The organism is Gracilibacillus oryzae (assembly GCF_009498735.1).
GTDB classification, from domain to species: domain Bacteria; phylum Bacillota; class Bacilli; order Bacillales; family Amphibacillaceae; genus Gracilibacillus; species Gracilibacillus oryzae.
In genome coordinates this window covers 79,327-136,997 of record NZ_ML762428.1, presented here as the reverse complement: position 1 = coordinate 136,997, position 57,671 = coordinate 79,327, and the positions used below count along the sequence as shown (strand labels likewise).

Genomic DNA, 57,671 nt, shown 5'->3' with positions numbered 1-57,671 from the left:
TACCTTCAATTAGATTCCCTTTAATTTACACAATGGTAATGACAACTGCAGGAGCATTTAATGTATTCGCCCAGCCATTAATGATGACAGATGGTGGTCCAAGACAAAGTACTACTGTGTTGATGATGTATATCCGTGATTTAGCATTTAGCCATGGTGAGTCAATTGCAGGGTTAGCGTCAGCGATGGCAGTATTGCTCGGTCTAGTGATACTAGTAATCTCAGCATTTCAGTATTATGTAATGAATCGAAATGCCGCGTAGTAAAATTATCTGAAATGAAGGATATAGAGGTGAGAATATGTTTAAAAAAATCAAGGTGTCTAAATACTTAGCCTACCTGTTTCTAATTGTTGTTAGTGCTATCTGGACTATTCCAGTTATATTTGGTATTGTTACATCATTCCGATCTCAGACTGAAATAGTAAATGAAGGATTTAGATTACTGCCTGTGAACTGGATAGTTGATAATTATGTAGCTATTTTAGAAAATACATCTTCCGCGCCAATATTACAATGGTTATGGAATTCGATCTTTATTGCTACATTACACACTTTATTAGTAGTTGCTGTTATTTCTATAACAGGTTATGGTTACTCTCGTATGAAATTTAAAGGTCGTGATTTCCTGTTTTTCACGCTCTTGGCAATCTCGTTTTTCCCGAATGTAGTAAACCTGATTCCTTCTTATAAAATTATTGATATTTTAGGATGGGTAAACACACCTTGGGCTATGATTGTTCCTGGTCTTGCTGGTATGGGTAACATTTTCCTTGTAAGACAGTTTATGCGTGGTATTCCAATGGAGCTTGATGAATCAGCGCGTGTAGACGGAGCTGGAGATTTCACCATTTATGCAAAAGTTATTCTGCCTTTAATTAGACCAGTTTTAATTGTTTGTGGGTTATTCTCCTTTACTGGTTCTTGGAACGACTTCCTATGGCCAGTTATTGTTTATACAGATGTAGATAAAATGCCTGTTACTGCTGGTTTACTATTATTACAAGATATTTATGGTAACTACCGAATGATCGGTCAATTGATGGGATCAGCTATATTAGCTATTATTCCAACATTGCTGCTCTTCTTCTTCGCACAAAAATATTTTGTATCAGCAATCAACCTTAATTCAGGGATTAAAGGTTAAGGGTTATTGGCTTATCTAAAAGCAAAGTTTTTCTAAGAGGTGATGAAGTAATGAAAAGAGGTCTGGAAAGAAAGTTTATCATTGTCGGGGCACTATGGAACTTAATTACAGCTTTTTTAACAATGTTTAGTTACAATTCATGGTTTAATCAGGAAGGTGCTAAACAAATAGAGAATGTAGACACTAATACAATGATTGCAGGATCTCAAATGATTAATAATATATCGCAAATTATCTTCTTGTATGGCTTATTTATTCTGATTGGAGCTATTATTAACTTTCTAATAGCTACTAAAATAAGAGATAATGATATTCAGAACAAGCTGATGATCTGGTTTATAATATGGGCTGTAACACAATTATTAGCGATGGATGTCATTGGATTTGTTTTATACATGTTAGCGATTGTATTATATTTTTCTAAAAACAAAGCGATTAGATTAACAAACAAGAATTTAGATGAGTCGTACGGCAAGAAAAACTTTGCTTGATGATAATCCAACATCTCCTTGTTATTAATTAAGAATGAATGCTTAAGATAATTTAATGACTTTCAAAGTCAACTTCCTTAGAAGATATATTGGTATATAGAAATTGAGTATAAGAGTGAGCTAATTATTGGCTCACTCTTATACTATATCCAATACTTTATAAGTAAATGCTTCGTTGCTGGAGAGCGATATTCCATCACTTTATTTAGCTTCTGAAGGCGAGACTTTTCTCTTGTGAAACAAATAAAAGATATGCAATCGAAAAATAAGATAAGATGTATAAACTTTTAGTTAATAGTCTTAAAAATAGGGCGCATTATCTTGACAAAACAGTAGATTTTTCATAATCTATATATACGTACAAATTACATAAAATATTTATATTCTTATCATTTGTACGAATAAGATGACTGTTGGAAGTAGTATATCACGCTTGATTTGTAAGCGTTTAATAAAACGAAAATGGAAAGGATGAACAAAATGGCAAAAGAATCAGTAAAAGCAAGAATGGTAATTGACAAGGAATTTCAAATCTCTGAAATTGATCCACGTGTATATGGTTCATTTATCGAGCATCTAGGCAGAGCTGTATATGGCGGTATCTATGAGCCAGAACATCCAACTGCAGATGAACATGGTTTCAGACAGGATGTTCTTGACTTAGTCAAAGAATTGCAAGTTCCCATTGTCCGCTATCCTGGTGGAAACATGGTTTCTGCATATAACTGGGAAGATGGTGTGGGACCGAAAGAAGATAGACCAAAACGTTTAGAACTGGCATGGCGAGTAACGGAAACAAACCAGATGGGGACAAACGAATTTGTTGATTGGGCGAAGGCGGCCAATACAGATGTGATGATGGCAGTTAACCTCGGAACAAGAGGAGTAGATGCAGCTCGTAACTTGCTTGAATATTGTAATCATCCAGGAGGAACATATTGGAGTGATTTACGTAAGTCACATGGCTATAAAGACCCGCACAATATCAAAGTGTGGTGCTTAGGAAATGAAATGGATGGTCCATGGCAACTTGGTCAAAAAACTGCTTACGAATATGGCCGATTAGCATTCGAAACAGCGAAGGCAATGCGACTGGTTGATCCGACAATTGAATTAGTAACATGCGGAAGTTCCAATTCCAATATGCCGACATTCCCAAGCTGGGAAGCAGAAACATTAGAACATACTTATGAAGTTGCTGACTATATCTCCCTTCATCAATATTATGGAAACAGAAGTAATGATACGGCTAACTTTTTAGCAAAATCAATGGATATGGAAAACTTTATCCAAACAGTAATTGCCACTTGTGATTATATTAAAGCGAAAAAACGCAGTAAAAAGAATATGTATTTAAGCTTTGATGAATGGAATGTCTGGTTCCACTCTAATGAGCAGGATAAAGAAATTGAGCCATGGACAGTTGCGCCACCTCAGTTGGAAGATGTGTACACTTTTGAGGATGCTCTTTTGGTTGGAAGTATGCTAAATACGATGTTACGTCACTCTGATCGTGTAAAAGTAGCTTGTATGGCACAGCTTGTAAACGTTATCGCACCAATCATGACAGAAAATGGCGGTGCAGCATGGAAGCAGACAATCTTCTATCCGTACTACTATACATCAGTTTACGGACGCGGAGTTGCCCTAAGCCCTGTTGTCAGCTCACCTAAATATGACAGCAAAGACTTCACAGATGTCCCATACCTTGATCCATCTGTTGTATACAATGAGGAAAAAGGGGAAGTTGTTATTTTTGCGACAAACCGCCATTTAGAGAAAGACTTGGAAGTTGATATTGATATCCGTTCATTTGAAGGCTACGACGTTGTAGAACATGTAGTTTTAGAGAATGAGGATGCAAAAGCTATCAATACAGCAACACAGGAAAATGTAAAGCCGCATACTAATGGTGAATCGTATGTAGACGATGGCAAGTTAGTCGGAATTTTTCCTAAATTCTCATGGAACATGATTCGTTTACAAAAGAAAAATTAATCATAACAACAAAGAAAGGCAAGGAGTTGATCTTGCCTTTCTTCCTTTACATACTAGTAAGAAGGGAGTTTTGTGAATGAAACACCATCAATATGCCCTTACTCCTCCAATGGGCTGGAACAGTTGGGACTGTTATGGAGCAACTGTCACAGAAGAAGAAGTGAAAGGGAATGCTGACTACATGGCCGAAAATCTAAAGGATTTTGGCTGGGAGTATGTAGTTGTGGACATTCAATGGTCTGAAGCGGGGGCAGTCTCGTCAGCCTATCGTCCGTTTATTCCATTAGATATGGACGAATTTTCCCGCTTAATCCCTGCGGTTAATCGCTTTCCATCATCAGCTGATGGAAAAGGATTTAAACCACTTGCTGAATATATTCATGACAAAGGCTTGAAATTCGGCATTCATATTATGCGTGGAATCCCAAGACAAGCCGTACATCAGAATACAGCTATTTTAGGCAGTGATGTTCGTGCCAGAGATATTGCAAAACCAAATTCAATCTGTCCATGGAATACAGATATGTATGGTATTGATCATACAAAAGAAGGTGCACAAGAATACTATAATTCCTTATTTGACCTGTATGCCGAATGGGGAGTTGACTTTGTAAAAGTAGATGATATAGCAGATTCCAGATTATATGGAATTCATGCTGATGAAATTAAAATGATTCGTAAAGCAATCGATCAATGTGGCAGACCAATGGTACTGAGTTTATCACCTGGCCCGGCACCACTTGATCATGCCAGTTTACTGACAGAGAATGCGAATATGTGGAGAATGACGGACGACTTCTGGGACATCTGGCATCTTCTCTATGATATGTTTGACCGTTGTTATAAATGGAGTAAAACCATTGGTCCTGGCTACTGGCCTGATGCCGATATGCTGCCGCTAGGTCATATTGGAATTCGCTCTGTTGACGGTGGAGCAAGTGACAGGTACACAAGGTTTACCAAAGATGAGCAATTAACGATGATGACACTCTGGTCCATATTCCGTTCCCCTTTAATGTTCGGTGGGGAATTAAGAGATAATGATGATTGGACACTGTCCCTTCTTACAAATGAGGAAGTGCTTGAAGCACATCAAAAGGGAACTGGAGCAAGACAGGTACTCCGCGAAAATGATAAGGTTGTGTGGATGTCTTACGGTGAAAACGATACGATTTATTTAGCTCTATTCAATTTGACGGATGAAAATAGTCAGGTGGAAGCAGAATTCGACCAGCTGGGTATAAGCAGTGTTGAAGTAAAGCTAAGAGATTTATGGGCAAATGAAGATATCGGTACAGCTTCTGATAAAATCAGTTTTGAAGTGCCGGTACATGGCGCGAAGTTTTTTAAATTAACAAACATATAAAAATAGATTTCTAGATTATTTTAATAAATGAGGTGGAAAAATGAGCAATAAAGTTGTTATTAATGCTGATGTGTCAAAAGGAACAATTAACAAGAATATCTACGGACATTTTGCTGAGCATTTGGGACGTTGTATTTATGAAGGTTTCTGGGTAGGAGAAGATTCAGAGATTCCAAATACAAATGGAATTCGAAGTGATGTGGTAGAAGCACTAAAGAATATAGATATCCCACTCCTTCGCTGGCCTGGAGGTTGTTTTGCTGATGAGTATCATTGGAAAGATGGGATTGGCCCGCGTGAAGATCGTAAAAGAATGGTTAATACCCACTGGGGCGGTGTCATTGAAAATAACCACTTCGGGACACACGAATTCTATATGTTATGTGAAATGTTAGGTGCAGAGCCATATATTAATGGAAATGTCGGTAGTGGAACGGTACAGGAAATGTCTGAATGGGTAGAATATATGACATTTGATGGTGAGTCACCTATGGCAAACTGGCGTAAAGAAAATGGGAAAGAAGAACCATGGTCACTAAAATATTTTGGTGTCGGTAATGAAAACTGGGGTTGTGGCGGTAATATGCGACCACAATATTATGCGGACTTGTATCGCCAATTCCAGACATATGTAAGGAACTATGGCGATAATAAAATCTACCGTATAGCTGGCGGCGCTAATGTCAACGATTATAACTGGACAGAAGTGTTGATGAGAGAAGCAGCTCATCTCATGGATGGCTTAAGCCTGCATTATTATGTTCACCCAGGTGGATTCTGGAATAAAGGACCTGCAACAGGATTCACAGAAGATGTCTGGGACATTACGATGGAGAAAACGTATTATATAGAAGAATTGATTGAAAAACATGGAACGATTATGGATAAGTATGACCCTGAAAAACGTATTGGCATGATTATTGATGAATGGGGTGCATGGTATGATGTAGAACCAGGTACAAATCCAGGCTTCCTGTATCAGCAGAATACCATCCGTGATGCATTAGTTGCCGGGGTTTCGCTGAACATTTTCAATAATCATAGTGATCGTGTTCATATGGCAAATATTGCACAAACCATCAACGTGATTCAGTCCATGATTTTAACAGATAAAGAGAAAATGATTCTAACACCAACATATCATGTGTTTGAAATGTATAAAGTACATCAAGATGCTGAACGTTTAGATTTAAGTATCGAATCAAACCAGATAAAAGTTGGTGAGAAAGAGATTGCACAAGTTTCCGTATCTTCTTCAAAAGCAAATAATGGAACAGTTAATGTGACATTATGTAATGTTGATAAGAATGATGATGCAGATGTGCAGGTTGACTTGCGCGGTATGAATCTCTCTGACATCAGTGGACGTATCATTACAGCTGATGAATTGGATGCTCATAATACATTTGACAATCCGGATAATGTGAAGCCTGTTAACTACACAGATTTCCAATTGAATGGAACAGAGCTCTCGTTAAAATTACCTGCTAAATCAGTTGTTGCTATTTCTATTAAATAATATGATAAGCAAGGAAGGGAAGGAATCGCGAATGAAGCGGTTCCTTTTTTCTTTACAATTATGAATCAGTAGGCTTAATATGTGAGTATCAGCAGTTATAGAGAGGAAGTTTTTAATGGAAAAGAGATTATATTTAGATTGCTTTTCAGGAATAAGCGGTGATATGACAATTGCTGCTCTTATGGATACAGCGGGAATACAGTTAGAGTTTTTAGAGGGCGAATTGAGCAAGTTACATTTAGAGGATGAATATCAATTAAAGCTATCGCGGGTAAATAAAAACGGGATTTCCAGCTTGAAGTTTGATGTGATTTATGGTGAGCACCACCATGAGGATGGCCACCATCATGAACATGGCCATCACCATCATCATGATGAAGAGCACACCCATGGACACGGGCATACCCATCATCACCATGATCATGAACATACACATACCCATGATCACCATGACCATAAACAGACTCATGATCATAGTCACGGACATCACCACAACCATACGCATGATCATGGCCACCATCATCATCGCACATATAAAGACATTGTTGCATTAATTGAGAGTAGTGATTTGGATCAGTCTGTTAAAGAATTAGCTCTGAAAATTTTCAAAGTAATTGGGGAAGCTGAAGCAAAAATTCATGGGATGGATCTGGAAACCGTTCACTTTCATGAAGTTGGCGCAATTGACTCGATTGTAGATATTGTTGGTACAGCGATTTTAGTGGACAAGCTAGCTATCAATAAAGTGATCTCTTCACCGGTACCAGTTGGTTCAGGACGGATCAAAATTGATCATGGTCTTTATCCTGTCCCAGCACCAGCTACTTTGGAAATATTAAAAGATGTCCCATTAAAGAGCACCAATATTAAAGGCGAGCTGACAACACCAACAGGTGCAGCAATTGTAAAAGTACTAGCGGAAGAATTCTCAGATTCCATCCCTGACATGACGGTAAAGCAAATCGGATATGGCGCAGGAACAAAAACATTCAAGGACAACCCCAACGTTCTGCGAATCATTCTCGGATAATATAATATGAATATAATGAATGCGGTTGGGAATCAATAATTAGCCAAGGTTGTCAAATGCTTAATGTACTAATATAGAGAATGCTAGCACACCGCTGGGGAAAATACTCGCTTTCACCACGGGCATAAGGGCGACATCTACTCAAGCAAAGTGTTCTTGAGTAGTGTCTTCTTTACCATGTGCACGGCGGTCTGCTAACTTGGTAAAGAAATTCACTTTACCAAGTGGATTTTCATACACGCTCATCTAATCCATTGAAAGTCTCTCTTCTAAAGCGTGTCTATGAAACTTGATTAAATTATAGACAAACTACTATTGTTTCCTCATGAGCAATCCTAACTCTCCGCAAATTGCCAATGTTATGTCCTCTCCAATAAGAGGATTGAAATTATTACATTACACACCGGACATTATTACATAATTAATATAGGCACGTTTATTAACCCCTGAAATATCAGCATTACCAAGATTTAGAGAGTGAAGCTAAGTGGAGTAAATAAACGTAGACTCCTACGGGATCGGAGGCCTAGTCGAGACCCCGCAGTGAGTGGGCTTTGCGAACGAGGAGGCTCGACAGACGCCCGTGGAAAGCGTAGTTTATTTACGGAACGTATTTTAGCACTATCAAAATTAGACAATTTATCGAACACGATGTTGACTTATTTCTCTCTCTGTCTTACCAAATATTATTTAAAAATACCTTGCATTATTAAGTAATCTATAATAAACTACTTAATGATATTAGGTAATAGGAAGGGGCGGATTATTTATTGAATAAAGAAATGCTAAAAGGAACGATTGATCTGCTTATCCTTTCCTTGTTAAACACAGAAGATAATTATGGCTATCAAATTTCCAAAAAAATTAAAGAAAAAACAGAAGGTACCTTTGTCATCCAGGAAGGAACCCTTTATCTTTCTTTAAAACGCCTCGAGAATAATGGAGCAATTACATCCTATTGGGGAGAAGAGAGCCAAGGCGGGAGAAGAAAGTATTATGGAATTACAGAAGAAGGTAAGGAACAATTAGACCAAAATAAAAATGACTGGAAAAATGTCGTACAAGTAGTTAATCGATTTATTTAACGAATTGAAATTTCGATCTGCAAAGGAGATTGTTTTATGGAAGAACTATTAACACTGGTTAAATATTTTATATTAGGATTAGTTCAGGGGATTACTGAACCTATTCCTATTTCCTCAAGTGGCCATATTGTTATTTTTAGGGAATTATTCAATATTGAGGCACGAGGACTTTCTTTTGAAATATTCGTCAATTTCGCGTCATTACTCGCAGTGTTAGTTATTTATCGTAAAGATATCGTGCGTTTAGTTACGAATGGGTTGAGTTATATTTTTAAGAAAGATATGTCTGCAAAGCAAGATTTTCGATTCATTATTTATTTGATCAGTGCCACGATCCCTGTTGGCGTAGTTGGTGTGCTTTTTGATGATGAAATTGGCAGTTTACTTGGAAACAATACAACAGTAGTAGGGGTTACTCTCTTAATAACAGCAGCTGCAGTCTGGATGATTCGTAATTTAAGAGGAAGGAAGAATGACGGAGATTTAACAACAAAAGATGCAGTACTGGTCGGAATAGCGCAAATGCTTGCCCTGACACCGGGAATCAGCCGGTCTGGTGCAACAATTGTAGGTTCAATGCTAGTTGGAATGAAACAGGAAACTGCGTTACGTTTCTCCTTCTTATTATATATTCCTGTCAGTCTTGGTACAGGTATACTCGAAATACCGGACATCTTAACAGATCCTGCCATTGATACATTGCTTATTCCGTATCTCATTGCATTTATCACCACATTTATCGCAACATATTTTGCTTTAAAATGGTTTATGAATATTATGGCAAAAGGAAACTTAAAATATTTCTCTTATTATTGTGTGATTGTTGGTTTGCTAGTCATTCTATTTATGTAAATAAGGGGAGTGGAATGATTGCATGAATGTATTTAGGAAAATTACCAGCTTTTCAGATATAAAGTTTCTATGGGTTCTGCTCGTTTCGATTAGTGTGTTTGTCATCACCCTGTTGCTGGACTATTTTGATGATCCTGCTCATACGCCAATTACTGCACTGGCAGGATATGGTCTGGCAATTATTATTGGGGGAGTATGGGCAATCTGTAATTATATCGGGCATATAAAGATAAATGTTCTGTATAAAAACAGTAAAGATCTTACAGCTTTTGTTGACCGATTAACTCTTGACAAAGAGGAGAAAGCGGAATTACTGACATATATGAATGATTTTGCCCAGGATTTAGTCCTTCAGGGTAAATCGGAGGAAGAAGCAACGGCTATTGCCATCAGCCAGTTTAAAATAAAAGAGTTTGACCGTCTTTCAAAAGATTCGTCTCTCTTTCATTTGCCTGCACATCATTATTTGATTGGTTATGCGTTTATAGCCCTGTTTTTCTTTGCGATATTGCTGCTGATAAGCAATACTGTTAACAGTTCGCTGTATATTATAGTTTTAGAAGCGACATGTTTTGCTTATGCAAGTGGCTTCGTGGCAGCATTCTTTTTATATAAACTTATCGATATGATGATTTACAGGAAATTTTAAATAGCAAAAGGAGATCCACCAAGAGCGGTGGATCTCCTTTTCTATGCTTCTTTCGTCTTATATTGGGCCCGATACTTTCCTGGTGTGATCCCTTCCATCTTACGGAAGGAACGAATGAAGTTTTGCGAATTATTATATTGAAGTTCTTCTGCGATTTCTTTTACCGATTTATTTGTTTGCGTTAGCCAATCCTTCGCTTTATTTAAACGGTATTTCAATAAATATTCACTGAATGAATATCCGGTTTCCTTCTGGAAAATACTGCTTAAATAATTTGGGTTATAATGCAGTTCAGCAGCAATAAAGTCTAAAGATAGGTCACGGTTAAAGTTACCTTGGATCATACGAATCATTTTATCAGAAATTCGTTTATTCTTATTATCATCTTTTGCATCAAGATTATCGATTAATGGCTGGATGATATGATTGGATATCCAGTCATTAATCTCCTCGAGAGAACTCAAGTCTTGATAATGTGTAATCATCTCTGTTGAATGAAAGTCTTCTACTTCGATTCCAAGCAATTCCTTCAACTCAAACAACTCGTAAAGAAAGCGTGATAGAATAATCTCCAGTTGCTGATGATGAATATCGTTCCGGTCAATATATTCAAAAAGTTTTGATAATTCTGTTTTTGCTTTCTCTTTGTCACTTACTTTAATCGCATCAAAAATCTTATTCTTAATTGCTGTTGGGTATGGTGCGATATTCGAATACCTTCTGTTTAGATTTTCATAGAAAATGATAGAAGATTCACCCATTTTGAGACGATACTTTAGAGCTTCCTTACTTTCTCTGAAGGCAGTATCCGCTTCATACAAATGCTTAAAACGCTGGCTGATTCCAATACTTACACTCAAGTTAAACAATTCTTTAATCTTTTCCTGAATTAATAAGACCTTTTCATTAATACTGCGAGTATATTCTGCATCATCTTCACAGTCTGTAATAATAATCGTCGTTTGTGTATCGTTGAGAACTACGGGAGTTAATCTTTCCGTTTGAGGAATGATATCCTCCAACAGATTATTAATAGCGAATAAAATTAAATCCTGGTCATTTTTATCGAATTTCTCCTGGTCAATCGCATCAAATTTTAAAGAGAAGATCGTTAACCATGTCCACTCTTTAGGATAATGGAACGATTGCAGTTTTAGTGGAATCTCATCCTCTTTTACTTTCCCTTGCACAAGTCGCATCATAAACAGTTGCTTTAATTGCGTAACTTGACTTTGAACCCGTTGTTCCAATTGATTGTTCTGATTTAATAATTTCTCGATATGCGTTTCAATTAAGTCGAATTCATTTACATTATTCCCATCCGTTTCCGCCTGATTAGAATAGATAGCATTTCTTAACCGTTTTACTGGTCTGTAGAGTACTCTGCTTCCAATAACAGCAAATATAGTGGACAAAACTAATAGTAGAATAACAATTAACAGCGTAATCCATCCAATGGAACTTGAGCGCATATGCAAATCACTTAATTTAACAAAAGATAAATAAGTCCAATTATTATAGTTCGATGAATGATAAGTGATTTTATAGGCGACATCGTTTATTGTATATTCAAATTGACCTTCTTCCACACTCTGGTCAATTTTATTAAAGAGAGAAGATGGAACATAATTATCTTCCCCGATATATGCTGTATTGCTATGAGCGATTGTCTGGTTATTCTCATCTATAATCAGAAATGACTCACTATTGTTACTGCCTGCCATAATTTCCGTCAGTTCACATGTAGGAATTAAAACACCGATAACACCAGTGGGTTCGGAGGAAAGAATAGGCAACTTTTTGACAAGGTTAATATAATGGGAACAGCTTTTCTTTGTTGCGTTTGGGAAATTAATTTTATCAGCATCTTCTAAGATCCAGCTTGATTTATCAGCAATATTCATATAACTTGTTTTAATTTCTTCATACGTAGTATTGTTTAAATTTACAAGCCCATCATTATTCATTAGCCATTTATTTTCAAAACTGACAAATACAATATCTTCAATTCCTGTCTCGATCGTCTGAAGATGATTAAGATCACGTCTTAATTTATGATAATCAGAAAATGATGCTGCATTCATATCTTCATTCAGAAATTGCTGGGTCTGGGTGGATCGGACAAAATAGGTTGTTGATAAGTCGACATATTTTAATACTTGTTCCACATTTGTTTGAATTTGATAGATGTTTTGTTTTTTTTCATCATTTGAATAATCTACGATGGCATTGGATGACTGCCAATATGAAAGTCCGCCTGTGATAATAACTGGCACAGTACTTAAAATAATGAGAAAAGCAATCAATTTAAAATAATGTTTTGTAGAGAATTTTTTCATAGGCAACTTCCTCGTATTAAATTGTCTAGTAAAGACAGCAGCAAAACTATTAAGTTGAAACAGTTTCCGCCTGCTGTCCTGTTTGTTCCTGCTGTTTCTTTACTAACTGTTTAAAGCCTATATTAGCCAAGAACATAATAATGTATGCGCTTAAACTAAAGCCGAAAAACAACCCGAAGCCAGGATATCTAAATGATAGAAAGTAAATTCCTGCAAGTAAAGTTAACGTACAAATGGAATAATGCAAATTAACAGCACCGATCGTTACTGCATATCTAATATATTGCCAAAACGTCAAATCAAAATGAACGTAAACCGGAGCAATATATAAAATTAACATAACATAGAAAAATGATGCTAAAATAAAAATACCAAACAGTACCGGATATAATTCACTCTCATTCATGTATCCCGTATATTTCAGGAATATGGATAAGACATAACCTAATACATAGATAATTATACCAAAAAGGTTAGAACGGATAAAGTTTTCTTTGTAGGCTTTTACAAAAGTTGAAAAGACATTCACGTCATAGTCTTTCTGGATCCATTTCCGCACAACAGTGAACATAGCGATTGTTGCTGGCATAATGCCAAATAAAATTAAACCTATTAATGTAGAGATTAGCCAAAGAATGTTTAACCAAGCAAGACGGGTTACTAATACACTAACTTTATATAACCCTGACCAGATTCCTGTTAATTCCATAATTATCACCTGTTTCATTAATATTATAATATGTTTTAATACTAGGATAAATGTTTAAATGGGATAAGTAAAGGTTGTATTAAAGCGTTTACATTGTATAATCATTTTATAAGGTGGGATAAACCTTTGTGTATCAACGATTGTAATGTTTGCTTGATTTAGAAATAATCATTTGTTCACACAAAATTAGTCCTAGAAGTAATAGTGATTATTTTGGGAGAAATGCACTAAACTATCCATTGGTAAGTAAGCGTTTCCATTGACTGTGAAAAAGTGATTATATACTTTTGCATGCGTTTTCAATTACTATAGATGTAGGCAGCAAGCGCTGTACAAAACAAAAAAATATTTTGGAGGGTGGTTAATTTATGAGTAACAGTAACTGGAGAAAATTACTCGGTATTATGATGTTAATGTTCCTATTATTCGTAGCAGCATGTAGTGACAATTCATCTGAAACAGGTGGAACAGATTCGTCAGGTGAAGAAGGGGAATCATCAGGTGAAGAAAGTGGAGGAGATGAACCTTATGCTTTCTCTATAATGGCAAATTTACACACACCGGAAGTTCCACAGGATAAAGTGTTGAACAAGATTGAGGAAGCAACAAACACAGACTTAGAAATACAATGGGTTCCTGATAACAATTATGAAGACAGATTAAATACAGCATTTGCAACTAATTCTTTACCAGAAGCAGTATTTCTTAAGAACCAGACAACATTTGTTCAATTCCGTGACGCAATTGAAGATGAACAGTTTTGGGAAATTGGTCCATATTTAGATGAGTTTGAGAATTTATCTAAATTAAAAGAAAATGTTTTAGATAATACAATGGTTAATGGAAAGTTATATACTCTATACCAAGGTCGCCCGCTTTCACGTCAAGGTATTATCTATAGAAAAGATTGGGCAGAAAATTTAGGATTAGAAGCTCCGAAAACGACAGAAGAGTTTATGGAAATGGCAAGAGCGTTTACAGAAGACGATCCTGATGGGAATGGTGAGAATGACACATTTGGTGTAACGGATCGTAGTGATTTAGTTTACGGTGCATTCAAAACAGTTTCTTCATGGTTTGGAACGCCGAACTCTTGGGGCGAAAAAGATGGACAATTATTACCAGAGTTTATGTTTGACGAGTATGTACAAACGATGGATTTCTTTAAAGAAATGCATGGAAATGGATTCATTAATCAGGATTTCCCTGTAACTAGTAAAACTGATCAGCAAGAATTCATCAAAAATGGTACTGCTGGTATCTATGTTGGTTCAATGGGTGATGTACTGAGCTTGAAAGATGATGCCATTGCAATTAATCCTGATGCTACGTTCGATGTACACAACTATGTAGAAGGACCTGATGGTGAGTTTGGTATTTGGTCGATCCCTGGATACGGTAACTTAGTAATGTTCCCTAAAAGCTCTGTAGAAACAGAGGAAGACTTGAAAAAAATCCTTGGTTTCTTTGATAAGATGATGTCACCGGAAGTGGCAAATTACGCTTACTGGGGTATGGAAGGCGAGCATTATGAACTGGTAGATGGTGCTGCAAAGGTAACAGATGATTCAGCATTATTTGATCGTGAGGTTAAACCTTTCCAGGCACTTGAGATTGGTGAACCAGAAACAAATAGTAGATATCTTGGTTACTTTGAGTATGAGCCAAAAGCAAAATCAGAAGAGTTATTTATCGATAACGAGAATTATTTAATTGAAGATCCGACTGTACCACTTTACTCGGAAACATTCTCACAAGATGGTGCACGTCTGCAGCAGATCATTACAGATGCAACTTATCAATATATCTTAGGACAAATTGATAAAGCAGGGTTCGAAGCTGCCGTAGAAGATTGGAAATCTCAAGGTGGAGATGCAATCATCGAGGAGTATAATAGTTCAAAATAATAGGAAAGATTATTGGGCTCTTAAACACTAACGTTTTAAGAGCCCGCACTATCATAAAACGAATGTTATTGGAGATGATCATTATGTTATGTTAGTTGCTTTATCTAAAATTAAAAGTGAGAATAACGCTTGATAACAGGTGATTAGTAACTCGTAAGATAATGATTATTTACGTTACAGCTTGTATACTTTACGATTTGGTTTATACCGAACAAGAAATAAATAAAAGAAAGGAAACTGCTTATGGAAACGTCTACAATATCAGCTCGTGAAGAAGCAAAGCAATTAAAGAAAGCAAGAAGATCAGAAACATGGCGCAGAATCAAGAAAAACAAATTAATATATTTGATGATTCTTCCAGGATTAATTTATTTCCTTATATACAAATACCTGCCAATGTATGGTTTGATCATTTCATTCCAGGATTATAAGCCTTACAAAGGTATTATGGGTAGTGAATGGGTAGGATTTGAGCATTTTCAGAGACTATTTACAAGTGATGAATTCTGGATGATTTTTAAAAACACATTAATGTTATTCGGGCTTCAGGTTTTTGTATTCTTCCCGATTCCTATTATTCTTTCCTTGATGCTTAATGAAGTGAGACATAGTTTCTTCAAACGGAGTGTCCAAACACTGGTATACATTCCGCACTTTATGTCATGGGTGGTTATCGTATCAATAAGTTATGTGATGCTGACACTTGATGGAGGGATTGTAAACGCTATTATCGAGTCGTTGGGAATGCAGCCAATTAACTTCCTTCTAAATGAAGAATGGTTCAGGCCGATGTATATCCTCCAGGTAATATGGCGGGAAGCAGGCTGGGGAACGATCATCTTCTTAGCTGCGATAACAGCGGTTGACCCGAGTTTGTATGAAGCAGCAAGAATGGACGGTGCGAACAGATTCCGTCAAATGTGGCATATCACTTTACCGGCAATCCGCAGTGTCATTATTGTATTGTTAATCTTGAAAATTGGTGATGTATTAGAACTTGGCTTTGAGCATGTTTACTTGCTATTAAACTCTTCTAACAGAAGTGTTGCGGAAATCTTTGATACGTATGTTTATGTTGCCGGTTTACAACAAGGGCAGTTTAGTTACAGTACTGCGGTTGGTTTCTTTAAAGGGATAGTAGGCTTAATCATGGTAATTTTCGCAAACTGGCTTGCGAAGAAATTTAATGAGGAAGGTATTTATTAAAACACGAATGAGGTGAAACAAATGGCTAAATTAAAAAGAGTATCAGCAGGCAGCAGAGTGTTCGACTTCTTTAATTACTTCTTACTGGCATTAATTGCCATTATTACAATACTACCATTCATTCATGTTGTTGGTAGTTCCTTTGCAACAAGTGCGGAAATAGCGAGAACGAAATTCTTGTTATTTCCAACAGAATTTTCATTAAATGCTTATGAGTATATCTTCTCAACAGATACTATCTTTCGGGCATTAGGTATATCCATCATCATAACAGTTGGCGGGACATTATGGAGTATGCTTTTCTCTACACTAACAGCATATGGTTTATCAAGGAAAGATCTTGTTGGACGCCGTGCTATCAACTTTATGATTGTATTTACATTACTATTTAATGGTGGGATGATTCCGACATTCCTGGTTGTTCAGCAGACAGGTTTACTAAACTCACTCTGGGCACTAATTGTCCCTGTAACCATTAATGCATTTAATATGATCATTTTACGAAGCTTCTTTATGAACATACCAGAAAGTTTAGAAGAGTCAGCAAAGATTGATGGGGCAAATGATTTTAGTATTTTATTCCGGATCGTTCTTCCGATCTCATTGCCGGCAATTGCCACCATTTCTTTATTCTATGCGGTAACTTATTGGAACACGTACATGCACGCTATTCTTTATTTAAGTGATGCAGATAAATGGCCGGTACAAGTACTGTTAAGACAAATTGTCGTGCTTGCCAGCGGAATGAATTATGATAGTGCAGCATTTACAGATACTCCACCGCCTGAAACGACTATTAAGATGGCAACAATTGTTGTAGCAACAGTACCAGTTTTACTAGTTTATCCATTTTTACAGAAATACTTTGCGAAAGGTGCAGTGTTAGGTTCTGTTAAAGGATAAGGAGTGTTAGAAAGGAAGCTTGATAGCGTGGGATGGGAGAGAGAAAGTTTAGCTCAGTTGGATACATTATATAATGGGCTGTTCGACTGGTTAGGGGACCAGTACGATTCAGTAACAGGTGGATTCTATTATGCTAGAAGTTCAGTTAAAGATGATCATTTTTCACCAGATATTGAATCAACAGCCCAAGCGCTGAATATATTAATTAGGCATCAACTTGCAGAGAAGATGCCTGATTCCGTTAAGCAGCAGATGATAGATTTTTTTCAAGCAAAGCAGGACAAAGAAACAGGTTATTTCTATGATGAACACCCAAGTATGAAAGAGGATGAAGTAATGGTGCATCGTGCACTGGCCTATTCGATTAATTCATTAAAACGACTGGGTGCCAAGCATTTATACCGCTTACCAGTTTCATTGAATGTTGCACCTGCTTATACAGAGTCATTAGAAGCATATCGCAAAAAATGGGAGAGTATTGATTTGCGAAACAGTTGGCGGGGGTGTGACTTGTTAGCATCCTCCACTGTCTATATCGGGCAACTGCCTGTGGAAAGACAAGCTTCCTATATCAAGGCATTTGAGCAGTATCTGGCAGAAATCCAGGACAAGGAGACCGGATTGTGGGGAGAAGGCTCTTTGTATGTAAGAATTTCTGGTACGTTTAAGTTGCATACGTTTTACCGAAGATTCCAAATTCCAATGCCAAATCAAGATAAAATCTATCAAAGTATCCTGACTTGTTTAAGGAATGAAGAAGCGGTAGATATGTGTTATATCCGGAATCCGATTGATTTACTTTCCTTTCTGGCATTAGCAATACCAGAACATGAACGGAAAGAAATCACCGAGATAACGATCCGTAATATAGCCAAGCTGAAAAGGGAAGACGGCGGATTCTCCCGGGAATTAGACCATTCCCCTAAAGCTCCGAATGTTGCTCAAGTAAAAGGGGATGAATATTACCCGAATATGCCTAAGCCTGTTCCTATAGGACTTGGTTTGTATGAAGGGGATATGAATGCAACAACACAGGCGACACTAATAAGGATACAACTCTATCGTTTGTTGGAGTGTGAACCTGACAGTTTAATAGACCCAGAACATTTCTGGCGCAAATGGAGATTGGAATTAGAGCAGAAAGAAGTGTAGAAAATTCATGCAACCAGAACAAGTAGAGAAAGAAAAGCGCTTGTCTAAACATGCTGTAAATATTCTGATTAACCATGCTATCTTTCAATTTGGCGGTGCTCTATCGATTATCTTCGTAAATTTATATTTATGGCGTCTGACGAATAGTATCTGGGTTAATGGAATGTACAATTTAGTAGCTATTTTAGCACAAGCTGCAACAACATTTTTGATTGGGAAAATGTCAAAACGAAAAGGCAGGACAACAATATACCGTTATGGAATATTTATGACTGCCTTATTTTATTTACTCATCGTAATTGTCCAAGAGGAAATTGTTACCCATTTTTACTGGTTTGCTTTACTTAGAGGGATTGCCCAAGGATTATATTGGGTGGCTTATTTCACTATTGTTCATGAAGTTTCCTCTAATAGTAACAGGCACAGGTACTTGGGATGGAATCAAGTGGTGATGGGAACAAGTAATCTGGCAGCTCCTGCCCTAGCTGGTGCCATTATCGGCTTCTATTCAGGATTAACAGGTTATATGATCGTATTCTCTATCGCTTTTCTGATGTTTTTTATCTGTACGCTCGGCAGTTTTCGAATTAAGAAGGAATCGATCCGGCATCGCAATTATTATATGAAGTATTTACCGATAATTTTAAATCGCAAGAAAGCCTTTAAAAGTGCATTGATCGGCTGGTTTATTATTGGTTTTCCTCAAGGCATATTAATGTATGTTCCCCCAATATTAATTTACAGCATTTTTGAAGATGAAAGTGTTGTCGGTTATTTAAATGCCAGTTTTCTAACGGTTTCAATTATTATCAGTTTTATTTTCTCGAGGTTCGCCAATATAGAACATACCCGAAGATATCTGTGGATTGCTGCCATTGGCTTTGTATTATCTGGGACATTCTTAACATGGGAAATTGCGACATGGAGTGTGATTATTTTTATGATTACACAGAACATGTTTAAACCATTACAGGCAAATGCTTATGCAGCCTATTATTTCAGATGGATTGACCGAATACCATTAGGATCGGAATTCCGTGTAGAGTCGGTAGTATTAAGAGAGACGATTATTAATATAGGACGTGGTCTAGGTATTATCAGCTTTATGTTATTTGCAGATGGGATAGATACAGGGACTGCTGCTTACGTTATTGTTGGAGCGATGATCGTTCAATTAATATTGCCATTAGTAATCAAAAAAGAAGGAGTGGAAAGATAAATGGGATCAATTAATCAGTGGGAACAGGCAGAACCAGGTGTAAAAAGAAAGATTCATAGCCCTGGTGAGAAGGTAATGATGATGGAAGTGGTCTTTGAAGAAGGCGCAGAAGGGTCCAGCCACAGCCACCCGCACGAACAATTAACCTATTGTTTGGAAGGAAAGCTTGCTTTTCATATTGATGGAAAAGAAGTTTTACTTGAGCAAGGACAATCTCTGCATATCCCTTCTGATGCGGTACATGGAGTGAGAGCATTAATGCCAAGTCGTTTGCTGGATGTGTTCACACCATTAAGAGAAGATTTATTAGATTAGGAGTGAGAATATGGGTTTATTTGATATTACAACATATGGAGCAATTAACAACGGAACGGCAGACAGCACAAAAGCAATTCAAGCTGCAATAGAGGCATGTGCGGAAGCTGGTGGCGGAACGGTATATGTACCAGCAGGGACGTACCATACTGGGCCAATTCAGTTAAAAAGCAATATGACACTATATTTAGAAGCGGGGTCACTTCTTTCTTTTACGGATGATTTCGATGCATACCCTGTTGTGAAAACGAGATGGTCAGGTTATGTCTGTCACGGATTTATGCCGCTGATCTTTGGTCAAAATGTTTCCAATGTGGCGATTAAAGGAGACGGAATCATTGATGGCAACGGACGGGAATGGTGGAAAGTAAACCGCCGCTTACGTAATAAGGAACATTACCAATCAGCCAAAACAGAGGAAATTGCGAAAGCAAATGCAGATTTTACCGAACCAGCTGATACGAACTTAGTAGAATGGCCTTCCCAATTTTTACGTCCGCCATTAATTCAGTTTTTCGAAGCGGAAAATGTGACGATTAACGGTGTAACGGTTAGAAATTCTCCTTTTTGGAATACCCATTTAGTATTTTGTAAGAATGTTTCCATCCATCAGGTTCATTTTCAAAATCCTTCTGATACACCGAATGGGGATGGGCTGGATGTGGAATCATGTCTTAATGTCCGCATATCTGATTGTCATTTTGATGTTGGTGATGACTGTGTTGTCTTGAAATCCGGGATAAATGAAGATGGGCGAAAATATGGTGTTCCTACTAAGAATGTGACGATTACCAACTGTACGATGCATCACGGGCATGGCGGTGTGGTACTCGGCAGTGAGAATTCAGGCGGAATTGAGAACATAACGGTTTCTAACTGTGTGTTTGATGGTACGGACAGAGGTATCAGAATTAAAACAAATCGTGAGCGGGGCAGCTATATTCGCAATCTTCTCGTTAATAATGTCTGGATGGATGACGTGTTATGTCCAATTGCGATTAACTCTTTCTACCGTCACGGTGTGAGCAGAAGCAATCCTGAATTATTGGATGCAGCAGCCATTCCAGTTAGCCATAAAACACCGATAGTAGAAAAGATCAGAATTAGCAATGTTACAGCAAGAAATTGCCGCGCGGCTGCAGGATTCATTTATGGATTGCCGGAAATGCCGGTAAAAGATGTAGATATCAATCATGTGACCATTGAGATGACGCAAGATGACCAGATACCTGGCGGGGAACCTGATATGGTGCGGGAAGTGATTGAGATGGCAGGTGAAGGGATTTTTGCAAAATATGTCGATGAGTTAAACCTGCATCATGTAAAAGTACTGACAAGAAAAGGTCCTGCACTTCATGTCGAGGAGTCTAAAAATATTGTCCTTGATCAGTTTACATTAAAGAATGAAACAATAGAAACTGCTGTAGTAACAAGTACGGATACAGAAAATTTGGAAATTCGCGGTTCTCAATATGAGAAATTGGGAGACCAGTATCATCTGAATGAACGAAAGGGAGTTAAAATGTAATGACAAAAACATTTAAAAATCCAATCATTCCAGGGTTTTATCCAGATCCGTCCATTTGCCGGGTGGGTGATGATTATTATCTGGTAACATCCAGTTTTGAATATTTTCCAGGTGTACCTATTTTCCATAGTAAAGACTTGGTTAATTGGAAACAAATCGGCCATGTGCTGGACAGACCAGAGCAATTGAACTTAGATCAAACACCAAACTCCCGTGGTATCTACGCACCAACGATTCGTTATCATGAAGGAACTTTCTATATGATTACAACATTTGTTGTCAGTCAAACAGGTGCAAGACGAAATTTCTATGTGACAGCAACAGATCCAGCTGGTCCTTGGTCTGATCCAAACTGGCTGGAAGATGCACCGGGAATTGACCCATCTTTATTATTTGATGATGATGGCAAAGTGTATTACACAGGAAACCGCAAGCCGCCAGAAGGACCGAAGTACTTGAAGCATAACGAAATTTGGCTGCAGGAACTCGACCTTGAGAAGAAGCAGCTTGTAGGACCAAAGTACAGTTTATGGGATGGTGCTCTAAAGAACGCGCATGCACAGGAAGCACCACACTTGTACAAAATTAATGGCTGGTATTATTTAATCATCGCAGAAGGCGGAACAGGTCATACACATGCTGTGACAATTGCCAGAAGCAAGAATGTGACAGGTCCGTATGAAATGACAGAAACAAATCCTATTCTGACCCACCGACATTTAGGAAACAATCACCCGATTGTAAATGTTGGGCATGCAGATATTGTGGAAACACAAAATGGTGACTGGTGGATGGTTTGTCTGGCATCTCGTCCATATGGTGGATATTACCGCAACTTAGGCAGGGAAAGTTTCCTTGTGCCATTTATTTGGGAAGATGGCTGGCCAATTGTTAATCCAGGCAAAGGCCTGATTGAAGAGGAAATGAGTTTTCCTAATTTAGCCGAACATAAATGGCCGGCATTACCAGCTCACGATCCATTTGAAGCAGAAAAATTGGATGATAGATGGAATTTCTTAAGAACACCTCGCGGGGAGTTTTGGTCATTAACAGAAAGACCGGGATATCTGCGCTTAAAAGCGAAAAAGGAATCAATGATGGAAGAAGAGAACCCTGCATTTGTCGGAAGAAGACAACAGCACATTGATTTTATGGCACAAACTGTGATGGAGTTTTCACCTGAAGATGTCAATGAGACGGCAGGACTTGTATTACTGCAAAACCATGATTACCAGTTCCGATTGGAAGTAATCTTAGAGAATAATCAATCTCATATTCAACTAATCAGAAGAGAAGCTGGTAATGATGAGGTAATTGCCAAGAAAGAAATTGCCTCAGATAAAATCTACTTAAAAGTGGAGGCAGTTGGTCAAGCTTATTCTTTCTACTTTGCAGAACAGGCATTTGAATGGACTTTATTAGCTGGAGAAGTAGATGGTACGATTTTAAGTACAGATAAAGCAGGCGGGTTTATTGGTGCGTACATGGGTCTATTCTGTTCAGCTAATGGAAAAGAAAGTAATAATTATGCTGATTTTGATTGGTTTGAATATCAAGGATTCAACGAATAGAGAGGAGAGAGATAGATGACAGTAAAACAAAGAAGTGCATTAGATTGGGCAAAGCTAGCATGTGATACATTAATGAATCAGTATGAGCCTGTTAAGCTGCCGCCAGCAGACCGCTGGCATTATCATCAAGGTGTTTTCCTTTGCGGAATGCATGATGTATGGCAACGAACAGGGGAGCAAAAATATTTCGATTACTTTAAAGAATATGTTGATAAGCTGATTGATGAGGAAGGAAACTTCTATTTTGCAAGAAGTGAATTAGATGCGATTCAGCCAGGCTTGTTATTGTTGCCGTTATATAAACAAACATATGATCAACGGTATAAAACAGCGGCAGCTAAATTACGCAATCTATTAAATACGTTAAACAAAACAAAAGAAGGCGGATTCTGGCATAAAGACAAATATCCATACCAAATGTGGTTAGACGGTCTGTACATGGCTGGACCGTTTACGATTCAATATGGTCAGATGTTTGATGAACCGGAACTGACAGACTTAGTCATGGAACAAGAACGTTTAATGCGTAAAAATACGAAAAAAGAAAATGGACTGTATTACCATGGATATGATGAGAGCAAGCAGACACCATGGGCAACAGAAAAGGGTCATGCTCCAGAAGTTTGGGGCCGTGCACTTGGCTGGTACAGTATGGTAACAGCTAATTTTATTGAAATGCTGCCAGAAGAGCATGAAAAGCGTGATGAATTAAAGCAGGTTGTTCATGAATTAATTGATGCGTTAATTAAGTATCAGGATGAAGCGACTGGCTTATGGTATCAAGTAGTCGATAAAGCAGAAGATGAGGGCAACTATTTGGAAAGTTCCTGTTCATGTTTGTTTGCCTATGCGATTGCAAAAGCTGTAAACAAAGGATATATTGATAAATCTTACTGGTCATATGCCGAAAAAGCATTCCAGGGATTAGTAGAAAATAAAGTGGAAATCGATGAAAAAGGCAACTTCCATTTGCATGATATCTGTATAGGTACATCTATCGGAACTTATGATTATTATGTCAATCGTGAAACAAGTACGAACGATCTTCATGGAGTGGGAGCATTTATTCTTGCTAGTGTCCAATTAGCTATTGGAAGTGAGAATAACTAATGGAAAAGGTACAGCTTTTTTTAGCAGGGGATTCGACGATGTCTCATTATGAGCCGTCCGCTTATCCCCGCATGGGCTGGGGCCAGGCATTACCGTCTTTTTTAAATGATCGTTTAACAGTAAAGAATCATGCTGCCTCAGGCCGGAGCACGAAATCATTTATTGAGGAAGGTCGCTGGTCAGATATGGAGAAAGAGTTTCAGGAAGGCGACTATGTTCTCATTCAATTTGGACATAATGACGAGAAGCCGGATGAAGCGAGGGCAACCAAGCCTTTCACAACATATCAGGAGAATTTAACTTTCTTTATTAACCGTGCACGTGCAGCTAAAGTAACACCTATTCTATTAACATCTATTGCGCGAAGGCATTTTGATCAAGATGGTAACTTACTAGAGACACATGGAGATTACCCGAGAGCAATGCGGGAAGTCGGGATCACAGAGGGTGTTGTCTGTATTGATATGTTAGATAAAACGAGAGAGGCATTAATGGAGTTAGGACCTGCCCGTTCCAAAGATTGGTTTATGTGGCTTGAACCAGACCACTATATAGGCTATCCTAATGGTGAACAGGATGATACACATCTAAAAGACATAGGAGCACATGCTCATGCAAACATTTTCGTTCAGGAACTAGAGCGGTTACATCATCCTCTCCGTTTATATCTAAAAAGAAATGAGGCAGCCAAATGAACAAATTACGTGTTTTATCAAATCTCCAATCACAAAAAGTTGTAGCAGTTATCAGGACAGATACGGTCGATCAAGCCGTAAAAGTAGCAGATGCATGTATTAGCGGGGGAATGAAAGCGATTGAATTAACCTACTCCATTCCCCATGTGGAAGAAGCTGTAGAAATTTTAAACAAAAAGTATGTGGATGACCAGGAGGTTACGGTCGGTGTCGGAACTGTCCTTGATGCTTATACAGCAAGGCAAGCGATATTCGCTGGTGCGTCATTTATTGTTGGTCCGTCATTTGATGCGGAAACTGCGAAACTATGTAACTTATATCAAGTACCGTATATGCCTGGCTGTTTAACCGTTACTGAAATCAAGGAAGCAATGGAAGCGGGCGCTGATGTGGTAAAAATCTTTCCTGGCAGTAATGTCAGCCCAGGCTTTTTGAAAGCGGTGCATGCCCCGATACCGCAGGCGAATATGATGCCGACTGGCGGTGTGAGTCTTGACAATATGGTGGAATGGTTTAAGAACGGTGCTGTTGCTGTTGGTATTGGCGGCAATTTAGTTGCCCCAGCTAAAACGGGTGATTATGGAAAGATTACAGAGCTCGCCAAGCAATATGTCGAGAAAGTGAAAGAGGCGAGTGTATGAAAGTATTAACATTCGGTGAAATGCTGCTCAGATTGACAACAGATCCTACAGTCAGGCTGCAGCAAACCAATCAATTCACTTTTTATTATGGTGGGGCGGAAGCAAATGTTGCTGTTTCTTTAGCCAATTTCGGGGTGGAAACAAGCTATATCAGTAAAGTGCCTGATAACACTATTGGTGAAGCTTGTGAAAAATATCTGCAATCCTATCGAATAAACACTGGTAATTTGCTTAAAGGCGGCGAAAGACTAGGATTATACTATGTGGAATCCGGGATTGGGAACCGCTCCAGTCAAGTAACCTATGATCGAAAGTTTTCAAGTTTTTCTCAATTGCAGAAGGATGAGCTGGATTGGGATAGAATATTAGAGGGGATAGATCTTTTCCATACAACTGGAATAACACTCGCACTGTCAAAAGAATTACAGGAAATTACCCTATTTGCAATGAAACAGGCAAAACAACGCGGAATAAAAGTCAGCTTTGATTTTAATTTTCGGTCCAAATTGTGGAGTCAGAAAGAAGCGAGTGAAGCAATTGTAAAAGTATTACCATATGTGGATATTGCTTTTTGTAATCATATGGATGCGGTTTATTTATTACATATCGATCCATTAAAAGAAGAAGGAAATCACCAGCAGAAACTGAAATACTATTATGAGGAAATTCAAAAAAGATATCCTGGTATAACCACTTTTGCATCGACTAAAAGAGAGGTTAAAACATCTTCTGAACATAAGTTAGAGGGGTATATCTTTACCAATCAGGAACTAGTAAAAACCGACAGTTATCATATTGATCCAGTTATTGATCGTATTGGCGGGGGGGATGCGTATGCAGCAGGGATTTTGTTTGGGGTGATGAATAAGTGGAATCCAGACAAAATTGTTAACTTTGCAACAGCCGCAAGTGTTCTCAAACATACAATCACAGGCGATGCTAACGCCTTTTCTGCAGCAGAAGTAGAACAATTTATGCAGAGTCTTAATCAAGAGATTAGCAGATAATTAATTTCAAGGAGGAATTATTCATGGAAGTACGTTATGCAAACCACCCAGAAGAAATTAGAAGGTATAATACAGACGAGTTACGTGAGAAATTCTTAGTTGAAAAACTATTTGAAGCAGGAAAAGTTCACTTAAATTATACCCATGTTGATCGGATGATCTTTGGCGGAGTGACTCCGGCATCTGAAGACTTGACGATCAAATTAGATAAACAGCTTGGTGTAAGTTACTTCTTAGAACGCCGGGAACTTGGCATTATTAATATTGGTAATGAAGGTTACGTTATTTTAGATGGTGAACGTTATGAAATGAAACGACATGATGGTCTTTATGTAAGCCGCGGTACAAAAGAAGTTTGGTTTGGCTCAAATGACCCGGCAAACCCTGCAAAATTCTATATTAACTCAGCTCCAGCCCATCATACTTACCCAACAGTAAAAATTGATATTAAAGATATTAAACCATTGGAATTAGGTGAATCTGGTACATTAAATGAACGGAGAATTCACCAGTATATCCATCCAAATGTTTGTGAAAGCTGTCAGCTGCAAATGGGGTTAACGATGCTGCAGCCAGGCAGTGTCTGGAATACAATGCCGGCACATACCCATGATCGCCGCAGTGAAGTGTATCTATATTTTGATATGGAACCGGATACGCGTGTATTCCACTTTATGGGTGAACCAAGTGAAACGAGACACCTTGTATTGAAAAATGAACAAGCAGTCATTTCGCCAAGCTGGTCGATTCACAGTGGTACAGCGACTAGTAATTATACATTCATCTGGGGAATGTGCGGCGAGAACATTACTTATGATGATATGGATCACGTTAAAATGGATGAGCTTCGCTAAGGAGGTATAGAAAGTGAGTTTACAAGACTTTTCTTTAGATTATTTTTCATTAAAAGGCAAAACAGCCATTATTACAGGTGGTAATACCGGGCTTGGTCAGGCATATACGGTTGCTTTGGCAAAAGCAGGTGCCAATGTCTTTGTTGTCACACATGGTACGAACTGGGAGGAAACAAAAGAACTGCTTTCAGGTGTGGAAGGGAATGCCGAATTTCACCAGGCCGATTTGTCAGATCGTGAACAATTAAAAAAAGTGGTTCCAGCATGTGTGGACACATTTGGTACTGTTGATATTTTAGTAAATAACGCTGGTACGATCCGTCGGAATCCACTGCTTGAGTATAAAGATGAGGACTGGGATGATGTGATAGCACTAAACTTAGATGCTGTTTACTTATTAAGTCAGGCGGCAGCAAAAGTAATGGTAGAAAGACGTGCAGGTAAGATTATTAATATTGCTTCCATGCTTTCTTTCCAAGGCGGTAAATTCATTCCGCCATATACAGCTAGTAAGCATGCGATCGCAGGCCTAACGAAATCATTCGCCAATGAACTGGCAGAACATAATGTACAAGTAAATGCAATTGCGCCAGGCTATTTTGCTACAAAAAATACTGCGCCAATCCGTGCTGACGAAAAGCGGAGTGCGGAAATAATTTCACGTATCCCTGCAGGTCACTTTGCAGATCCGAGCGAATTAATGGGAACTGTAGTTTACTTAGGAAGTAAAGCATCGGATTATATGAATGGACATGTTTTAGCTGTCGACGGAGGATGGCTGGCAAGATAATGGAAGAGTGACTGGCTTAAAGGCTGGTCATTCTTTTTCAGGTTTTAGTTGAAAAGGAGTCTGATAAGATGAGGCTGAATTTAGGTATTCGTGGACATGATATTGCTTTTCAGGAACCAGAACAGATTGCAAAGGAAGCGGCATCAAAAGGCTTAGGTGCAGTTCAATTGGCACTGGCCAAATCTTTTCCAGATTTGCCAACACAAACAGGATCATTAAGTCCTGGATTTGCCAAATACATGTACAAGGCATTTGCTGATCATGATATTAATATTGCCATATTAGGTTGCTATATTAATATGATTCATCCTGATGAGACAAAACGGGAGCAGCTTCTTTCCAGATTTAAGGAACATATCCGTTTTGCCAGAGACTTTGGCTGCAGTATCGTCGCATCAGAAACTGGGAATGTAAATGAAAAGATGGGCTATACAGAAGATAACTTTACGGAAGAGGCTTTTCAAAAAGTTGTGAAGAGTGTGAAGGAATTAGCGGATGAGGCAGAAAAGTGGGGTGTGATTGTAGGGATTGAAGGTGGCATCAATCATCCGATTCATACACCACAATTAATGCGCCGTTTATTAGATGAGGTTGATTCCAATCATCTGCAAGTTATTCTCGATCCAGCTAATTTTATGTCAATGGATAATTACGAGAACCAGGAGAACGTATTTCAAGATTGCTTCTCGCTTTTTGGTGATAATATTGTGGCGATTCATGCGAAGGATTTTATTATTGAGGATAACTGGATTAAGATGGTCCCGGTTGGTAAGGGGATATTACGATATGATCTCTTATTTTCCTGGCTGAAAGAAAACAAACCATATATAGAAGTATTATTAGAAAATACGAAAGAACCATATATTGATGAAAGTGTAGCATATTTACATGAGCAATATGACAAAGTGTGATAAAGTAATTTGTTTATCATGGAAAATAAAGGAACCGAAGAAGCATACCAATTAAGATAGGATTGGTATGCTATTTTTGATATAATGGGGTTGAATGTGCCCTGATTACATACTTTCCTTAAGGTTCGCTAACTCAAGTAATTTTGATATAAAATGAATAAATTGAGTTTAGATACAGTTAAAAAAGGGAATTATCTTTTATATTTGGGATATACAATACAAGGGGGAACCAATAGTGGATATTGTTTTCGAAGATTCGTTTCAATTGAGAGACTTTTTTTATGCGAATAAGGATAATTTTGAAGCAACTTTGTTATCAGAAGCAGTAAACGTGAAACATAAAATTGATGAAATATTAAAAGTAGGTAATATAGATTTAGTGAATAACGCCCATCAGTTAATTGTTTATATTATTGACAGTGAGGATGACAAACTAAAAAGTTTTGCCAAGCAGGAAGGGATCGCATGGGCATCACAATCGATAGAAATAACGTTTAAGCTGGAATGGGTTCAAGCTATTCGCCGTTCTTTATGGATATTTATACATAGATACAATTATCTGTCATCTGATTTTGAAATTAGTGATCTGTTTAGATTGGAACAGGAAATAAACAATCGGGTTGATATGTTCTTAAATACCTTTTTTATCAATTATTCTACTTACAAGGATGCTTTAATAAGTGAACAAAAGAAATTAGTTGAAAATCTGTCTGTTCCGATTATTCCTATAGATGACAGTATCAGTATCCTGCCATTAATTGGGGCCATTGATTTTAATCGTATGTATATTGTAAAAGAGAAAGTATTTACAGAAGTATCGGATACTCGTATTCAAACATTAATTATTGATTTATCAGGTATTGCAACAATGGATGAAATCGTTACATCCGAACTGTTAAAAACAATTAATGGTATTTCCATGATGGGCTGCTCTTCCGTAATAACCGGATTACGTAAGGAAGTTGCAAAAGAAATGACAGACTTGGGAATCCAATTTAATGCAGAAACAGAGAAATTAGGGACATTGCAGCAGGCATTAGGAAAATACTTATTGAATGATAGAAAATCAATAAGTATGAATGGCAGTGACCAGTCGAATATAAATGTTTACTAATTAATGCTTCGTTAAAGTGATAATATCAGCTTGGTATATAAGAAAGAAAAAGAGCAGTTCTCGGAAATTGCTCTTTTTCTTATTTCAAGCTTGTTGTTTTTTAGGAAAAATCGTATAACTGAAACTAATTACAAAATCAATGGCTAATACTAATGACCAGATAAGGAAAATTTGCGTTAATTGTGCCGTTTGCTGTTCATTATTAATATACCAAATAATACTTGCAAGGAAGCTGCAGCCGATTAGCCATGCGATGAGATGGCGATACCAGCCCTGTCTCTCGGACTTGGCAAATTCCTTTCCGTACTTTTTCTTCTTAACTGGCTTTGGACCATTCGCGAAATAATAAGCAAATCGAACATCAGCCCATCTGATCATTTGATGACCAAACGAAATGCTGACTCCAATATAGATTGCAGCAATCCCGTGAATGACCGTAGCAGTCGCCCCATTTTTTAAATCAATCACTGTAGCAATCAGTAAAACTAAATCAACAACAGGTGTACAAATGAGAAGAATAGCACTTAATTTTTCCTTTTTCATCACATATCTTGCAAACAATCCAGCTATCACAAATACCCAGAAACCGACTTCGCAAAGAATGATTAACCATCCAATCATGTGAACATTCTCCTTTTTTTAATACATTTGTATTAAATCATATCATATTATTAAATTAATCACAGCGCTAACCGTCTGTAACTCCCCCACTTTAAAATTATGGAGTAACACGAAGATAGTAAGTGGGGATAACAGACGCTAAGCATCCTGATAAGTTTCGCTAATGATCAGTGTGGGAGGTTAAAACCCCCACTGATCAAAGTCTCACTTTATACAAGTGTGTTAAAATAAAAATATGCCAAAAATAGTAGATCATGATCAGCGAAAAGTGCATATTGCAGAAGCCACATGGAAAGTCATTGTAGAAAATGGGCTGGAAAAGGCCACAGTCAGAAAGGTTGCCGCAACTGCTGGATTATCAGTTGGTTCGTTACGCCATTACTTTTCCACCCAATCGGAATTACTTCAGTTTTCAATGAAACTTGTTACAGAAAGAGTGACACAAAGAATCCAATCTTCTCATTATAAAGGTGACCGTGTCGATATTGCTATTCAAGCATTAGGGGAGATGCTGCCATTGGATGAAGAGCGGAAGATAGAAATGGAGGTCTGGTTTGTCTTTTCATCGAAAACACTCGTTGATAAGAAATTGAAGCAACTTAGTGAAGCTACATTTGAGGAGATGCATAATGGATTAATCAATATTATGCAATTTCTCCAAAAGGGAAACTTATTAAAACCTGGTTTGGATGAAAAATTGGAAATAAGCCGGCTGCATGCCATTATTGATGGCATGGCACTGCATCATTTACTTCATCCTGACAAGCTTACCTACGAAAAAATGATCGATACATTGACATATCATCTGAAATCGATAGTAGAAAGAGGGAATGAGAGTTGATAAACCATCCACCAGATGAACAGCATATTGATGCAGAAATGTTGAAGATAGAAGTGAATATTGATGATTCACCTGGCGAATGGCTGGGCTATGTAATGGAGAAATTGTTCGATGCCGGAGCAAATGATGTTTATTATACACCGATTTATATGAAGAAAAACCGGCCCGCAGTGTTATTGCAGTTATTATGCAGTAAAGCGCGTTTGGAGGAAATGAAGCAAATTTTAATTACAGAAACGACAACACTTGGCATTCGGTATTATCCATTAACTGTTTTCCGGATGGAAAGACAAATACGAAAGGTTTTAACCAAATGGGGAGAGATTACCGTAAAAGAAGGAGTGCAAAATGGAGAGGTAATAAAATCTTCGCCAGAATATGAAGACTGCCGAAGAATTGCCGAGAAATATCAGATTCCATTGAAAGATGTTTATGCGGAAGTGTGGAGAAAGTTAGATTAACGGTAAAAAACAAACGAGGTGGGATATAACTATTATGTTCCACCTAAAAGACGAATGTTTATAAAAAATGTACGCATAATAGGGATAATGTGCAGTAACATTTTTAAAGTAGTTTTTGAAATCTATAGTGTGCAAGGATGTCGCTCCGTCCGGCCACTTCGCTTTCCGTGGGCTCGGCTTCAGCTAACTTTACAAAGAAGGGCACTTTGTAAAGTGGATCTTCACCTCTCGCTGTCCCACAGGAGTCTGCGTGGCCGGCCTACGCTTTAGAGTTGCTTTACGATGGTGGTGACAGAAGAATCGTTTAGCTCATAACTATCAAACTTCTACTTCCTATAAAAATTGTAGAGCCTCATTCAAGCGTAGTCCGATTGCGGAGACTCCTGTGGGAACAGGGCGAGCTGAAGATCCACTTGGTGAAGCGGGTTTCTTCAACAAGTTAGCTGAAGCCGTCCCCACGGAAAGCGAAGCAATCGGACGTAGCGGCGTCATTGCACCCAAATAATTTCAAAATCACCTTTTATTATTTACTGCACATAATCCCTAATATGTGCAGTAAGTAACAACTTATAATAGGATAAGGAAAAGGATAGAGGCAGTGTCCCATACTCTTTTATTTCGCTATCATTCCATTACTTCAAATTCAATCTTTGCTTCCATTTGATAATCCGTTTTTTGATCGTCGTTTTCACCATTCGTATAGAAATCGGCTATCCCGTTGACCTTATATTTTCCTTCAGGGAAGCTATTTTCGAGGAAGTCCTTCATAAAGGCAATATAATCTTTGTCATCCGCTTCACTGTATGACCCCGCAACCTCATATTGCTGCCGCAGTGGTTCTCCTTTTTTGATGGTAGTAGTAAGTAATGGCTCATTCATAGGGTAGCCTATTTCATATCCTGCCGTTAATTCTTTTATCGGGAAAGAAAAAGGAGATGCAGCATGATAAATGGTTATCTCCTGCTTATTACCCACATATTCAAGTTCTGCAAATAGCTTCACATCTTCTCCAGTTTGATAGGATTCTTGCTCTGTTATTAATCGGTAAATAAATTCTCCTTGTTGCACTTCAGCAATAATTGGTGTATTTTCTGAAGAGTCCGTTGTTTCATTTTGCATAGCCGTACCGCATCCTGACAGAAGCAGCAGCCCAATTACTAGAATCATCCTTTTCAATTAAAATCGCCTCCCTTTATGTAATGAGACGATTTCCATGTAATTAAGTTACAAAATTTCAGGTGGCGGGCCAGTACTTTCTCTTTCCGTTAGAGTTGGCGATAATTTTTTTACCAGTTCGATTTCTTCGTCAGATTCAATCCGCTCAATAATAGAATGGACAATTTCTTCTGCCAGAACATCAACAGGTACACCAGCGCAAGTCATTGGGACTTCCATTGTGGCCATTTGGGGGATGTTGTCATAGCTGACTATGGAAATATCCTCAGGGACCTGCACACCTTTCTCCTGCAGAGCCCGTAAGATTCCTCCACTTATATCATAACTCCCGCCAATAATCGCAGTTGGCCGTTTATCTTGTTCCAGCATTATGTCTGTAGCTGTATAACCATCAAACCAATTAAGCCCATTTGAATTTATAATAGTGATATTCTCGTCCAGTTTGAAATGTTTCATCGCTTTTTCATAGCCTTCCACTTTCTCTGACTGAAGTGCATCTTCTTGGTCTAAATGTCCAATGTAAGCAATTCGGCGATGTCCAAGCTCGACTAAATGCTGGACAGCTTTTTGCATGGAAGCTTCATGGTTCGCATCAATGATAGGGTAAGCTGATTCATTTTTTCCGGATACCCCATATATAACAACGGGAATGTTTTCAGTCGATACAGTGATTGAATTAGATTCCCCAAAAACAATCATCCCGTCAACTTGAAACTTCTTAAAAGTGTCCATTGCTGTTTCGGGAGCATCAACTGATAAGATCATCGAATAGGATGTTGTTTCGAAAGCTTTACTAATGTTCGTAACTAATGTAGCTAGTACAATCCTTTCAATTGTCGGCCACATTAAGCCAATCACATCTGTTTTTTTACGGACTAATTGTTTCGCAGCCAAATTCGGTTCATACCCCATTTCGGCAGCCACTTTTAATATTTTTCTTTTGGTTATTTCTTTCACCAGCGGACTGTTATTTAATGCTTTAGAAACAGTGGAATAGCTTACACCAGCGACTTTGGCAATATCTTTAATTGTTACTGTCATCTTCATCACCTATATCTTTCAAAAAATAATCACTTTTCTGTTGAGATCTTTGTTTAAATAGTATATCATAAAAATAACAACGTTGTTATTTATTTTCGCAAAATAATTGGAACCGTTAACAACGGAATAATATGAGGGAGTGGAGTAGAGTGGAGCAATTTAATGGATTAATAGAATCATTGGCACAGGGAAATGCCCCAACATCGGAAAATGGAGTGACTGTTTACGAAAGCTCTTTTGAACAGAAAAATGGCACAAATCTTGTAATGGTTAAGTCAGGTACAGACAAATACTTGTTAGCTGCTGGAGAAAGTGATTTATTTAATGAGCTGAATGGTGAGAATTCAGGCAGTGGCAAAGTTTGTGCATTATCACATGAAAATCGATTGGTCCTTAATAAATATTTTGATTATACCGTTCCACAGGCATTCGGTACCGAAATTGCGACAATGGGACTTGGTGATCGCCTTGGTGTGGCATCTCCTGGCCATATTGAAACAACAAGAAACCGAAAAGTGAAGCCAATCTTAGCACAGCAGAGTATTCGTGAATTAACCTTATTAAATCGTACGATGACAGATATTTTGGATGCTGCGAGTTTTGCGGTATTCCAGGAAGGTTACAAGGATGGATATGGGGCAGATGCCGATCATATTAAGTTAGAGAAAGATATTGCTTATGCAATTGAGCTTGGCTTCAGTTTCTTAACATTAGACTGTTCAGAACAAATCCGCAACGATATCGAAGGGGCATCTTCTGAAGATATTCAGAAAGAATTTGCAGCACTTCCAGTTGATCGAAAAGAATACTATAACAGCCACTATTTAAATAAAACATTTGATGTACAAGGTTTAGAGATTGCGTATGATGAAGAAAGTCTTGTTAAAAATGTGTTAGTATACGGGGAAGCAATTGACTTTATGGAGCATGTATTTAATGAACATGTGTCAAAAGCTGACAAAGCAATTGATTTTGAAATTTCAATTGACGAAACAGAAACGGTAACAGCACCTGAAGCTCATTTCTTCGTTGCGGAAGAGTTGAGAAGAAGAGGGGTAACTGTACAAAGTCTAGCGCCGAGATTCTGCGGTGAATTCCAAAAAGGGATTGACTATATTGGCGACATTGAACAATTTGAAAAAGAATTACACGAACATGCAGAAATTGCAAAATACTTTGGCTACAAATTAAGTATTCACTCAGGCAGTGACAAGTTTAGTGTGTTCCCAATTATCGGCAAGTACACAGAAGGTCTTTTACACATTAAAACAGCTGGTACAAACTGGTTAGAGGCAGTTCGAGTTATTGCAGTAGAAAATCCGGACCTTTACCGCCGTATGCATTTGTATGCAGAAGAACACTTTGAAGAAACCCTGCAATATTATCATGTAACACCAGATTTGGAGAGTATTGCCCCATTAAATGATACATCAGATACTGATCTGCCAAAGTATATGGATCATGATGCCGCAAGACAGTTATTCCATGTGACATATGGTATACTATTAACTGCAAAAGATGAGTCAGGTGCAGACTTATTCCGCACAGAGTTTTTCGAGACACTGTTAAACAATGAAGACACTTACCGGAATGGTCTGGTAAAACATATTGGACGTCACTTAGACTTATTAGGACTCTAAAAAGTAATTAAACTAAAAAGGCAGGGATTCAAATGAAAGCTTTTATGGATGATAATTTCGAATTGAATAACCAAACAGCAGAGAAGTTATACCATGAATATGCCAAAGATTTACCAATTATCGATTACCATTGCCACCTAAGCCCTGAAGAGATTTATGAGAACACACAATTCGAGAATATTACGAAAGTCTGGCTTTATGGTGACCATTACAAATGGCGTGCAATGCGAGCAAACGGTATTGAAGAAAAGTATGTGACAGGTGATGGCAGTGATTATGATAAGTTCCTTGCATGGGCAAAAACAGTTCCAATGCTTATTGGTAATCCGTTATACCACTGGACTCACTTGGAATTAAAGCGTTACTTTGGTGTAGAAGAACCATTAAATGAAAACACAGCACCAGCAATCTGGGAAAAAGTTAATAACCAGCTGACTAGTGGTGAATGGAATGTTCGTGATTTTATTGTAAAATCAGGTGTTGAGGTTGTTTGTACAACAGATGATCCGACTGATTCCCTGGAATATCATGAAAAGATTAAAGCTGACGATAGTTTTAATGTAAAAGTACTACCTAGTTTCCGACCGGATAAAGGATTGGAAATTAATCGCAATACATTCGTTGACTGGGTGGCAAAACTGGCAGAAGTTTCTGAAATGACGATAGATTCATATGATGCTTTCCTGCAAGCACTTGAAAAAAGAATTGAATTCTTCCATGAAGTTGGCGGACGCGTTTCTGACCATGCCATTGATACTGCAATGTATGAAGAGGCAACAGAAGAAGAAGTTGCGCAAATTTTCGCAAAAGGGATTAAAAATGAAAAAGTCTCTTTAGAAGAAGAGAAAAAATTCAAATCCTATACATTGACTTTTCTTGGAAAAGAATATCATAAAAGAGGCTGGGCAATGCAATATCATATTAATGCCCACCGCAATAACAACACACGCATGTTTAATAAATTAGGACCTGACACTGGCTTTGATTCGATGAATGATGCATTAATCGCAGAGCCATTAGTAAGATTACTAGATTCACTTGATCGGGCAGATGCATTGCCAAAAACAATCCTGTATTCATTGAACTCTCGTGATAATGTTACACTTTCCACGATCATTGGCAGCTTCCAGGGCGGAGGAGTACCAGGGAAAATGCAGTTTGGTACAGCATGGTGGTTCAATGATACAAAGCTTGGTATGATTGACCAAATGGAAAAATTAGCAGACAATGGTGTATTCAGCCGTTTTATCGGAATGCTGACAGATTCAAGAAGCTTCCTTTCTTACACGCGTCATGAGTATTTCCGCCGCATTATGTGTAACCTTGTTGGGGAATGGGTAGAGAATGGCGAATATCCAAATGATGAAGAAGCTTTAAAACAAATTGTACAAAATATTTCGTACTATAATGCGAAAGAGTACTTTGGATTTTAAATTTTTTGAAAGAAGCACAGACTCTGAGAGGTTTGTGCTTCTTTTTGGTTGGGGTAGATAGATCGATTAGTTGAAAAAAGCAGAAAATGTCGAAACCTAAAGCAAGAGAAGGAAATCTGCAAATAAAATGTGGAAACTGCAAATAAAGCTTGGAATTTGCAAATAAATTACGAAAGGTGCAAATAAAGAATGGAAACTGCAAATAAAATTCAATATCTGCAAATAAAGTTCCCGCAGCTATCCGCTTTTTTATAAAAAACGAAACAATAACTCTGCAAACCCCCGCTTAACCTTCCAGCACTTTCACATGAAATTTACGGGATCTTGGTCCATCAAATTCACAAAAGTAGATCCCTTGCCAAGTTCCAAGCACAAGACTGCCATTTGAAACTACTAGAGTCTGGTTATGGCCTACTGTGCTCACTTTTAAATGGGCAGCTGTATTTCCTTCCATATGCAAATCTTTGGAATGATCCCAAGGATAAACTTCATCTAGTCTTCTTAGAAAGTCTGTCTTCACATCAGGGTCAGCATTCTCATTTACTGTGATTCCTGCAGTAGTATGAAGAGAGGAAACAATAACCAGCCCATCTTGTACATTCTTTTCTTTTAGAAAGCTTGCCACATCAGAGGTAATGTCAATCATTTCATCATGCTTGTTTGTGCGTAAGGAAAAAGTTTTCTCCATCATTTATCATCCCTTTTTTAAAAATTCTTACAATTCTATTCTACTAGAAATCGTTTCTATGTTAAAATTTTGTGTGTAATCTAACGAAGAGAGGATATGATTAAAATGGCAAAAGCAATACATACAGACAATGCACCACAGGCAATTGGTCCATATTCCCAAGCAATCGACGCAGGAGACTTCGTTTTCGTTTCCGGCCAGATTCCGCTAAATCCTGAAACAATGGAAGTAGTAGAAGGAGATATAACGAAACAAACAGAGCAAGTGATGAACAATCTGCAGGCAGTATTAACAGAGGCTGGACTTACTTTCGGAAATGTTATGAAGTTTACTATCTATATCACAGACATGGACAACTTTGCTGCTATTAATGAAGCATATGCGAAATTCCTGCAGGAGCCATATCCAGCCCGTGCTACAGTAGAGGTTAGCAAGCTGCCAAAAGGTGTAGGTGTCGAAATGGACGTTATTGCAAAGAAATAATCTAAGAAGAACCATCTAGCAAATGTTAGATGGTTTTTACTTTTTTCTTTCCATATCTTCGCAAATCTTGCATAATATAAGAGTAATTACATCTAAAAAGTGCGTGTTCAAAAAGTTGGCAAATTAGAAGCAAGAAGGTCGAGGCGGTGCAATAAGGAGCATCGGAACGTATGGTCTGAATACGTGAGAAGCGGACTCGCAAACCAACGAAGAGATTAGCCGCTTATCATTTGATCACTTTTTGAACATCTCTAAAAGGAGACAATCTATGAAAAAATTACTATCAATGCTTGTTGCAACATTGTTGGTTGGACTAGCACTATCATCTGCAGTATTTGCGAGCAGTGGGGACATTGGAATTGATGAACGTTATGGGAAGCCAAAAGTGGTATTAGGTGAAGCTTTATCTGAAGCCGAAAAAGACCAGGTAAGAAATTTGCTTAACGTAACAGATCCTGAGCAAGTAGATGAGTATATTGTGACAGCGGAAGATTTAGTTAATTTCATTGAAGACAGTGACCCGAGTTCTAATATGTATTCATCAGCGAAGATAACGAGAAAAAGTGAAGGCTATGGTGTTGTTGTTAATATTGTAAACCCTGAGAATATAACACAAGTAACAAATGAAATGTATGCAAATGCTCTCTTAACAGCTGGAATAGAGAATGCGCTGGTAGAAGTTGCTTCACCATTCAAGGTGACAGGCCACTCTGCCTTAGCAGGTGTCTATAAAGCATTCAATGTCGAAGGAGAGTCATTGGACAAAGAAAGAATGGAAGTAGCGAATGAAGAATTAAATGTCGCAACAGACTTAACAAATAATGCCGGTGTGGATGAATCGAAAGTCAGCCAGTTATTGACAGAAATTAAGCAGCAAATTGCTGAGCAAAACCCTGCAACAAAAGAAGATGTAGAACGAATTGTCAGTGAACAGTTAGAAAATCTCAGTATTCAATTAAGTGCGGAAGACCGCGAAATGCTGACAAATCTGTTCGAACAAATGCGTAATTTAAACATCAATTTCGGCCAGGTAACAGAACAGCTTGATACTATCGTCAATGATTTACAAGGAAAGCTGAATGAAGTAACTGGTGGCGATACGGAAGGGTTCTGGCAAGCAGTGAAAGACTTTTTCACCAATTTAATTGATTCGATTAGAGGATTGTTCAGCTAAGACATCATATAGACATATTATAAGGAAAAAGCTCCCGTATGTGACGCGAATCACATACGGGAGCTTTCTTTTTTTCTAATATGAAGGTAAATAAGTTTGATAGAGGAGGCTTTGTGATGAAAAGGCATGTGAACCAAACAGAGGAACATAAACTGCACGGGGCATTTCTATAATGTAAGGGGCAATGCACTTGTCCTCCGGTTTACTTGGCAACCCGCGCCGAACGCAACTGACGAATTATAACGGTCACTCTGTAGCGGAAGGATGGGGGACGTATGAGTCTGCAATGGCAGTTGGCGGAACATTGTTATTTGCTTCCTTATGTTTGTATTTCATCTTGTTAATATATTCTGCATTTTATGCCCCAAAAGGATTCGGGCGGATTCTGATTGGAGAAGTGATGGATGCGAAAAAGAAAGTTCCCCGTCTTTTGGAAAATTGGAAAGGATGGATTGGAATTGCGATTGCTTTAATTTTATTAGCTTATACAATTCCGATAATGGATATGATTCAAACGCACCGCCAGGATCAAAAGGGTTTACATTTTGGTAATCATTGTGTTGCGGGCTCTTGCTTATTATGGTAAGAGCTTTTTTTATATGTTAGGTTAAAATTTCTGCAAAAAAGTTGCGGTCGGCAAAAGTGAAAATTATTGAAGTACCAAGTATAAGAAAAACTGCCTCATTCATAGGATATTTCCCGTTAATCGGGGTATAAAGCAGAAATCTAGTGAGTAGCCAGAGGATATTTCCCGTTAAACAGGATATAAAGTGGAAATCAAAGGGTGAGCAGAAGGAGATTTCCTGTTAATCAGGATATAAAGTGGAAATCTAGTGAGTAGCCAGAGGATATTTCCCGTTAATCGGGATATAAAGCGGAAATCTAAAGGTGAGCAGAAGGAGATTTCCTGTTAATCGGGATATAAAGTGGAAATCAAAGGGTGAGCAGAAGGAGATTTCCTGTTAATCAGGATATAAAGCGGAAATCAAAGGGAAAGCAGAAGGAGATTTCCTGTTAATCGGGATATAAAGTGGAAATCTAGTGAGTAGCCAGAGGAGATTTCCTGTTAATCGGGATATAAAGCGGAAATCTAGTGAGTAGCCAGAGGAGATCTCCTGTTAATCGGGATATAAAGCGGAAATCTAGTGAATAACAAGAGGAGATTTCCCGTTAATGCGGAATTAAGGCTAAATGAAGTGCGAATGCGAGTTCCCTAATATTGGGTATTCCTTTGTTTAACCACTATTCGAGAATTTAACGCTCTATTATAATCAAGATTGTTATATAATAGTAAGAAGTGGTGAGATGGAGGGAGTCTTATGCGCAATTTATGGAAGTATGTCAATGTGTATAAAAAAGCAATGGCTGTTGCACTGTTGCTGATGATTGTAGAATTAATCGTAGAGCTGGTTCAGCCTGTTATCATGTCAAAGATCATTGATGATGGGATTACAGCTGGCGACATGGAAACCATTTATATTTATGGCGGATGGCTGATGATCTTAACAGTGATTGCTTTTATAGCAGGGATCAGCAGTTCCTTTTACGCTTCACATGTAAGCCAGGGAGTTGGTTATGATCTGCGGAAAAGCATGTTTTACAGGATCCAGATGTTCTCTGCAATGAAGATGGAGAATGATGTGACCCAGATTCAGGGGCTATTATTTGGTCTTATGCGTATTATGCTTAGAGCACCATTGTTTATTATTTTCGGTATTATTATGTCTTTTACAATTAATGTTCCGCTAGCGACAATATTATTAACAACGCTTCCAATATTGTTTGTGATCATGTTTTTTCTCATGATTAGAGGGATGAAGTTATTTCAATCTGTTCAGGAAAAAATAGATCATGTGAACCAGATTATCCGCGAGAACTTATTAGCGATTAAGCTAGTGAAAGCTTTTCACCGCATCACTTTTGAGAATAAACGTTTTTCGAAAGTGAATGACAGTTTGAAAGATCAGAATAAAAAAGCGCTATGGATTATGGAAATCGTGATGCCGATCGTTATGTTAATTATGAACTTCGCCATGATTGCTTTACTCTGGTTCGGCTCTGTGCAGCTGGAGATGAACAATGCACAGGCTGGTGAAGTTGTTGCGATTATTAACTATGCGACAAAAATGCTGGCATCCTTTGGTGTTTTCTCATTTTTATTAATGAGTGTGACACGCGGGAGAGCTTCTGCAAAACGTGTAAATGAAGTATTATTAGAAGATATTGATGATACTGTGAAAGAATCAGAACAAAGAAATAAAATAGCTGGTGCCATAGAATTTAACCAAGTTTCCTTTCAATATCCTAATATGGATCAGGAAATATTGCACCAGATTAATGTAACAGTGAAACCGGGTGAGAAGATTGGCATTCTAGGGGAAACTGGCTCTGGTAAAACTACCCTGCTTCATCTGATTCCTTATTTATATCATGCGACAAGCGGGACGATTTATATTGATGGGAAACGAGTCGATGATTGGGGGAACAAGGTACGCCATGATATTACGCTCGTCCCACAAGAAGGGTTCCTTTTTTCCGGAACGATTAAGGAAAATATCGCATGGGGAAATGAACATTTATCAGATAATGAAATTGAGAATGTTGCAAAAGAGGCACAGTTAGACGCCTTTATTCAAACATTGCCGAATAAGTATGATACACTGATCGGACAGCGTGGTGTCAATCTGTCTGGCGGGCAGAAACAACGTCTTTCTATTGCCAGGGCTTTAGCAGATAATCCTTCGATTTTATTACTTGATGACAGTACAAGTGCACTTGATGCCACGACGGAAAAACATGTACTGGAAGCAATAAGAAGACGCAAATGTACTACGCTTATCGTGTCACAGAAAATCAGTTCAGTTATTGATGCCGATCAGATTATCGTCCTGGAAGAAGGGAAGATAAAAGGAACGGGCACTCACGACAAATTAGTAAAATCCCTGCCACTTTATCAGAAAATGTGGCAATCACAGCGGAAGGAAGGTGTGTTGATCGATGAGTAGCCCTAAAGGAAAGGAAAAAATAAGCCAGCCTAGATCACCACACCACCCGCCGATTGGTAAAAAACCGAAAATCAAGAACCTGAAGGGCACTGTTTCCCGAATATGGAGTTATATGGAGACAGACAGATGGCTATTTCGTCTTGTGATCTTATTTGTGATTGTCAGTTCCCTGCTTTCGCTATTGGGACCATACTTTATTGGTCTGGCAGTGGATGTCATGACAGGTGCTGCCGACAGTTTTGGCTTTGGACAGATCCTTTTGATTCTTGCGGTTGTTTTTGTTTTACAATCGGTCACATTAGCTTTACAAAACTATTGGATGATTGATATAGCACAGCATACCGTTTTTCTAATGCGGAAAGAATTATTTGGCCATGTGCTGAATTTGCCTGTATTATATTTTCAAAAGTCAAAGAGCGGTGACTTAATGAGCCGTCTTACCAATGATATTGAGAATGTCAGCAGAACACTTAATACAGCCGTGATTCAACTAACGACAAGTATCTTAACACTTGTCGGGACACTTGTTGTTATGTTCTGGCTCAGTCCATTGTTAACATGGATGACGATCACAATAGTGCCAATCATGTTCTTTGGGATGAAGTGGATTACCAAACGAACAGGTAAATATTTCAAGGAACAGCAAAAAGAATTAGGAGAAATGAATGGATTTTTGGAAGAAACCATCTCCGGTCACTCTATGGTAAAATTATTTCACCAGGAACATCGTGTCCTTGATCAATATGAAAAACATAATAAGCAGTTAAGAGATGCAGGATATTGGGCCCAGGTTTATTCGGGGTTTATTCCTAAACTAATGAACTCACTCAACAATTTCAGTTTTGCGATCATTGTCGGGATTGGCGGCTGGATTGTCTTATCAACAAATGCAACAGCAATCTCGATCGGTGTTATTGTCACATTCACAACATATGCCAGACAGTTTACAAGACCGCTAAATGATCTGGCCAATCAATTTAATATTATCCTGTCAGCGGTAGCAGGTGCTGAGCGGGTTTTTGATATATTAGATGTGCAAAAAGAAGAAGCAAAAAATGATAAAAAGCAGTTAGAAAACCTTTATGGAGATGTTGTATTTGAAGACGTTTCTTTTGCCTATAATAAAGACGAGAAAGTGCTTGATAAGATCTCCTTTCACGCAGCGCCAGGTCAGACCGTTGCATTAGTCGGACCAACTGGTGCAGGAAAAACTACGATTATCTCTTTATTAACACGTTTTTATGAGGAGCAATCAGGTAATATTTATGTAGATGGGAATAATATGAAGCAAATTGCAAATCAAAGCATAAGAGAACATTTAGGTATTGTTTTACAAGATGCCTATTTATTTGATACAACAATAAGGGAAAATATCCGGTACGGAAAATTAGATGCAACAGACGAAGAAGTGGAAAATGCCGCCCAAATGGCAAATGCCCACTCTTTTATTGAACAATTGCCAGATAAATATGATACATTATTAGAAGGAAACGGCCATGGTATCAGTCAAGGGCAGCGCCAGCTTATTTCGATAGCCAGAGCAATGCTCCGTAATCCGTCTATCTTGATTTTAGACGAAGCAACGAGTAGTATTGATACGATTACCGAAATAAAGATTACTGATGCATTAAATCGCCTGATGGAAGGCAAGACTAGTTTTATTATTGCACACAGGCTAAATACGATAGAAGAAGCTGATCTTATATTAGTGTTAAAAGAAGGAAAGATAATTGAGAGAGGTAATCATCATTCATTATTACAGCAAAAAGGATTTTATGCTAATCTTGTGGAAACACAGACTGCCAGGGAAGCATAAACCGGTGAATAAACGTCATGGAGGTGATTGTAATGACGGATGATAGTCAGAAACAAGAATGGAAAGAAGAACAGAATCGTGTCAACAGGGTTGTAGAAGAAATTAAACGGAAAATGGGAATATTACGATCACGCGCATCCAACTTAAAGCAAGACGTTATTGATATTAGACGAGATTTCTGGGAAGACGTAACCGTTAATATAGAAGAAATGGATGATAAGATTGAGACAGAAGCCAGCATCAAACAGCAAGCAGAGTTTCTGTCAGAACGTGAAAGAAGTCATGGTCAAGTAAGTGAACGGTTAGATATCCTTGATCGCTTAAAGGACTCTCCCTATTTTGGCAGAATCGACTTTAAAGAGGAGAGCGAATCAGAAGAAGAGCCGATCTATATTGGGTTAGCTTCCGTTCTCGATGAGGAAGAGGAGAATTTCCTTGTGCATGACTGGAGAGCTCCAATTGCGAGCATGTATTACGATTATCCACCTGGACCGGCAAGTTATGACACTGTTCAAGGAAATATTTCCGGGGAAATAACAGTAAAACGTCAATATATTATACGTAATGGCGAATTAAAGGGAATGTTTGACACAGGGTTAACCATTGGTGATCATCTTCTGCAAAAAGTACTGGGAGATCAGGCAAGTACGAAAATGAAGAGAATTGTCTCTACTATCCAAAGAGAACAAAACCAGATTATTCGCAATGAAAAAAGTAAGGTGTTAGTCGTTCAAGGTGTTGCCGGCAGTGGCAAAACATCTGCAGCATTGCAGCGTGTGGCCTACTTGCTGTATCGCTACAGAGAAACTTTATCATCAGAACAGATTGTCTTATTTTCACCAAATCCGCTATTTAACAGCTATGTAGCAACAGTGCTGCCTGAACTTGGTGAAGATAATATGCAGCAAATGACTTTTTATCAGTTTTTGCATCGTCAATTAGATGATAGCTTTCAACTAGAGACGCCATTTGAGCAGATGGAATATTATTTAAGAAAAGATGGCAAAGATTATGATACAAGAGTCGAAGCAATGGAATACAAAGCAAGCTTGGATTATAAGGATTTGTTAGATCGATATATAAATGATCTAGGAAATGAAGGAATTGTTTTTCGCAATATTTCCTTCCGCGGTGAGATCATTATTTCCAAAAAGGCGATTGAGCAATATTTCTATCAGACAGAACGGTCCTTATCCATCCCAGATCGTCTGGAAAAAGTAGCGAACTGGCTCTTGCTGCAAATAAAGCGAGTGGAACAATACGAAAGAGAGAAAGACTGGGTCCTAGAAGAAAGCGAGTTGTTAGAAAAAGAGGATTTTGTCGATGTTCACCATACATTACAGGATGAGCAACAGTTCTCTGATGACACGTTTGATGATTATGACCGTGAGGAAGAACTGCTGCGAAAACGAGTGGTAGCGAACAAAATGAAGCCATTAAAGGTGAAAATTAAAAGATTAGCATTTGTGGATACATTAAAGACTTTTCGCCGATTATTTCATCAGTATCGTACGATTAGTATGGATGAATCAATTCCAAATCGATGGACAGATATTTGCCGATTAACGGATGATTATTTAAAAGATAAATATTTAACATGGGAAGATGCAACAGGTTATATTTATTTTGAGAACAGTATGCTTGGGTTCCAGTCACAGCGAACCATTCAACATTTATTTATTGATGAAGCACAAGATTACACACCGTTCCAGTTTGCTTTAATGAAAAAAATGTACCCTGTCAGCAGGATGACATTGTTAGGGGATATAAACCAGGCAATTTATGCCCATGCAGTGAAAGAAGAGTCACTTTTATCAGAACGGTTTTCCGAAAAGCATGAGCGCATTGTATTAACGAGAAGCTATCGCTCAACAAAGCCAATCGTATCTTTTACAAAAGCTTTTATGCCGAATGGTGATTTAATTGAACCATTTGAAAGAGATGGTGACATTCCTGGTCTGATTGAAGTTGATCAGCCTGAAATTGCGATTGAAAAAATCGTATCCAAAATTGATGAGTTTCTTGCAGAGGGACAGAAGACCATTGCGATTATAGGAAAGACGATGGAAGAATGCCGATTGTTGCATGCAGTATTAAGAAGGAGATTGCCACTTCATCTGATGACACAGGAAACCCACACATTTAATAATGGAATTGTCGTAATTCCTGCATATCTGGCTAAAGGGATAGAATTTGACTCTGTCGTCATTGCGGATGCTTCTGATGAAAATTACCATAATGAATTAGAGAGAAACTTATTCTATACTGCTTGTACACGAGCGATGCATCACCTGGCATTATTCTCAGTCGGCAGACCGAGCCGCTTTATCGAGCAAGTACCGAAAAGCGATTATCAGCATTTTAAAATACACGAAATTGCTGTAAGACATAACGAGTAAAATGAAGATGACCGGAAGCTTCCGGTCATTTTTTTATTGGGTCAGCTTATGGGCGGATAAAGCTGATAAAATTATCCGCACTTTCTTTGCTGTATCGTTCCTGTCTTGTCACAAGCCATAAATTTCTTTTGAATTCAATGTCTTTAATTTTCGCCTCACATAATAAGTTTTGTTCCAGTTCCCTCATCACTGTCAGTCTTGAGACAATACTCACCCCAAGGTTTGCTTCTACTGCACTTTTAATTGCTTGTGTACTGCCTAAATCCATGTAGCTTTCGATCTTATCTAATAAATCATATTCTCTTAAGAAATTTTCGATAATTAGTCTTGTGCCAGAGGTTGGTTCCCGCCACAGCATCCTTTCTTTTGACAATTCCTGGATGTCGATCTCCTCACGGTCTTTCCATGGATGATCAGGTGAGTGGATTAACACTAATTCATCATCTGCAATATTTTCAACTAACAGCCTTTTATCCTGAACAATCCCTTCTACTAAAGCAAGATCAATTAAGCCTTCTGACAATGCTTCTAGCACTCGGGCAGTATTCTCTACCAAAAGGGATACATTAATATGAGGGTGTTGTTTTTTAAATCTTCCTAGTAAACGTGGCAAAAGGTACTCGCCAATCGTCAAGCTTGCCCCGACTTGCAAAGACTCATGATACTCCCTGTTTTTTTCTGTTACTGCTTCTTTAGAGCGCCTGAAGTCTTCCGCAATCGTCTTAGCGAATGGATACAGTATTTTCCCGCTCTCTGTCAAGGTTAACCGTCCATCTTTCCGGTCAAACAGCATGGCGTTATACGTTCTTTCCAACTGATGAATCTGTTTTGTGACTGCTGGCTGGGAGACATATGATAGTTTTGCTGCCTGGCTGATGCTGCCAACATCCACAACGAGACAGAACATCTTTAACATATCAATGTTCATTGTGCAGCCTCCTTATTATGAATTCAATTACTTTCATTTTTAATGTTCAAGACATAACAAAAATAGTTAGTTTGAAAACCTAACAATAAAGACACGATCTTGTCACTCACTAATGTACTAATATAGATAGTGCTAACTTCTCACTGGGGAAAAATACTCACTTTCCATGGGCACGGCTTCAACTAACTTGGTAAAGAAGATCACTTTACCAAGTGGATTTTCAGCTCGTGCTGTTCCCATAGGAGGCTCGCATTTTTCCCCAGCTTTTCATAGTTTTCTATACTAATAAGTAGAACGAATATCACCATCTAAAGGCAGCGTCACTTAAGATAAGTTTAGGCAAGATCATTTATTCCATTAAAAGTCTCTCTTCCAAAGCAGGAAGCCTGGCATTAAATAGAAGAGGATAGACCCTGTTTCACAAAGGAAATCAGAATCGTCCGGATATCCTTCTTCATTATATCTTATCACAGTTAAGTTATGAACAAATAAAGCAGATAGGCAGGACAGTGAGTGCAAATCATTTTTAAATTTTGCGGTTTTATGGGAAGATATTAAAGTGTTTACAAAATAAAAGGAGGAATAGCAATGGTAACAAGTTTGCAAGCAACGACTACATTACATAACGGAGTGAAAATGCCTTGGTTCGGCCTTGGGGTATTCCAAGTAGATGACGGCGAAGAAGTTATCAACTCCGTTAAATGGGCGCTGGAACATGGTTATAAAAGTATTGACACAGCAGCGATCTATAAAAACGAAGAAGGCGTAGGTCAAGCAATTAAAGAATCAGGCGTTCCTCGTGAGGAATTGTTTATCACATCAAAAGTATGGAATGGTGATCAAGGCTATGAAGAAACATTAAAAGCGTTTGACACAACATTAGAAAAACTGGGATTAGAGTATTTAGATCTGTATTTGATTCACTGGCCTGTCCCGGCTCAAAATAAATATAAAGAAACATGGAAAGCAATGGAAGTGCTTTATAAAGCAGGGAAAATTCGTGCAATTGGTGTAAGTAACTTTAAAGAGCACCATTTAGATGATCTTATATCTGAAGCAGAAATCGTGCCAATGGTAAACCAGGTGGAATACCATCCGGACTTGCAACAAACAAGTTTACATGAATTCTGTAAGAAACACCAGATCCAGCTGGAAGCATGGTCTCCTTTAAAACAAGGTCAGATCTTAGCTGATGAAACAATCACTTCGATTGCGAAGAATCACGGCAAGACTACAGCACAAGTTGTTTTAAGATGGGATCTGCAAAATGGAGTAGTTACCATCCCGAAATCTGTAAAAAAACATCGTATTCATGAAAATGCTGATATATTTGATTTTGAATTAACAGAAGAAGAAATGAAAATGATCAGTCAAATTAATAAAGAAGAACGAATTGGGCCAGACCCAGACCATTTTGATAAAAGATAATAAGTGAGACTATCAACAATCTAGGTCTTAACGTGATAAAGCAGAAAAAGTATCCAGTTATGCTGGGTGCTTTTTTTCTAATTTGCTGTTGAACTGATTAATAGAATAAGATATCGTTATAATAGAGACATAAGAAAGTGGGGGATATGAGAATGGCATTTGTAATTACACAACCTTGTGAAGTAGAAAAAGCAGGTGAATGTACAACAGTATGCCCTGTTGACTGTATTGAAGAAGGTCCAACTCAATTTTATATAGATCCAGATGTCTGCATTGATTGCGGTGCATGTAAAGCAGTTTGTCCAGTTGATGCAATTGAAGAGGAGTATGATCTTACTCCAGAACAGGAAGTTTATTTAGAGAAGGCAGAAGCTTATTTTGCGAAATAAATAATAAATGAAGCAGTCACAGAAAATAGTGACTGCTTTTTTACATACAATAAAACAGGCATGCGAAAAAACTAACATTTTTGCAAATGGATGAACAATTACGAAGTCTATTGAACAAAGTTCTTCCGTTCATTTCAGTGCAAAAAAGTACTATAAAAATAAAAAATGATTATAGATTTACAAGAATGGATGATTGTTGTGAAAAGATAAATAGGCTAAACTAAAATTGAAAGCGTTTTATAAATATCTTGTGAGGTGAATATATGTCTGAACAAAGCTTTCTAACACAGGATGCTGAATTTGGTATCCACCCATTCTGGTTTTGGAATGGGGAGATGGATGAGGCAGAAATCGAACATCAAATTAATGAGATGGCTGATAAACATGTAACAGGTTTCTTCCTTTGTGCAAGGCAAGGGATGACAGTACCTTATCTATCTGATGAATGGTTTGAGAAAGTGAACGTTGCTGTTGAAGCAGCAGAAAAAAGGGGCATGCATGTATGGTTATATGATGAATATCCATATCCAAGTGGAATTGCAGGTGGGGAGGTAACATTAGAGCATAAGGATGCAAAACAAACGATTCTTACACACCATGTGAAGGAAACAGATGGCGGCAGAAAAGTAAGCTTCGAATTACCATGGGGTAAGATGCTTTTCGCCAAAGCGGTACCTGTTAATCAACAGTCAGGCGAGTTAAATTGGGAAAAGGCAATAGATGTAAAAAAGTTTACAGGTAACACGCAATCTGATCATATTTATCAGAAGACAGGCTTAACGGCCTATAATCAGAGAAGATACTTTACTTATGATCCCAAGCGGTTGCTGACATGGGAAGCACCAAAAGGAAAATGGCAGATTCATTGTTTTATAGAAGAAGAAATCAAAGATTTTAAATATTACGGGACATATGTTGATCCGCTTCACAAAGAAGCAATCAAGACATTTATAAAATCAACCCATGAAAAATACTTAGAAAAAGCCGGCAAGCATTTTGGCAAGACGATCAAAGGCATGTTCACAGATGAAACCCATTTGCTCGGGAAATTGCCATGGTCGCCTCAGCTGGTGCCTTATATGCAAGAGAAATACGGCTACGATATTAGAGATCATTTAAATAAATTACTTTATCAAGAAAAGAATAGTGCCGCTGTCCGCTATCAATATTATCAGAGTATTCATGAGCTTTTGCGAGATGTCTATCATAAACAGATTCATGACTGGTGTGAAGAGGAAGACATTCAGTATGTTGCCGAAGTGCCTTCAGCAAGGATGTCAGCCCAAATTTACAGCCATGTACCTGGTGGTGATAGCGCCCATGAGAAGCTGGGAAGGTCACTGGACTGGATCTTAAAACGGTATTTTTTCAGTCTGCGTGCCAATCCAAAGATGATAAGTGCACTAAGCAGCCAGCTTAATCGTGATAGGGCATTAATCGAATGTTTTCACAGTGTAGGCTGGTCGATGACATTGCAGGATGCCAAGTGGATGATTGATCGGATGATTGCATTGGGAATCAATTTCTTTAATTTTCACGCCTTTTTCTATACATTAAACGCTTTGGTGAAGCATGATGCACCACCATCCCAGTTTTTGCAGAATCCGTACTGGCAGCATTATCAGCTTTTAGGCGATTATGTATCAAGAATCAGTTACTTAATGAGCCAGGGCAAGCCAGTAAGGGAAATAGCTGTGCTTGATCCTACAACCACTCTTTGGACAAAGATGGCAAACCCGTTTATGAAGTTTTCTTATGCAGGAAATGATGAAAAAGAGAAGGAACAATTAGATCGATTAAAAAACAACTGGCGTGATCTTTGTCTAAGCATGACAAAAAATCATCTCGACTATGATCATTTAGATCCGGAGATTTTAGCAAATGCGGAAATTTCGGATGGAACCATCATGCTTGGTAAAGCACAATATTCTATTTTGATTCTGCCGCCAATGACAAACATGGAAAAGGCGGCATGGGTGAAAATCAAACAGTTTATGGAACAGGGCGGCACCGTTATTGCAAATGGAATACTGCCATATGAAGATATTGAAAATGATCCAGCCGTAATAGAGGAGATTGGTCATTATTTTAATAAAGAATCCGTTGTTTTGGATGATTTTTGGCAAGGAAACAGCACGAATATCGTACTTTCCCATTCGCAATATAATACCTATTTTCTGAGACAGGATGGTGAGGAGTGGGAAAGCTTACACACGATCATTGAACAGAAGCGTGCAAGTAAAGTCCGTTTTTGTGTGGAAAATGATAGCAAGAGTTTTCTTATGCATCACCGCCAATATGAGGATGGAACTGACCTGATTTTTCTTACAAACCAGGAAGGCGAGGCGCATTTCACAACATTATACTATCCAGCTGATAGCACAGTTAAACAATTTCAGAAAGTAGATATCGAGTCAGGGAAGGTACAGGCGCTGCCGGCTGCTTTAACTGATGACAGATGGAAAGTATCATTAGCTTTTTCACCATACCAGTCTTATCTAATAAAAGTAACCGAAACAGAAAAACAAGAGACAATTCCGAATCCAACGAATCAATTAATCGTTTTGGCCAAACAGGATAACTGGCAGTTGGAAATGGAAAAGCCAAATGTGCTGAGGTTAGCTGACTTCCAATTAACGATTCATGATCAAGCTTGTCAGCAGGTAGCTGGATCTGTCGAAGCGAAAACATTTATTGATCAATGTGAAGATTTATCAAAGACAGGCAATTTACCAGTTCAATTTTCACAGATATTTGGGACACCAATGAAGATGAGTCTGCCATACCCATTGACTGTAACCTATGAAAAGCAATTTGAAATCAGGCAGCTGTCGGCTAATTGTGCAGTCTTACTTGATAAACATGCGATCTCTGAAGGACTTGATATTTATATTAATGGAAAAAAACTAGAGAGAGCTAGATTTAAACAGCAATTTTTCTATGATCATAACAATATAGTAGCAAGTATTGAGGATATGGTACGTGAAGGGGAGAACAGGCTGGAGATCAAAGGGATTGTCAATAAAGATTGGGATGGGGTTGTGGATCCGGTCTATATTATCGGAGACTTTGGTGTGTATTATCATGAGCAGACACCTGTACTAACTCAAATCCCGGATAAGGTTTCTTCACTAAAGCAGCCTTACCCAGGTTTGCCGCATTATGCAGGTACTCTGACTTTCATAACGTCATTCGAATGGCAAGGCAATCCAGAGATTACCTATCATTTGAGATTAAAAGATCTGGAACAAGTCCATGATGTTGTCGAAATCTTTCTGAATGGTGAGTCACTTGGTGTAAGACCATGGGCACCTTACGATATCATGGTAAAAGGTACGCAATTAAAACAAGGTTCCAATCAACTGACGATTAGATTGAATAATACGTTAGCAGGATTATTGGAAGGTAAGTATTTTGATTATGACCAGCATGTATTAAAAGATGTCCGCGATGTGGAGGGGAATAAATCTTGACGAACAAACGTCCAAATGTTGTGGTTGTATTTACTGATCAGCAAAGATGGGATACAACTGGGGTCCATGGCAATCCGTTAGATCTGACACCAAATTTTGACCGGATGGCAAGGGAAGGAACACATCTCTATCATTCCTTTACCTGTCAGCCAGTCTGTGCCCCGGCGCGTTCTTGTTTTCAGACAGGAAAATTTGCAACAGATACAGGCTGTTACCGAAATGCCGTTCCATTGCCTGAAGATGAAAAAACGTTAGCACATTATTTTAAGGAAGAAGGCTATTATACAGGCTATATCGGTAAATGGCACCTTGCGGCAGAAGAACCAGTCAGCCGAAAGAGGCAAGGGGGATATGATTATTGGCTTGCAGCAAATGGACTGGAGCATACATCCGAGCCTTATCAAACAACATTGTATGATAATGATGGGAACCCTGTAGAGTTGCCAGGATACCGTGTGGATGCCTTAACAGATGCTGCCATTCGTTTTATTGATGACAGAAACAAACAGGATGACCCATTTTTCCTTTTTCTATCCTATTTAGAGCCACATCATCAAAACAGGACAGATAACTATCCTGCGCCTACTGGCTATGAGGAAAAGTATACGTCTGCCTGGACACCGCCGGATTTACAGGCATTAGGTGGAACAAGCGCCCAGCAGTTAGGCGGCTATTATGGGATGGTAAAAAGGCTTGATGAAGCTTTAGGCAGAATTTTAGATGTACTAAAAAGTTTGCAGATAGAAGAAGAAACAATTGTGCTTTTCACAACAGATCATGGCAGTCATTTTAAAACAAGAAACCATGAATACAAGCGGTCTTGCCATGAAAGCTCGATACGGATACCGGCTGCCCTTACCGGCCCAGGTTTTTCACAGGGCGGGCAGAAAAAAGAGCTAGTCAGTTTAATCGATTTCCCGCCAACATTACTAGATGCTGCCGGGATTGAGGTACCTGAGCAAATGTCAGGCAATTCAATCTTGCCACTCGTAAGAAATGACAATAAAGATTGGGAAAATGAAGTATTTATCCAAATCAGTGAATCACAGGTTGGCAGAGCGATTCGGACAAAGCGTTGGAAATACAGTGTATCAGATCCTGAAGCTGATCGGATTTATGACGCTAGTTCACAACGATATGTGGAAGAATTTTTGTACGACTTGAAGGCAGATCCCTATGAGCTGACGAATTTAATCGGTCTTCGTTCTCATCAGGAAGTAGCCGAAGTTCTTCGGCAAAAATTATTGAAAAAGATTGAGCAATTTGAGAAGGAAAAACCTGTGATCCAGCCTGCTGCGTTGAAAGAAAGCGGGCAGAGGAAAGTAAGGGAAACAGAATTAGAATTATAGCAAAAAGGTTGTTGAGCAGGGGAAAAGCTCAACAACCTTTTTTCATGCTTTTGTGGATATTGTCTGGTTCGTTAATCTGGTTGTGTTCACTCTTGATAAAATAAGCACCCCAATAATGGCACCACTTATACTGCTGACTAAAAATCCGGGTAAAAATGCCAATATACCGACAGATGTGCCCATTAACAGGTAAGCAAAAGGAACGGAAGGTAGTGCAAGAGAAGTACTGTTTTTCAGTTAATTATGTGTCACTTAAGTGGTCATGCCATCATCAAAGGTGGCATTTTATTATCTTTATGAACGGATAAGAGAGTCTTTTTATTACACATATAATAGACAATGGCACTAAATTATCTAAAAATGATGGATTTTTACAAATTTTTCGTTTATATTAGAATGAAGATAGAATGAAAAAAGATATATCAATGTTTTCTAATTGGAGTGGACATTATGTTAGAACTATCAATTAAGCAGCCTGAAAACCTTAGGAAAGTAGCACATGCGCTCTCATCTGATGTAAGAATTAAAATTATTGACCATCTCAATGAAGGTAATTTAAATGTTAATCAACTTGCAGAAATTGTTGATATTCCTGTATCAACTGCTGCCTCACATATTAAGGTGTTAGAAGAGGCTGGATTAATACTGACTGAGCTTAGACCAGCGAGTAGAGGTGCTATGAAAGTATGTACGCGAAATTTTGATGATATCCATGTAAAGTTAAATAACATGGAAAGTGTCTTAAAAAATGATAAAGTATTTGAAACAGAGATGCCGATAGGGCAATATGTAGATTTTGAAGTTGCACCAACTTGCGGAATGGCAAACTGTGATGGGATGCTGATTCCTGAAGATGAACCGGTCCATTTTTATAATCCAAACCGCTCAAAGGCCCAGCTAATATGGACGAGGAAAGGATTCTTTGAGTATAAATTCCCTATTGTTCTCCCGCAAGGAGCGGATATCCTGTCGGTGCAGGTATCTATGGAAATTTGTTCAGAAGCTCCGAATCACGATCCGAATTGGCCATCTGATATTACGGTTTGGCTAAACAGTGTGGACATCGGTACATGGACAAGTCCCGGTGATTATGGCGACCGCCCGGGGGAATTAAATCCGAGTAATTGGACGGAAACAACCAATACACAGTATGGGACACTAAAGACTTGGAAAGTCAGTAAGAAAACTACTTTGATTGATGATTTTGAATTATCAAATACGACGGTTCATGATTTGAATATTATGGACAAAAACTATTTGTCCTTTAAAATAGGAATAAAGAATGATGCCGTACATAAAGGTGGTATGAACTTATTCGGACGGGAATTTGGCGACTACCCGCAAGATATTAAATTAAATATTATGTATGCATAAACAGCTTTTCTAAAACTGGAAAGCTGTTTTTTCGTGTGCCGGGCATGTATACAAACTTTAGGGTTTAAGGTCCGGAACTGGGAAGAGGTAGTCGAAGGCAAATCCCCTGCTTGCGGAACACGATCTATATAGGAGCCTATGTATACGTGGATAACAATGCCCAACAATTCAAAGTACATACTGACAGATCGTATTCTATTAAAAGTGATTGCACAAGTGTTAACGAAGGTTTATCATACAGCACTCTCGGAACGTTATGGTTTCCATACTAGGAGTATAACTTTTCTATTTCGCTATTTAATATTACAAAAAAAATGTAATTAAATAACTTTTTTATAAAACATGTTGACAAAATTATTTTGTAAGCGTATTCTTATTTGTAAGTTACAAATATTAAGTAATTAAACATATTTATTGTAATTATTGTTTTGTGTTTTGGTAACATAAGGGGAATTTTATTATTTTCTGTTAAAAAAATTTTGTGAAAAGGAGAGTATGGCAGATGACAATGAATATGATAACGAAATCTACGATCTATCAACGGACGGAATATCCAAGACCCCAGTTCCAACGTCAATCATGGATTAACTTAAACGGAACTTGGAAATTTTCTTTTGATGATGAAAATATCGGGGAGAAAGGTGATTGGCACTATCAACCAGCTTTTTCGAAGGAAATTCAAGTTCCGTTTACGTATGAGACTGAAGCAAGTGGGATCGGGGAAGAAACGTTCCATCCAAATGTATGGTATCAAAGAACATTTGATATTCCAAAAGAGGAAGTAGGAAAAAGGGCACTTTTGAGATTCCAGGCTTCTGACTATTTGACAAAGGTATGGGTGAATGGGACGTATATTGGGGAACACGCTGGTGGCAATGCTGCCTTTTCCTTTGATATTAGTCATGCAATTGACCAAACGAAAGCGAACGAATTAGTCGTAAAAGTAGAAGACAGTAATAGCTGTTACCAGCCTAGAGGGAAGCAGCGTTGGAAGGACGAAAATTTCGGATGTTGGTATGTACAGAACACAGGAATCTGGCAAACTGTCTGGCTGGAATTCCTACATAGTGAGAGCATCGAATATGTAAAAATCACCCCTAAGATAGACACCCACTCTGTTGCCTTTAATTACAAACTTCATGGAACAATGATTGATAATAGCAGACTAGAAACGATTATTAGCTTTAAAGGGAAAAAAGTAAAGCAGTTATCGTTTTTACCTGATCGAAATGACATGCAAATGGAAGTTGATCTGCTATCCGAAATCCATGAGTGGAAAGTAATGCATTGGTCACCAAGTAACCCTAACCTTTATGATGTAACATTCCGTTTATATGTAAATGATGAATTAGTTGATGAAGTGGAATCGTATTTTGGAATGCGTAAAGTATCGATTAAAGATGGGCAAGTGTTATTAAACAATTCACCTATTTACCAAAAATTATTACTGGACCAAGGCTATTGGCCTGATACAATGCTGACACCTCCCTCAGATGAAGCGATGATAGAGGATATTGAAAAAACAATAGCGATGGGCTTTAACGGTGTTCGAAAGCATCAAAAAATTGAAGATGACCGCTTCCTTTACTGGTGTGATGTAAAAGGTCTGCTTGTTTGGTCGGAAATGGCTGCGACCTATGAATACTCTGATGAAGCAATAGAGAACTTCACGAAAGAATGGTTAGAGATTGTGACCCAAAAGTACAATCATCCGTCGATTATCACGTGGGTACCTTTTAACGAGTCATGGGGCGTACCGAATATCGCTACAGATAAGAAACAGCAAGCATTCACTGAATCGATATATTATTTAACAAAATCTATTGATCACGAACGTCCTGTCAT

At 38.2% G+C, this 57,671-nt stretch carries 50 protein-coding genes (1 of these 50 running past the window's edge); 42 read left to right on the top strand and 8 right to left on the bottom strand.

Annotated elements, in window-relative coordinates; genetic code table 11:
• From F9U64_RS08765 to F9U64_RS08720, 10 genes are all read left to right on the top strand, one after another.
• Window positions 1-263, top strand: partial view of a carbohydrate ABC transporter permease gene (locus F9U64_RS08765; protein WP_153402634.1) — the 3' portion only. Its footprint begins 616 nt before the window's first position; 263 of the gene's 879 nt are visible here — the last part of the coding sequence; its start codon lies beyond the left edge, outside the window; its stop codon occupies window positions 261-263.
• A 37-nt stretch (window positions 264-300) separates the two neighbouring features.
• On the top strand, window positions 301-1,146 hold the full coding sequence (locus F9U64_RS08760; protein WP_153402633.1) for a carbohydrate ABC transporter permease: 846 nt from the start codon (window positions 301-303) through the stop codon (window positions 1,144-1,146).
• Window positions 1,147-1,196: 50 nt separating this feature from the next.
• On the top strand, window positions 1,197-1,637 hold the full coding sequence (locus tag F9U64_RS08755; protein WP_153402632.1) for a hypothetical protein: 441 nt from the start codon (window positions 1,197-1,199) through the stop codon (window positions 1,635-1,637).
• A gap of 480 nt (window positions 1,638-2,117) precedes the next feature.
• Complete coding sequence (arfA, locus tag F9U64_RS08750) at window positions 2,118-3,635, top strand: arabinosylfuranosidase ArfA (RefSeq protein ID WP_153402631.1); 1,518 nt, start codon at window positions 2,118-2,120, stop codon at window positions 3,633-3,635.
• Between the two features lie 76 nt (window positions 3,636-3,711).
• The gene (locus tag F9U64_RS08745; protein ID WP_153402630.1) at window positions 3,712-5,001 is read left to right on the top strand and encodes a glycoside hydrolase family 27 protein; all 1,290 of its coding nucleotides are present in this window, start codon (window positions 3,712-3,714) and stop codon (window positions 4,999-5,001) included.
• A 40-nt stretch (window positions 5,002-5,041) separates the two neighbouring features.
• Window positions 5,042-6,520, top strand: coding sequence for an alpha-N-arabinofuranosidase (locus F9U64_RS08740; protein WP_153402629.1), 1,479 nt, complete (start codon window positions 5,042-5,044; stop codon window positions 6,518-6,520).
• A gap of 115 nt (window positions 6,521-6,635) precedes the next feature.
• Complete coding sequence (larC, locus tag F9U64_RS08735) at window positions 6,636-7,550, top strand: nickel pincer cofactor biosynthesis protein LarC (RefSeq protein WP_153402628.1); 915 nt, start codon at window positions 6,636-6,638, stop codon at window positions 7,548-7,550.
• 770 nt (window positions 7,551-8,320) lie between these two features.
• Window positions 8,321-8,635, top strand: a complete 315-nt coding sequence (locus tag F9U64_RS08730; RefSeq protein ID WP_153402627.1) for a PadR family transcriptional regulator — start codon at window positions 8,321-8,323, stop codon at window positions 8,633-8,635.
• A gap of 36 nt (window positions 8,636-8,671) precedes the next feature.
• Entirely contained in the window at window positions 8,672-9,487 is an 816-nt protein-coding gene (locus tag F9U64_RS08725) for an undecaprenyl-diphosphate phosphatase (RefSeq protein WP_153402626.1), read from the top strand.
• 22 nt (window positions 9,488-9,509) lie between these two features.
• A complete protein-coding gene (locus F9U64_RS08720) occupies window positions 9,510-10,136 on the top strand; it encodes a hypothetical protein (protein WP_153402625.1) in 627 nt (208 codons plus the stop codon).
• Window positions 10,137-10,177: 41 nt separating this feature from the next.
• On the opposite strand, the gene F9U64_RS08715 is transcribed toward F9U64_RS08720, so the two are convergent.
• Both F9U64_RS08715 and F9U64_RS08710 read right to left on the bottom strand, forming a co-directional pair.
• Window positions 10,178-12,475: an AraC family transcriptional regulator gene (locus F9U64_RS08715; RefSeq protein ID WP_153402624.1), complete on the bottom strand. Its 2,298-nt coding sequence runs from the start codon at window positions 12,473-12,475 to the stop codon at window positions 10,178-10,180.
• A gap of 49 nt (window positions 12,476-12,524) precedes the next feature.
• A complete protein-coding gene (locus F9U64_RS08710) occupies window positions 12,525-13,184 on the bottom strand; it encodes a YesL family protein (protein ID WP_153402623.1) in 660 nt (219 codons plus the stop codon).
• A 368-nt stretch (window positions 13,185-13,552) separates the two neighbouring features.
• On the opposite strand from F9U64_RS08710, the gene F9U64_RS08705 reads away from it, so the two are divergent.
• The 16 genes from F9U64_RS08705 to F9U64_RS08630 all read left to right on the top strand — a co-directional run bounded on the left by F9U64_RS08705 (window position 13,553) and on the right by F9U64_RS08630 (window position 30,107).
• Window positions 13,553-15,091 (top strand): extracellular solute-binding protein, encoded by a 1,539-nt coding sequence (locus F9U64_RS08705; protein WP_228275636.1) that lies wholly within the window; start codon window positions 13,553-13,555, stop codon window positions 15,089-15,091.
• A 243-nt stretch (window positions 15,092-15,334) separates the two neighbouring features.
• Window positions 15,335-16,297: an ABC transporter permease gene (locus F9U64_RS08700; RefSeq protein WP_153402622.1), complete on the top strand. Its 963-nt coding sequence runs from the start codon at window positions 15,335-15,337 to the stop codon at window positions 16,295-16,297.
• Window positions 16,298-16,318: 21 nt separating this feature from the next.
• Window positions 16,319-17,200, top strand: a complete 882-nt coding sequence (locus F9U64_RS08695; RefSeq protein ID WP_153402621.1) for a carbohydrate ABC transporter permease — start codon at window positions 16,319-16,321, stop codon at window positions 17,198-17,200.
• Between the two features lie 27 nt (window positions 17,201-17,227).
• The gene (locus F9U64_RS08690; RefSeq protein ID WP_153402620.1) at window positions 17,228-18,352 is read left to right on the top strand and encodes a hypothetical protein; all 1,125 of its coding nucleotides are present in this window, start codon (window positions 17,228-17,230) and stop codon (window positions 18,350-18,352) included.
• Between the two features lie 7 nt (window positions 18,353-18,359).
• A complete protein-coding gene (locus F9U64_RS08685; protein ID WP_153402619.1) occupies window positions 18,360-19,571 on the top strand; it encodes an MFS transporter in 1,212 nt (403 codons plus the stop codon).
• Entirely contained in the window at window positions 19,572-19,886 is a 315-nt protein-coding gene (locus tag F9U64_RS08680) for a cupin domain-containing protein (RefSeq protein WP_153402618.1), read from the top strand.
• Window positions 19,887-19,896: 10 nt separating this feature from the next.
• Window positions 19,897-21,414 (top strand): glycoside hydrolase family 28 protein, encoded by a 1,518-nt coding sequence (locus F9U64_RS08675; protein WP_153402617.1) that lies wholly within the window; start codon window positions 19,897-19,899, stop codon window positions 21,412-21,414.
• On the top strand, window positions 21,414-22,985 hold the full coding sequence (locus F9U64_RS08670) for a glycoside hydrolase family 43 protein (protein ID WP_153402616.1): 1,572 nt from the start codon (window positions 21,414-21,416) through the stop codon (window positions 22,983-22,985). Before F9U64_RS08675 ends, F9U64_RS08670 begins: the two co-directional genes overlap by 1 nt.
• A gap of 15 nt (window positions 22,986-23,000) precedes the next feature.
• Window positions 23,001-24,095: a glycoside hydrolase family 88/105 protein gene (locus tag F9U64_RS08665; protein WP_153402615.1), complete on the top strand. Its 1,095-nt coding sequence runs from the start codon at window positions 23,001-23,003 to the stop codon at window positions 24,093-24,095.
• On the top strand, window positions 24,095-24,790 hold the full coding sequence (locus F9U64_RS08660) for a rhamnogalacturonan acetylesterase (RefSeq protein WP_153402614.1): 696 nt from the start codon (window positions 24,095-24,097) through the stop codon (window positions 24,788-24,790). The genes F9U64_RS08665 and F9U64_RS08660 overlap by 1 nt, the downstream gene beginning before the upstream one ends.
• Window positions 24,787-25,431, top strand: a complete 645-nt coding sequence (locus tag F9U64_RS08655) for a bifunctional 2-keto-4-hydroxyglutarate aldolase/2-keto-3-deoxy-6-phosphogluconate aldolase (RefSeq protein WP_153402613.1) — start codon at window positions 24,787-24,789, stop codon at window positions 25,429-25,431. Before F9U64_RS08660 ends, F9U64_RS08655 begins: the two co-directional genes overlap by 4 nt.
• Window positions 25,428-26,438: a sugar kinase gene (locus F9U64_RS08650; protein WP_153402612.1), complete on the top strand. Its 1,011-nt coding sequence runs from the start codon at window positions 25,428-25,430 to the stop codon at window positions 26,436-26,438. Before F9U64_RS08655 ends, F9U64_RS08650 begins: the two co-directional genes overlap by 4 nt.
• Before the next feature lie 23 nt (window positions 26,439-26,461).
• The gene (kduI, locus tag F9U64_RS08645; protein ID WP_153402611.1) at window positions 26,462-27,292 is read left to right on the top strand and encodes a 5-dehydro-4-deoxy-D-glucuronate isomerase; all 831 of its coding nucleotides are present in this window, start codon (window positions 26,462-26,464) and stop codon (window positions 27,290-27,292) included.
• A 13-nt stretch (window positions 27,293-27,305) separates the two neighbouring features.
• Complete coding sequence (kduD, locus tag F9U64_RS08640; protein WP_153402610.1) at window positions 27,306-28,082, top strand: 2-dehydro-3-deoxy-D-gluconate 5-dehydrogenase KduD; 777 nt, start codon at window positions 27,306-27,308, stop codon at window positions 28,080-28,082.
• A 68-nt stretch (window positions 28,083-28,150) separates the two neighbouring features.
• Window positions 28,151-28,993 (top strand): sugar phosphate isomerase/epimerase family protein, encoded by an 843-nt coding sequence (locus F9U64_RS08635; protein WP_153402609.1) that lies wholly within the window; start codon window positions 28,151-28,153, stop codon window positions 28,991-28,993.
• Between the two features lie 235 nt (window positions 28,994-29,228).
• Window positions 29,229-30,107, top strand: a complete 879-nt coding sequence (locus F9U64_RS08630; protein WP_153402608.1) for an STAS domain-containing protein — start codon at window positions 29,229-29,231, stop codon at window positions 30,105-30,107.
• 84 nt (window positions 30,108-30,191) lie between these two features.
• Here F9U64_RS08630 and F9U64_RS08625 read toward each other — a convergent pair whose 3' ends face one another.
• Complete coding sequence (locus F9U64_RS08625) at window positions 30,192-30,728, bottom strand: 2TM domain-containing protein (protein ID WP_153402607.1); 537 nt, start codon at window positions 30,726-30,728, stop codon at window positions 30,192-30,194.
• A 235-nt stretch (window positions 30,729-30,963) separates the two neighbouring features.
• On the opposite strand from F9U64_RS08625, the gene F9U64_RS08620 reads away from it, so the two are divergent.
• A complete protein-coding gene (locus F9U64_RS08620) occupies window positions 30,964-31,569 on the top strand; it encodes a TetR/AcrR family transcriptional regulator (protein ID WP_153402606.1) in 606 nt (201 codons plus the stop codon).
• Window positions 31,566-32,030, top strand: a complete 465-nt coding sequence (gene larC2, locus F9U64_RS08615; RefSeq protein WP_153402605.1) for a nickel pincer cofactor biosynthesis protein LarC2 — start codon at window positions 31,566-31,568, stop codon at window positions 32,028-32,030. The genes F9U64_RS08620 and larC2 overlap by 4 nt, the downstream gene beginning before the upstream one ends.
• 624 nt (window positions 32,031-32,654) lie before the next feature.
• Here larC2 and F9U64_RS08610 read toward each other — a convergent pair.
• Window positions 32,655-33,197, bottom strand: coding sequence for a hypothetical protein (locus F9U64_RS08610; protein WP_228275645.1), 543 nt, complete (start codon window positions 33,195-33,197; stop codon window positions 32,655-32,657).
• Window positions 33,198-33,254: 57 nt separating this feature from the next.
• Window positions 33,255-34,247: a LacI family DNA-binding transcriptional regulator gene (locus F9U64_RS08605; protein WP_153402604.1), complete on the bottom strand. Its 993-nt coding sequence runs from the start codon at window positions 34,245-34,247 to the stop codon at window positions 33,255-33,257.
• Window positions 34,248-34,396: 149 nt separating this feature from the next.
• Here F9U64_RS08605 and F9U64_RS08600 point away from each other — a divergent pair, with 149 nt between their 5' ends.
• Window positions 34,397-35,887, top strand: a complete 1,491-nt coding sequence (locus tag F9U64_RS08600; protein WP_228275635.1) for a tagaturonate epimerase family protein — start codon at window positions 34,397-34,399, stop codon at window positions 35,885-35,887.
• A 32-nt stretch (window positions 35,888-35,919) separates the two neighbouring features.
• Window positions 35,920-37,320, top strand: a complete 1,401-nt coding sequence (uxaC, locus tag F9U64_RS08595; RefSeq protein ID WP_153402602.1) for a glucuronate isomerase — start codon at window positions 35,920-35,922, stop codon at window positions 37,318-37,320.
• A 286-nt stretch (window positions 37,321-37,606) separates the two neighbouring features.
• Here uxaC and F9U64_RS08590 read toward each other — a convergent pair whose 3' ends face one another.
• Complete coding sequence (locus F9U64_RS08590; protein ID WP_153402601.1) at window positions 37,607-38,008, bottom strand: secondary thiamine-phosphate synthase enzyme YjbQ; 402 nt, start codon at window positions 38,006-38,008, stop codon at window positions 37,607-37,609.
• Between the two features lie 105 nt (window positions 38,009-38,113).
• Between F9U64_RS08590 and F9U64_RS08585 the strand changes: the two genes are divergently transcribed.
• The 6 genes from F9U64_RS08585 to helD all read left to right on the top strand — a co-directional run bounded on the left by F9U64_RS08585 (window position 38,114) and on the right by helD (window position 46,885).
• Complete coding sequence (locus F9U64_RS08585) at window positions 38,114-38,491, top strand: RidA family protein (protein ID WP_153402600.1); 378 nt, start codon at window positions 38,114-38,116, stop codon at window positions 38,489-38,491.
• Between the two features lie 268 nt (window positions 38,492-38,759).
• Window positions 38,760-39,665 carry a DUF1002 domain-containing protein gene (locus F9U64_RS08580; RefSeq protein WP_153402599.1) on the top strand — a complete coding sequence of 302 codons (906 nt, stop codon included), beginning with the start codon at window positions 38,760-38,762 and terminating at the stop codon, window positions 39,663-39,665.
• A 190-nt stretch (window positions 39,666-39,855) separates the two neighbouring features.
• Window positions 39,856-40,251 carry a hypothetical protein gene (locus tag F9U64_RS08575; RefSeq protein ID WP_153402598.1) on the top strand — a complete coding sequence of 132 codons (396 nt, stop codon included), beginning with the start codon at window positions 39,856-39,858 and terminating at the stop codon, window positions 40,249-40,251.
• 733 nt (window positions 40,252-40,984) lie between these two features.
• The gene (locus F9U64_RS08570) at window positions 40,985-42,670 is read left to right on the top strand and encodes an ABC transporter ATP-binding protein (protein WP_153402597.1); all 1,686 of its coding nucleotides are present in this window, start codon (window positions 40,985-40,987) and stop codon (window positions 42,668-42,670) included.
• Window positions 42,663-44,486, top strand: coding sequence for an ABC transporter ATP-binding protein (locus tag F9U64_RS08565; protein ID WP_153402596.1), 1,824 nt, complete (start codon window positions 42,663-42,665; stop codon window positions 44,484-44,486). The genes F9U64_RS08570 and F9U64_RS08565 overlap by 8 nt, the downstream gene beginning before the upstream one ends.
• 32 nt (window positions 44,487-44,518) lie before the next feature.
• Window positions 44,519-46,885, top strand: coding sequence for an RNA polymerase recycling motor HelD (gene helD, locus F9U64_RS08560; RefSeq protein ID WP_153402595.1), 2,367 nt, complete (start codon window positions 44,519-44,521; stop codon window positions 46,883-46,885).
• 46 nt (window positions 46,886-46,931) lie between these two features.
• On the opposite strand, the gene F9U64_RS08555 is transcribed toward helD, so the two are convergent.
• A complete protein-coding gene (locus F9U64_RS08555) occupies window positions 46,932-47,813 on the bottom strand; it encodes a LysR substrate-binding domain-containing protein (RefSeq protein WP_153402594.1) in 882 nt (293 codons plus the stop codon).
• 588 nt (window positions 47,814-48,401) lie between these two features.
• Here F9U64_RS08555 and F9U64_RS08550 point away from each other — a divergent pair.
• The 4 genes from F9U64_RS08550 to F9U64_RS08535 all read left to right on the top strand — a co-directional run bounded on the left by F9U64_RS08550 (window position 48,402) and on the right by F9U64_RS08535 (window position 54,452).
• On the top strand, window positions 48,402-49,241 hold the full coding sequence (locus F9U64_RS08550) for an aldo/keto reductase (protein WP_153402593.1): 840 nt from the start codon (window positions 48,402-48,404) through the stop codon (window positions 49,239-49,241).
• Window positions 49,242-49,393: 152 nt separating this feature from the next.
• Window positions 49,394-49,630, top strand: a complete 237-nt coding sequence (locus F9U64_RS08545; protein ID WP_153402592.1) for an indolepyruvate ferredoxin oxidoreductase subunit alpha — start codon at window positions 49,394-49,396, stop codon at window positions 49,628-49,630.
• 263 nt (window positions 49,631-49,893) lie between these two features.
• Complete coding sequence (locus F9U64_RS08540; protein WP_153402591.1) at window positions 49,894-53,103, top strand: glycosyl hydrolase; 3,210 nt, start codon at window positions 49,894-49,896, stop codon at window positions 53,101-53,103.
• Window positions 53,100-54,452 (top strand): sulfatase family protein, encoded by a 1,353-nt coding sequence (locus F9U64_RS08535; protein ID WP_153402590.1) that lies wholly within the window; start codon window positions 53,100-53,102, stop codon window positions 54,450-54,452. The genes F9U64_RS08540 and F9U64_RS08535 overlap by 4 nt, the downstream gene beginning before the upstream one ends.
• A 42-nt stretch (window positions 54,453-54,494) precedes the next feature.
• On the opposite strand, the gene F9U64_RS23570 is transcribed toward F9U64_RS08535, so the two are convergent.
• Window positions 54,495-54,689 carry an energy coupling factor transporter S component ThiW gene (locus tag F9U64_RS23570; protein ID WP_407647307.1) on the bottom strand — a complete coding sequence of 65 codons (195 nt, stop codon included), beginning with the start codon at window positions 54,687-54,689 and terminating at the stop codon, window positions 54,495-54,497.
• Between the two features lie 213 nt (window positions 54,690-54,902).
• On the opposite strand from F9U64_RS23570, the gene F9U64_RS08530 reads away from it, so the two are divergent.
• Window positions 54,903-55,826 (top strand): ArsR/SmtB family transcription factor, encoded by a 924-nt coding sequence (locus F9U64_RS08530; RefSeq protein ID WP_153402589.1) that lies wholly within the window; start codon window positions 54,903-54,905, stop codon window positions 55,824-55,826.
• Between the two features lie 502 nt (window positions 55,827-56,328).
• A partial coding sequence (locus F9U64_RS08525; RefSeq protein WP_228275634.1) for a glycoside hydrolase family 2 protein occupies window positions 56,329-57,671 on the top strand: 1,343 nt, incomplete at its 3' end.

Bases quoted from the DNA above. Each gene is read 5' to 3' on its own strand.
- helD (WP_153402595.1), top strand. From the start codon at position 44,519: ATGACGGATGATAGTCAGAAACAAGAATGGAAAGAAGAACAGAATCGT.
- F9U64_RS08605 (WP_153402604.1), bottom strand. From the start codon at position 34,247: ATGACAGTAACAATTAAAGATATTGCCAAAGTCGCTGGTGTAAGCTAT.
- F9U64_RS08715 (WP_153402624.1), bottom strand. From the start codon at position 12,475: ATGAAAAAATTCTCTACAAAACATTATTTTAAATTGATTGCTTTTCTC.
- kduI (WP_153402611.1), top strand. From the start codon at position 26,462: ATGGAAGTACGTTATGCAAACCACCCAGAAGAAATTAGAAGGTATAAT.
- F9U64_RS08580 (WP_153402599.1), top strand. From the start codon at position 38,760: ATGAAAAAATTACTATCAATGCTTGTTGCAACATTGTTGGTTGGACTA.
- F9U64_RS08695 (WP_153402621.1), top strand. From the start codon at position 16,319: ATGGCTAAATTAAAAAGAGTATCAGCAGGCAGCAGAGTGTTCGACTTC.
- F9U64_RS08590 (WP_153402601.1), bottom strand. From the start codon at position 38,008: ATGGAGAAAACTTTTTCCTTACGCACAAACAAGCATGATGAAATGATT.
- larC (WP_153402628.1), top strand. From the start codon at position 6,636: ATGGAAAAGAGATTATATTTAGATTGCTTTTCAGGAATAAGCGGTGAT.
- F9U64_RS08670 (WP_153402616.1), top strand. From the start codon at position 21,414: ATGACAAAAACATTTAAAAATCCAATCATTCCAGGGTTTTATCCAGAT.
- F9U64_RS08540 (WP_153402591.1), top strand. From the start codon at position 49,894: ATGTCTGAACAAAGCTTTCTAACACAGGATGCTGAATTTGGTATCCAC.
- F9U64_RS08565 (WP_153402596.1), top strand. From the start codon at position 42,663: ATGAGTAGCCCTAAAGGAAAGGAAAAAATAAGCCAGCCTAGATCACCA.
- F9U64_RS08635 (WP_153402609.1), top strand. From the start codon at position 28,151: ATGAGGCTGAATTTAGGTATTCGTGGACATGATATTGCTTTTCAGGAA.
- F9U64_RS08655 (WP_153402613.1), top strand. From the start codon at position 24,787: ATGAACAAATTACGTGTTTTATCAAATCTCCAATCACAAAAAGTTGTA.
- F9U64_RS08700 (WP_153402622.1), top strand. From the start codon at position 15,335: ATGGAAACGTCTACAATATCAGCTCGTGAAGAAGCAAAGCAATTAAAG.
- F9U64_RS08725 (WP_153402626.1), top strand. From the start codon at position 8,672: ATGGAAGAACTATTAACACTGGTTAAATATTTTATATTAGGATTAGTT.
- arfA (WP_153402631.1), top strand. From the start codon at position 2,118: ATGGCAAAAGAATCAGTAAAAGCAAGAATGGTAATTGACAAGGAATTT.
- F9U64_RS08705 (WP_228275636.1), top strand. From the start codon at position 13,553: ATGAGTAACAGTAACTGGAGAAAATTACTCGGTATTATGATGTTAATG.
- F9U64_RS08720 (WP_153402625.1), top strand. From the start codon at position 9,510: ATGAATGTATTTAGGAAAATTACCAGCTTTTCAGATATAAAGTTTCTA.
- F9U64_RS08710 (WP_153402623.1), bottom strand. From the start codon at position 13,184: ATGGAATTAACAGGAATCTGGTCAGGGTTATATAAAGTTAGTGTATTA.
- F9U64_RS08610 (WP_228275645.1), bottom strand. From the start codon at position 33,197: ATGATTCTAGTAATTGGGCTGCTGCTTCTGTCAGGATGCGGTACGGCT.
- F9U64_RS08585 (WP_153402600.1), top strand. From the start codon at position 38,114: ATGGCAAAAGCAATACATACAGACAATGCACCACAGGCAATTGGTCCA.
- F9U64_RS08660 (WP_153402614.1), top strand. From the start codon at position 24,095: ATGGAAAAGGTACAGCTTTTTTTAGCAGGGGATTCGACGATGTCTCAT.
- F9U64_RS08740 (WP_153402629.1), top strand. From the start codon at position 5,042: ATGAGCAATAAAGTTGTTATTAATGCTGATGTGTCAAAAGGAACAATT.
- F9U64_RS08685 (WP_153402619.1), top strand. From the start codon at position 18,360: ATGCAACCAGAACAAGTAGAGAAAGAAAAGCGCTTGTCTAAACATGCT.
- F9U64_RS08620 (WP_153402606.1), top strand. From the start codon at position 30,964: ATGCCAAAAATAGTAGATCATGATCAGCGAAAAGTGCATATTGCAGAA.
- F9U64_RS08760 (WP_153402633.1), top strand. From the start codon at position 301: ATGTTTAAAAAAATCAAGGTGTCTAAATACTTAGCCTACCTGTTTCTA.
- F9U64_RS08550 (WP_153402593.1), top strand. From the start codon at position 48,402: ATGGTAACAAGTTTGCAAGCAACGACTACATTACATAACGGAGTGAAA.
- F9U64_RS08665 (WP_153402615.1), top strand. From the start codon at position 23,001: ATGACAGTAAAACAAAGAAGTGCATTAGATTGGGCAAAGCTAGCATGT.
- F9U64_RS08680 (WP_153402618.1), top strand. From the start codon at position 19,572: ATGGGATCAATTAATCAGTGGGAACAGGCAGAACCAGGTGTAAAAAGA.
- F9U64_RS08555 (WP_153402594.1), bottom strand. From the start codon at position 47,813: ATGAACATTGATATGTTAAAGATGTTCTGTCTCGTTGTGGATGTTGGC.
- F9U64_RS08570 (WP_153402597.1), top strand. From the start codon at position 40,985: ATGCGCAATTTATGGAAGTATGTCAATGTGTATAAAAAAGCAATGGCT.
- F9U64_RS08625 (WP_153402607.1), bottom strand. From the start codon at position 30,728: ATGATTGGATGGTTAATCATTCTTTGCGAAGTCGGTTTCTGGGTATTT.
- F9U64_RS08755 (WP_153402632.1), top strand. From the start codon at position 1,197: ATGAAAAGAGGTCTGGAAAGAAAGTTTATCATTGTCGGGGCACTATGG.
- F9U64_RS08530 (WP_153402589.1), top strand. From the start codon at position 54,903: ATGTTAGAACTATCAATTAAGCAGCCTGAAAACCTTAGGAAAGTAGCA.
- F9U64_RS08650 (WP_153402612.1), top strand. From the start codon at position 25,428: ATGAAAGTATTAACATTCGGTGAAATGCTGCTCAGATTGACAACAGAT.
- F9U64_RS08545 (WP_153402592.1), top strand. From the start codon at position 49,394: ATGGCATTTGTAATTACACAACCTTGTGAAGTAGAAAAAGCAGGTGAA.
- F9U64_RS08675 (WP_153402617.1), top strand. From the start codon at position 19,897: ATGGGTTTATTTGATATTACAACATATGGAGCAATTAACAACGGAACG.
- uxaC (WP_153402602.1), top strand. From the start codon at position 35,920: ATGAAAGCTTTTATGGATGATAATTTCGAATTGAATAACCAAACAGCA.
- F9U64_RS08745 (WP_153402630.1), top strand. From the start codon at position 3,712: ATGAAACACCATCAATATGCCCTTACTCCTCCAATGGGCTGGAACAGT.